Origin of the sequence: Paraburkholderia hiiakae, assembly GCF_904848665.1 — a bacterium.
GTDB classification, from domain to species: Bacteria; Pseudomonadota; Gammaproteobacteria; order Burkholderiales; family Burkholderiaceae; genus Paraburkholderia; species Paraburkholderia hiiakae.
Window position 1 is genome coordinate 1 of record NZ_CAJHCQ010000005.1, and the last position, 57,671, is coordinate 57,671.

The following is a 57,671-nucleotide window of genomic DNA, read 5'->3' on the forward strand; positions in this document are numbered from 1 at the left end:
CCCTCGGAGCGCCCGTCGCTCTCCTTCGGCCGGAGGCGTCGCATGAACCGCTGTAGAGGACTTATTATTCGAATCCGCAGTCGCTGACATGCCGTATGAGATCAAGCTGAAATACCCTCGGAGCGCCCGTCGCTCTCCTTCGGCCGGAGGCGTCGCATGAACCGCTGTAGAGGACTTATTATTCGAATCCGCAGTCGCTGACATGCCGTATGAGATCAAGCTGAATTACAACGATCGTCTTCGAGATCACGGTGGCCCAATGTCGTCACACAGAACAAATGCCGAAACTCCGCGCGACTGTGACAGCGCAAATCTCGCGCGCTGAGCGGCTCTTGGTACTAGTCGGATCTTCGGAATTCGTTGCGGGGCCGGATTTAAACCGACGACCCATGGATTCTAAGTCCAAAGTGCTCCGCAGTGCCTGAATTCGCCTCTGGGCCGGAGATACCGTGGAACGAGCGCTATGACAGCTCTTGGCCCTCTAAGCGCCGGCCCGACGAACAGCTCATGAGTTGGCAAGCGCGCAAGCAACGGGTGACCGTCCTTAAGCAGCCATCGCCACGGACATTAAGTTATCGTCGCTCCCATTTTATGGGCCCAATTCGCTGCAGCTCCTGCATCAGGCGGCGCCGCAGTCGCCCCAAATATTTGCGTGCTTCCTCGACGGTCGCGTAGTCTTTCTGCAGGTGCCAGTAGCCCTCCGCAGCAATCGCCTCGAGTTCGGAGATGGCGTATCGCCCGCACTGCACCTCAAGTGCGAGCCGACCTACCTCATCTCGTGGATGCCGGTTCCAGATGCGCCTCAACTCGTCGTCGAGCGGCGTGACGAATGGCGGCAGGCCGTATCTGCAACGCTCGGCGCGCATCCGACGCTCTCGATGCCACGGTAGGTCAGCAGCAGGTGGGTCCACTGCCGGGCCGACCGAATGCATGCGGTCTCGCTTCGTATGCCCGAGCTGGTAGACGCACATGTCGTAGGCATACCAGTCGGACCGGGCTTCCTCATCGGTAAGCCATATCGGTGTGGGCACGAAGCGGGTTTTGACCTCGTCCCAGACTGCCCACTTGTATTCCCAAACTGGGCCATGATCTGACAAAAACACTGTATGGATGTACAGTTTATCCAGGAATGGAGACAGGCGGGCAAGATGTCTTTGCCTCGACGGAGGAACCTTACGTGCACGAACTATGCGGCGGCACGCCGCGACCGGATATTCAAGCAGTTCGGCGTCGAACCGCCCGATAGCCCTTGGCGAGACGAGGTGTACAAGGACTATCCGGCACCAATTATCAGGCGCGTGGCGGACGCAGAGAGAGCCGACGTCGCAACGTTCGGCATGGTGCCGCGCAGGCATATTCCGCCCGGCGTTCGTGTCTTCGACACAATGAACGCGCGCGCGGAAACGGTTGGCGAGAAGCGTAGCTTTAGCGGTGCGTGGAAGCGTTTGCAGTTGTGCCTTATCCCCTGCGAAGCGTTCTACGAGCCTAATTACGAAAGCGGGAAAGCTGTGCGTTGGCGCATTGACACGGCCTCCGGCGAACCGTTTGCCATTGCCGGCCTGTGGCGCGAGTGGGAGGACGGTGACGAAGGCAAAGCGCTGTCGTTCACGATGCTGACCGTCAATTCAAGTGAGCATCCGCTCATGAAGCGCTTCCACAAGCCAGGTGACGAGAAGCGCTCCGTTGTCATTGTGCGACCGACCGACTATGAGAACTGGCTCGGCAGTAACACAACGGACGAAGCGCGTTCGTTCCTGAATCTCTTCCCTGCTGAGCTGATGCATGCCGAGGCGTTCCCGGCACCGCCGCGTGGGCCGAAGAGCGCTACGGACACGCCGAAAGCGGAAGCTGAGAAATGAAGCGGCTGGATGATGAAACGAAGGCTGAACTGCTCGCGTTCCTCGTGGTCGGCCAGCTGTTCGCATTTGCTCGAAGCGGAGTGTGGTTGCGTACCATCCATCTCATCGAGTCTGCGCAAATTTGGCTCAGTTCGAACGGCGCCGAATGCGATTGGCTGGAGCGCGCACAGCTCGTCGAGGCGTGCCGGGTCGTCGCATTAAAGGCGCTTGATTTGCCGTTCCCACAAGCCGAGGCCGACCTCGTACAGCTTTTCAATCTGAATCGTGGCTGGTTTCTCGACTATAGGAAGCCCGTGGTCCAACAGATTCACGCGATGTGCGTTGCGCATCTCTCCCACGACGCAAGCATGATTTAGACGGTCAGCCGCTGTGAACTCCAGAGACCTGCACTTTTCGGACAATCGTCGCTGCCCGCATCTTAAGTCGCACAGGTTTCGATCGAGGTCACCGGCGCTCGGTCTCACCGCTTTCAGCATCTCGCCGCAACGAGGGATCTCGCGGGCCTACTCATTCGAATAGTTATGCGCCGACCCGGTAGTGGCTAGAGTGTGCGAAGAGGGTATCCCCGTATCCCTCGGTCTCCAAAGGAATTGCGCCCGCCCCGTGCGGGCACTTTTTTTCGGTTCATTGCGGACTACCGGGAAACGCGGCAGAGGCGGCCCGAGTTCGGACAAGGATCAGCTTAATGTTGAGGCTAGGCCATTCTTTAAACGGTTGGTGCTATCGGGCTGTCACGGGAAAGTCGAGAGTGCTATGGACCTACTTCAGCAGCACCGGGATGGCACTGCCCATCCAATTCCACTGAGTACCGTCTATCGCTGATTGTGTGAACGGCGGAAGGCAACCCTGAACAGTCGATCAGGCCCGCGATACCGCTATGACCGTTTCGGAAACAACAGCCGCCCTCGGGACAATGCGCATTAAATGGACGTCGGCGACGCGATGTCGCATACAGGAGGCTGACATCATTCTATATGGTTGATGTGTCAACTATAAGTTTGCCTGGTTTCCGAAACATCGCGCGAGCCCGCTCACGTCACCAACTACGCTGCAAATTAGGAAAACGAGGGGGTAAGGCGCATGATCTGGGACCCAACCACGAATGCGGATGTAATGTGTACCAAGCTGCGACTCGCAACGACTGATCAAGTGTGCGAATCCCTGGCGGAACGGGCTGAAGCGTTCATCGACTGGTAAGTTGAAGTTGCCGGGCCGGTTCAATGCAGAACACTCGCAAATACGCTCCTTCAAGCTCCTGAGGGGCCGGTTCTGAGACCGCTCCGGACAGGTGCGTGCCGAGTCCGGCCTGCGACTCAAGGACCACGCATGGCCGACCACTGTCTCCGCCGGTCACCCCGTGTCAGCCCGCGAACGGCAGCTCCCGCTTGTACGACCATGCTGCGGTTGCTTCCCAAACCAAATCGCGTCAATGCCAAACACGGACCCCTCCAGCCCCATCGGGCGAATTAAATGGGCGTTGGTGGCACTCCGTCGCATACGGATAACTTACATTTCTCATGTAGTTGATATATCAACTGCATATCAGAGACCTATTCAGGCGAGAGAAAATTATGAAACTGTTGCTCTCACTAGTCGCTGTCGTTCTGCTTGCCGCAAACCAATCCGCTTCTGGTCAATACGTACAAATGGCTCCCAATGGCTCGTACGTTGGCGGTACTCCTCAGATGGCTCCCGACGGATCGTACGTTGGTGGCACTCCGCAGATGGCTCCCGACGGATCGTACGTTGGCGGCACTCCGCAGATGGCTCCTGACGGCTCGTACGTTGGCGGTACTCCACACATGGCTCCCGACGGATCGTACGCTGGTATTGGCGATTGGCAGGCCAATGAAGCAACGTTTCCGTATGCTGATTGAGTGACCCGTCACGGTCGTCACCTTGGAACGACGACCCAAACTACCCAGATGATCTAGACGCGGCGCAGAGGCTGGTTGACCGGGGCCCCTCGCCTCCACAGGGTGTGCTGATGGCACGCCTCTCGACCGCGAAATATCCACCATACTGGAAATTTTTCATTTTGCTTGCGTCGACCATGTAACTCTAGAACTGGGCGTGGTATGCGCTGATAACCACAAAGCGGTGCATGTGACATTATCCATCGGTGCGAACGTCTTCTATACTGACTTAGCTTAGCGACCGGAGGGCGACATGCGGGTGCTGCTTATAGATGACCACGCACTGTTTCGTGCGGGTATCGGCCTGCTACTTCGGGAACTGCACCCGACCATCGAGATACTTGAAGCAGGACGGATGTCGGACGGCTTGGAACTGGCCCGAGTGGAACCGCTGAATCTAGTCTTTCTGGACTTGGCACTCCCCGATGGCCACGGTTTCGACGCCCTGAGAGTAATGAAGACGGAGAGGCCTGCACTACCGGTAGTTGTGATGACAGCGCTTGAGGACAGAGACACCGTTAATACTGCGATTGACTTACACGCAATGGGATTCGTGCCGAAATCTCAAGGCCCACAGGCGCTGAATGCAGCGCTGCAGTCGGCTCTTGTCGGCGGTGTTTTTTTGCCCAGTTCGATATTCGATAGAGGTAATCTAACCGCGAACCATGACAACTGGTCAGCTCCCATGGTCCACGGAACTGACGGAAACTCCGGGCAAGCATGTGCGTCTCTGCCACCCCCGCCCACGACCACTGGACTGACACCTCGTGAATCTGAGACGCTGAGGTGGTTAATTCGTGGATTGCCAAACAAGTCTATCGCTTCAAAAATGCAGGTCGAAGATATTACCGTCAGGAAATATGTAAGTCATTTATTGGCTCATTTTAATGTGAAGCGACGAACTGAATTAATTGTTTACTGTGCAAAAAACGGAATCATATCCGGTCCGCCGATGCGGGATACGCCTGCGAGAGGGATTGCCCCAATGTAATCATGTTATTGACAGCGGCCATTAGCTCTTCAGGAGTGGAAGCCTTCCCGATCGCGATGACAGGCCCCGGAACGCACGTTTCAATATCTCGGACAGATATCTCACCGGTAATAATCACCACAGGAATTGCTGCCACCCCATCAAAAAAGCTACGAACGGCCGCGATGACATCGGCGCCCGTATAGCCTGACTGCAGTCGGTAATCCGTCACAATAACGTCGGGAGCACGTTCGGACCGCTGCAGTATCTGCTCGACGTCTGAAAGCGATTCAGCTGTATCCGTCAACATACCTGCGTGCTCGAGTAGCCCTTTAAGGCCCTGCAGAACAGTCGGCTCATCGTCGCAAACTATCGCATACCGCCCTACCAGTCCGCTGAGGGCAGGGCGGGTTGTCTCGCGGTCCGCGTTTGCGGCAGGCAAGTCCGTCGAAAGCGGAACGTAAACGGAGAATCGCGACCCTTTGCCCACGATGGAGGTAAAGCTTAGTTGGTGGCAAGGGAGAATGTGCTGAATCCTTCGCACGATAGAAAGGCCAAGCCCAAGGCCTTTCGAGCGGTCACGCCCTGGGTTATTAACCTGATAATACTCATCAAATATCTTGCTGAAATATTCTTCTGGAATTCCTAGGCCCGTATCCACAACGTCAATACGAACGATCTCCTTGCCGATGACCCAGCCGAGCACAATTCCGCCGCGCTCGGTGTACTTGATTGCATTCGACATTAGATTGAGGAGGACGCGCTTCAACAAAAATTTGTCGGTAACGATGACAGCAGTCGCATGACGCCCGCGAAACAATCGCAAATCCAATCCTTTACTTTTGGCTGCCCCTGCATACTGCTCATGTACCTCGGAAATGAGGTCCTGCACATTCGCAGGCAGCATATTTACCTCGTAATTTCCAAGTTCAGAGTAATCCCGAATATCCTTAAAAATGCTAAAAATGTCAGCGGCTGATCGGTCGATAATGGCGAGATCAGGCTGGATGGTTGGGGAAAACTCGCTTGCTTTTACCATGGCCGCCTGAAGAAATAGGCGTATCGCGGCGAGAGGCTGTTGGATATCGTGATAAGCTGCGGCGAAAAAGCGCTCTTTATCTTCCATCATCTCCCGCATCTTTTCGTTGCGCTCTTGCACGGTGGCCATTGCGATATCGACTTCGGCTTTCGCATTAGTCAATCTAAGTCGCGCTAGAAACTCTCCTCGAGCCGCGACTTCCAACTGTACTGCGACAAAAGAGCCTAGGATGCAGAAGCAGATAAGAAAAAATGACGCCGAAAACCAGTAATATACAGATGCTCCAATGATATATTCGACAACATTGAAAAGTAGGAATTGAATGAATCCGAGAATAAGAGTGGGTCGGGCGCTCACTCGTATAAATGTAAACAGAAAATAATAACATAAAAATAGTCCTGGATAATACTCTCTGAAATTGTTGTTGGGTGGCGCTACAATCATCATAAGCAGAAGTCCGAGCCAACCAGTAAAAATCGCCGACAGCATGTAGACCGACGCCTTCCTTTCACTTAAAAATACGTCCGTCCAAGCCTGTTTGCAGACATATGCCAGAATGGCCATGCCAACGAAGCGAATCTCAAGAAGTTGAGCAAACGCGTGACGACTGAAAAAAGGGCTCTGTACCCAGTCCCAGAACAGAAACGCTGTCCACATCCCGAGACCAAGCCCAGCAGCAAGTCGCCGCTGCCGAAGGAATCGTTCCGCCGTATCGTCCTGGTAAGAGGCCTCCTGCTCGCCTTCGGCGAAGGGCAACGGCAAGTGGAGATTGTGTATCAGTGCCATGGTTTGTTAGGTTCACCGGTTAGTGGCCGCGAATGCTATTGAGACAGTATGAGTTTGTTACACCGACACTGTGAACCAATACTGGCCGCTCTGTGAAGGCTACAGATGTATCGCATCCATGTCCTGAAGCGGAGTCCGACAGCGCAATGGCTTGACGGCCTTTGCCGATTGATAGGATCAAGCTACTGAGCCAGAACCGAACCTAGCCGTTTATGGAACTTCCAGTAATGCTTTAAGGTTGGATGTGCGACCCACGATGAGTGTTCCCGACCGTTCAACGCCCAGTTCGACGTAGCGGTCGTTTAGTGTCGCCCGGCGAGGCCCTTGCTTTATGGTCCGTCGCGCGAAAAGCCCCGTTCTTTATGGCGGCGATGTGGTCAAGGTCAAGAGCATATGAAGCCGTGAGACAAGGGCAACGCCAGATGCATCTTCGGCGCAACACTTGAGCACGGCGAATTGCGACGAGACTGACGCCCTTACCAACGATTAACGCAATACCCATTTCTACAGATGTAGGCCCCACCGCGATACATCGGTTGCGCCACATATGTGCATTACATTGATCCTCCTCATCTTCCAAAATGGTTTTCACCCGGGCCGCAAACGTCCCGGCATCGCAACTTTCTTGGAGATGATCATGGAAACGGCCACAATCTTCAAAATCACATCCGCACCTGTTGTCGCCCAACTAGCGCGAAGCATTATCATATTGGCGGCAGCGACCGTTGCAATATCCGGTGCATACGCCTACGACCGGAGCTTTGTGCTAGTAAATGAAACAGACGACAATATTGACCAATTTTATGCGAGTAATGTCGGCACAAACGAGTGGGGCACTGACCTACTCGGAACGGGAGTTTTGCACGCTGGATATCACGCTACTATCGACCCGGATGACGGGAGCGGGTATTGCAAGTATGACTTCAAGACGGTCATGCACAGCGGCGATATTTTGTACAGGCACAACGTAAACGTGTGCGTAATCCGGTCCTATACGATCGACAACTGACCATTAGCCGACGAGGGCGACGCCCACTGCGACTGCGAGTGCGTCAGTAGCGGCGGCGCGCTGGTCGCGGTAAATGCCTCCCGCGCGACCTACCTGCGGTCGCACTTCCGACAGACCGCTGGCATCAAAGAACATTCGTGCCTCGTGCTGGCGGCACGCGTTGCCCTTCAGGCGACAGAAGAGAGCACAGGTCGTCTGGACTTGCCGAGTCGTCGGCGCGCGTCACCGGCGTCCCCGTCAGTTTTTATGACGCCCGGACCGACGTCCTCGCCGAGCGGGTGCACACCGCGTCCTACTCGTTCTCATATGAGGCTGCGGCGGTCGTCACGCTCGGCGACGGCCGGGAATAGTGCGTCGTTTTCGTAGGCGGCCATTCAGGTGGCAAGGACGAAGCGTTGCATGTTGCGATCGAGGTGCTGACCGACGATCCGGCACTGGCCGACTTGAACCCAGAGGAGTTGCGCCAGCGTATACGTTTGCTCGTGAAGGGGCATTGCTGCTGCCATCCACGTGAGTGGCTTCGTCCGATGCCTCGAAGGCGTCATTTGCTAGGAGGCGGCTCGAAGGGCCGCAGCGGGTCTTGACTCCGGGCATAGGATTTCACGCGAAGCGGTCATTCGCGGAACGTGGTGTGCGGTACGACGCCGATTTTCGGACTGACCGGTAAAAGAGCACTCATCCTTGACAATCGAATGGCCGGTTACGGGGGGCGGAGCCGACGCCCGAACGTCCGACCGTCAACGTGCGTGAGCGACGGCTCCCGGCCGCGCGCTGCCACACGAACTTCGGCGGCCATCCCGTCGGCAACGTGCTCTATGCAAAAGGCATATTACGACCCAGAGTGTGTGGAAACACAATTTTTCGAAGGTAAGCGATAGGCAATCAGATCGATCAAGTTCGATACGCCGAATTTTCGCTAGTCGGACATCGCAAGCACAACAAAGCCCCTCGGGGCTTCAGCCTGCCGCGAACTTCATGGCCTTTGTCGCGTACAGCCGAACGGTCTTTACAGCGAAACCTGTTGGGCTGGTTCTGTCTGCCGTTTCAATCAGGTCGAGATATCGCTGCACACTCTCCTCGATCTGCTGCTTGCGCTTGTCAGGCTTGCCCGTTGTGTAGTTCAGGTCCCGGCTATTTGATGCCTTGAACTTGCTGCCGTCGATGGCCACCATGTCGCTGGATAGCAGTTTTAGCCCGCGACACAGTTCGACGAAACGCCGACATGTATTGCGCATGGCTGTGCCGCTGTCACGGCGAAAATCTGCGATCGTCTTGAAGTCCGGAGCGAGGCGGCCCGTTAGCCACATTAGCTCGACGTTGCGCTGACACTCGCGCTCCAGGCGGCGGGCTGGATGGTATCCGGTTCAGATAGCCGTATATGTAGATCTTGAGCATCACACCGGGGTCATAGGAGGGAAGACCGGTCGTTGCTGGCTTGACGCCGTTGAAACCGAGTTCCGCGAGGTACAGCTCGTCGACGAAGGCGTCTATGACCCTGACTGGGTTATCTCCGCCGATGTAGTCATCGACACATTCGGGAAGTGGTGCGACCTGTTTGCGGTCATCGCCTTCAACGAATCGCTTCATGCATCACCCGGTCTCAGTGCGTTGATTCAGTTTGGGCGATCAACACGTTTTCACACAGGCTGGACCCGTTGCGGCCCTTTGACCTAGCCTAAACCCACCGGCAGCTTCCACGGCATAACGGTCGTTCGCCAAGCCTTGTAGGTCGGCGGTTGATCGGCCAGAGCGGTCATTTGGGCCAGTCCGCCTTCTATCCCTGCGAACGACCGCTACGGACGTTCATATAATACGTGCAAAGTATTCGCCTGCCAGTTAAGCAGCACAACTCTCTTTGCATGATTTGGTGTTTCAACTTGGCCCTGCCATTGGGTAACGAAGAAACTTGCAAGCATCGATTCGTCAAAAACTGCTTCGCCGTCGTTGTCGGGCCCTCCCGCGATAATGACAAGCTCGTCAATTCTTTGATCAGCCTTGTCATGCTTGGCGATGATTTTGTCTAAGCGCTGCTTTACGTCGGCGCCCCCTGCAGTCGCGAGATATTGATGCTCAACATTGAATCCGCACTCGAGTACAAAGCGATTGTTGTGCATCGACGGACCAGCAACGTACCACTCGATAGAGCCATCGGAAGTGACGCCTTTTTCGCCCATTGGAAATGGGTCAGGTACTTCGCCCATGACCCATTTCTCCCCGTCAAGTGTCGCCCAAGCTTCGTGATCAGGTTCAAGTCCCTCGAACATTTCCACCAATTCGGAAATTGCCGGGTCAATATTTTCTGGACGGGGTATGAAGGCGGTACTGAACTGTAGAACAATATTGAGACCCACACACTGCCTAAGTCGTCCGGCTCGGTATTCACGACGGAGACGACCCTTGATAAGTCGGAATTGAGCAATTGCCTGCCTTCGTTTATCGAACGCGAACGCCGCCACATCCAAGCCGAGCTTTTGGCCATTTCTCTCGATCCAAAAGTCAGGTCTGTCGCCTTGCTCCAGCAATATGAACGCCATATCCTTCGCGCTAGTACCCGCCAACTCCTGATACCGTTTCAGTTGAATCAACTCAAGTTCGGTCTTGGTAAGGGGCTCTTCGGGGGAAAGCAGCTTCAAGGTCACATCCGTCATTTGCAGCGTCTGGACGCCCTCGTTGCTAGTCATTAAAACTCCGTGTCCGAGCATTGGATTTCCTTAGTGACTATTGGCCGGTCATTTGGGGCAGCCTAACTATTTTGTTCGCACCTGCGGGCCACTCTCAGTGAAAAATCTGGAACGAGCGGTAATGGCCGCTCCCAAGACTACGCACGAAACTCCCATTTCTGCATCCGCGAATCGAACCCTTGTTGCTGTAGGAGCGTTGGCAGTCCAGTGGGGCTGACCATGTGAAGAGCCCTTACGGGCAAGCGTACCATGCGGTGCCGCCCGAACTGTTTCAGTAGACGCGGCCGGCTCAACGCTATCGTCACAGCTAAAAAATTTCCTCCATGCGCGGCCACACCGGCCGATGATGTGACGACAGCGTTAGGTGCTCGAATGGCCGTTGCCAAGGTGGACGGGGACATTCAAGCGTCTGTTTGATGTTGCAGATCAAAGGCTGCTCCTGGCCGAGGGTGTGTCAAAACTCGCCCGATCGCCTAGACTGAATCAACCTGTTAGCGCGCGAGGCGGAGATGGGGCGATTTGTCGAAGGTGCGAACCGCAATCAGGCAACGTTGCTGCCGGAATGTCTTGAGGACTTTATCGCCGAAGACAACCCTGTCCGGATAGTCGATGCATTCGTGGACGAACTCAATCTGGCTTCAATGGGATTCGAGGGCACCACGCCCGCGACTACGGGCCGACCGTCTTACCATCCAGCTGTTCTGCTCAAGCTCTATATCTACGGCTATCTCAATCGCGTGCAGTCGAGCCGACGTCTGGAGCGTGAGTGCCAGCGCAATGTCGAACTGATGTGGCTGACCGGTCGCCTCGCACCGGACTTCAAGACGATCGCCGAGTTCAGGCGCAGCAACAGCGCGGGCATTCGCAACGTATGCCGGCGCTTCGTGGTGATATGTCGTGATCTGAAGCTCTTCACGCAAGCTGCCGTCGCTATCGACGGCAGCAAGTTCAAGGCGGTCAACAGCCGCGATAACAACTTTACGCCCAACAAGATTGCAAGGCGTCAGGAACAGATCGAGCAAAGTATTCAGCGCTATCTGGATGCCCTGGAGACGGCAGATCGCACGCAACCAGCCGAGGTGGAAGCGAAAACCAAACGGCTACGGGAAAAGATTGAAACGCTTCGCGAGCAGATGCGCGATCTGGATTGTGCCGCAGAACTGTTGAATGAATTACCGGGCAAACAGGTCTCGCTGACCGATCCTGACTCGCGCTCGATGATGTCGCAGGCCAAGGGCACAGGCGTGGTGGGCTACAACGTTCAGGTGGCTGTCGATACAAAGCATCACCTCATCGTGACCCATGAAGTTACGAACGTCGGTGGTGACCACGCGCAGCTAAGCCCGATGGCCAAGGCCGCACGCGATGCGATGGGCAAGAAGACAATCAGGGCACTGGCTGATCGCGGGTACTTCAGTGCTCCGGAGATCAAGGCGTGTGATGACGCGGGCATTGCGGCGCTGGTGCCGAAAACACAGACATCAGGTGCAAAGGCGGATGGGCGGTTCGACCGGGCCGACTTCATCTACATTGCACGCGATGACGAGTACCTGTGTCCAGCGGGTCAACGGGCTATATACCGATACACCTCCTTCGAAGGCGCCAACCTACTGGAGTTGCGAACATACTGGAGTAGCGCTTGCCCGAAGTGCCCAATGAAAAGCCAGTGCACGCCCGCTGATTACCGTCGTATCCGACGATGGAAACACGAAGCGGTACTTGAGGCGATGCAGGCTAGGCTGGATCGTCAGCTAGACGCCATGACAATACGACGCCGGACCGTTGAGCATGTGTTCGGCACACTCAAGCACTGGATGGGATCGACGCACTTCCAGACGCGCGGACTTGGCCATGTCGGAGCTGAAATGAGTTTGCATGTGCTGGCCTACAACCTCAAACGCGTCATCAGGATTCTCGGGTTCGCAAAGACGATGCGTGCAATGAAGCTGGCAGGCGCGTGAACGCGCGCGCCGACGCTGATTGCCAGTAAACACGATCGCGTCATCTGCCGGTATCTCGGTCTAACGCAACGGCGCTTCCCACCGGGCGTCACCGGTCCGCCGTTCTGCGCGTTTTTACACGGCCTCGGCCGTCACCGGCAGTTCGGTAGCCGCGGCGTGTTGTGAGACACTCAATGTCGTAACGGCGACGAAATTAATGCGGTCTACGACCACGGACTAGTTAATCCCTGCGATCTTCGACAGAATTCCGCTAAGCCGTGCGTCCAGATATCGCTGGCTGGCGAGCGTCTTCAGATCGGCCAACAACGCGACCGCGCGTGCATCACCCCTATTGATGGTTTCGAGACATGCACTCAGGCGAACGACAATCTCAGGCGCTTTCATGTCCTCGTGGTGGGACAGTATGAGGGCGAAGTTCAATCTGAAGGCGCGAATCTGCTGGTACGCGAACGCAACCTCCTCCGCGAGCTTGCCCCCGAGTAAGCCGATCTTGCCCACGTTGGCTTCATAGATAGGGTCGTTCGGCGGGTCGAAGCGCCGAAGTGATGGGCTTTCTCCCTGCTCAACCGCCGTTTTTAGTATGGTCAGCATGGTCCGCAGCAGCGGGAATGCCTGCATGTGTGAACCTAGCTCGCCCGCCAACGCACCCGCTAGTGCTGTCCCATCCCGGAACCGGCGATAGTCTTCAGCCAAGAAGTTATTAACGTAGCCTCCTGCCAACACGCCAATAAGCGCGATCAACGCGGCATTACCGTCAGCCATATCTCCCCCGATTCGTCGTATTAGACGCAGCGGTATTTTGCGCGAGCCGGATCGAAAATTGTTCTAGATTTCCCGGGGGCCTTACGCCGCTCCCCAGCGCACACTTGCCTCCGTGTCCGGCCGCTGGTGACACGAATCAATAGACTTCTCCAGCGTCAGGCGTCGAAGAAGCGCACCAATTTCGCGCGTTCGAGTTCATCGTTCGTGAAGGTCGTGCTCAGTGGCCGGGTCGAGCCGCCGATGTAGCGCACGTTCTCAATCGCCTGGGGCGGCTGCGGAATCGCTCCATTGTCATTGCGCGGACGCAGTGCCTTACGCCCGCTTGGATTGACCACGAATAGGCCGAAGGTGTCGTCTGCCTCTGCGGCTGCGACGATCTCCCGATTGATGTGCTCGTCGGCAAAGCCGTAGCCGATGGTCATAAGTCGCGTACCGCGTTCACGCAGGCGTTCGCTGAACTCGTTGGCGTACTGTGCCAACAATGCTGATCCGGCAATCGTTTCCTCCTTGCGTGCACCCATCACAAGCAGGTCATGGCCGCCCTCGCTGCGCCAGTTGACGGAGCCGTGCAACTTGAAGATCGGCTGGCCTCGCGGCTCCACAAGATACTGGGCCAGCGGTCGTGGTCGCCACTCTGCGACAAGCTTTTCATCGGGACGGGCCGCCCAGAAGTTCGGCGGCACCTGCATGCCGGGATACTGGATGCCCACCCGAAGGTCTCCCGTGTAGAACAATTCGAGAAGCAAATCCTGATTGAGAGTGAAGATAGCGTCGAAGCGGGTCAGAAAGGCGGCGATGCTGCGCTGGACGAAGTTCGAGCCATTGCCCTGAAACTCCATTCCGGGAAGCTCCGCGAGCATGGAATTCATGTCGTTGAACGAAGCCTTGATTGCACGTTCAAGTGCGTCCAGCCGCTCACGCTGCACAGGCTGCTGGTTCTGACGCCACTCATGTTGCAGGTCCCCTAAAACCTCTTCGAAGTTCGGATTGTCGGTAAGCCTCTTGCAGAGGTCCCGGACATCCGCGAGACGGCTGATCAGGTCATCGGCGAGTTCGCCCGCGAGCCACCCGCCCCAGTTGCGGGTAAAGCCCGCGCCGAGCAAAAGGAGGTGCGCCACACGGTTCCCCTGACGATTCAGTCTGCCCATTCCACTCGTCCGCTTGAACGGGATTCCCTGCGAGCACTTGTGCTCTACGCTCGAAGGTCCGTTGGTAGGCCAAGACAGCCGTTCGAGCGTCCAACCGCGTGCTACGCAGAGTGTCGGCAGCTAGGCCGACCACAGCCTGACGCAGTCGGCCCTTGCCGGCTCTGAGCACTTGCGGACCCCGCAATGGCTGTAGGCTGTCCGTCGTGCGCGAGATGCAGTCGTTGGGCAGGCGAATTGCCCACAACTCCTCTTGGCACGATAATTCAAAGACAACCTCCGAGCAATGACGTACACATGGATCCAATCGAGTACGCAAAGGCCTACTATCTTCAGCATTACACTTTGCTGAACATGTGGAACCTGACGCCAGGTGTCAGAGTGGTACTCGAAAATGGCGGCCCACAGGTCTGTCGATTCTGCCAGAGGTCGGCACCCGAGGTTACTTTTAGGTTGAAGGCTCACGCCATCCCCGAAGCACTGGGCAACAAAGGGATGCTGTCCCGTTACGAGTGCGATGAATGCAACAAGCACTTCGGCAGCACGATTGAGAACGACTTAGGTAATTGGACGCTACCGATGCGCACACTTTTGCGCATATACGGTAAAAACGGCGTCCCCACGCTAAAGAATGAGCGCGACGGATGGCGCATCGAGTGTGGCGATGGAACCGAACTGAAGGTCAGTCACAATCGCGTTGATTCTGTGTTTGAAGTCGATGAAGCGCAGAAGCTCATTCGGTTCAATCTGAAGAGGGGGCCGTTCGTTCCGCTGGGCGTTCGCAAAGCGCTCGTCAAGATCGGGCTAACGCTGCTGCCGGAAGCTGAAGTGTCGAACTTCGAGGAAACAATCAAGTGGATTCGTGACCCACAGCACTCGAATGAACGAATGGTTCGGATGCCCGTGCTGCGAACTTTGATGCCAGGATCAATGAACGGGCAGATGATTACGGCCGCATTGTTGCGTAGAAGCCAGCCCAATATCGGCTTGCCATATGCGTTTCTTATCCTGTCGATTGCGAACGAGACCTACCAGGTGATGCTTCCGAGTCCGCAACTGGACCCTCCCTTGGATATAGCACCAATGCAAATGCCGGTGTTTCCAGTCGGACTGGGCCAGAACCGCGACTCGATTTGCGTCGCTTTGAATCTTTCCGACAGCGAACGCGTGGTTGACGAAGTTCTGTCGGCTGTCATGTCGTACGACGCCCGAATTCAGATATAGGCGTCCGCGGACCATCGAGCCCCACCGCATTCTTTGAGCGTTAAATGCGAATGCGGTAGGCGTCCAGGTAGCCGACGACATTGACCAGTCCTTGCGCAGAGCGCATGAGATCCATCGGGCGCGCGTTCAGAACCACATTGTCGTTCTTAAGCCAGGCGCGCGCCTTCTCGCCCGGGCCGACGATTGCGTCGAGCGAGCGGAAGAGCCGGACGAAGAGGAGCGCCAGTTCCCACTCCTTGCCCCGCGATTCGCTGAGCCGGTACGTGTCCGCGACAAGCCGGGAGGCGGATGCAGTGCTGATGCCGAGCACATCGGGGCGCAGACTGGCTGATCTCCATTGCGTCCGCTGCACGCACCACTGCCTTGGAGAGGATGGCTGACGGCAGTTGGGCCGACCTGATGGGAGTTTTTGGAGTTGCCCCTGTAACACAGGACACGCGGACACCGTTAGGTTGATGGCACCGCAGCGCGCCTGAACTCGCGAGGCGAGCGGTATTTCAGGGCTTTATGCGGGTGGCGCTCATTGTAGTGTTCAAACGCGATAGCCAGACGCGAGAGCGCCGTTCGTGCGTCGGGCTTGTCCATGTAGGCGACATAATTATGTTTCATCGTCTTCACGAACGATTCGGCCATGCCATTACTTTGCGGCGAACGGACCGGCGTGGTCAGCGGCTCAAGTCCCAGTTCACGAGCGAAGCTGCGCGTGCGGTGGTCGATGTAGGCCGAGCCGTTGTCCGACAGCCATTCGATGGGCTGTGTCGCCTGCGTCATACCGAAGCGCTGTTCGACGGCGGCCAACATCACGTCGCGCACCACGTCACCGCTATGGCCGCCGGTAGTCGCCGCCCAGCTAATCGCTTCCCGGTCGCAGCAGTCCAGCGCGAACGTGACGCGCAGCGGCGTGCCATCGTCGCACCGGAACTCAAAGCCGTCGGAGCACCAGCGGGTGTTGCTACGGTCAACGGCAACGCGACCGTCGTGTCGCCGACTGTCTCGCCGCACGCCGGGGCGACGCAGCAGCAACTGGTGCTCACGCATAACCCGATACACGCGCTTGTGATTGATGCACGGCGCGCTGGTCTGTTCTCGACTACGGCGCAGCAGTGCCCAGATGCGTCGGTAGCCGTAAGTTGGGAGGTGCGCTACGTGGGCCTGGATTTCCTCGACCAATTCCGTGTCGTCGGTCGGCTTGGCGCTACGACCATCTTGCCAATTGGACGAGCGAGCCTGTTTCGCTGCTACACCAGAGAGCGCCACGCCGAGAACTTCGCAGACCGTCTTCAATGGTCGTCCCCCGGCAGCAAGGGCGAGCGCGCAATCAGGTTTTTTGAGCGGCCCCATTCCACGGCTTCTTTCAGGATTTCGACTTCCATTGTCTTTTTCCCGAGTAGTCGTTGCAGTTCCTTGATTTCCTTGATGGCGGCGGCCAGCTCGGATGCGGGCACAACAGATTCACCTGCCTTCACCGCCGCCAGACTGCCTTCCTGGTATTGCTTGCGCCAGCCGAACACCTGGTTGGCGTTGACGCCGTGCCGGCGCGCCACACCCGACACGGACGCTCCCGGCTCCAGTGTTTCCTGCACGATGGCGATTTTTTCCTGCGGGGTGCGCCGACGACGGCGCTCCGGCTCGGTCAGAATTTCGATGGGTTCCACGTAATGACTAGGCTTACTGTTAGGCACAAGACTATCCCTTATTTTAAGAGAGTCCTCGTGTCCTCAGATACGTGGGGCCGCTCTGACCTTACCCCGCCGAGTACACCATTCGTAAGTTAGTGGTCTCGCCGGTTTTCGGTTGATGCAGTTGCCGGAATTGGTCCGGCGCCAGTTGCCCCAAGGCACTATGCGGGCGCACCGAGTTGTAGTCCGTGCGCCACGCTTCGATTCGCTTGCGTGCATCGTCGAGACTGACGAACGCATGCTGGTTCAAACACTCTTCGCGCAGCCGGCCGTTGAAGCTCTCGATGTGCGCGTTTTCCACCGGCTTACCCGGGCGGATGAACTGCAGCTTGACGCCATGTTCGTGGGCCCATGCGTCGAGCGCCTTGCTGACGAATTCCGGTCCGTTATCAACCTGAATCAGGTTCGGGCATCGTCCCCGCTGACGCAGTTGCTCGAGCACGCGCGCGACGCGAACACCCGTCAACGAGAAGTCGACCTCGATGTGCGGGCACTCGCGGTTCCACGCATCAATGATGGTCAACATGCGAATGCGTCGACCATGCACCAGCGCATCAGCAACAAAGTCCATCGCCCAGCTTTCGTCTACGCCGCTCGGCGTTGGCATTACCACGCGCAGATGACTTGGGCGCTTCTTGCGCCGTTTCAGGCGAAGCGACAGGCCTTCTGCGCGGTACAACCGCTCGGTGCGCTTGTGGTTCTGGACCAGCCCCTCCCGGCGTAGCAGGACATGCAGGCGGGGCGAGCCAAACCGTGGCCGCTCCTGCGCCAGTTCACGCATCCGTTGCCGGACTGCGTGGTCGGCGTCAGGTGACACTGGCCGCCGGAACGTCCGGCGATTCAGGCCAACGAGTGCGCACGCCCGGCGCTCCGAATAATCGTGCTGTTCAATCACCTGCTGCACGACTTCCCGGCGCTGCGCGGGCGAACTCACTTTTTTCCGAGAACGTCCTTCAGAACCTGGATGTCCAGTGCCTGGTCCGCTACCAGCCGCTTGAGACGCTGATTTTCCTCTTCCAGCTGTCGCAATCGTCGCGCTTCCGACACATCCATGCCGCCGTAGCGGCTACGCCAGTTATAGAACGTCGCATCCGATATGCCGTGCTTGCGGCACAGGTCTGCGACCTTCATACCCGCATCGGCTTCCTTCAGCACCCCGATAATCTGCTCTTCGCTGAACCGCGACTTCTTCATGACAAGGTTTCTCCTGCGGCCTTGCCACTAACTTTACAGTGGGATACTTCAGAGGGGAAAGGTCAGCTCCAGTTTTCATGAGGTCTCTGTTTCTAAAGCAATGTTAGTAACGAATTCTCGTTGCGCAGTTAGCACGCTTACGCTTCGGGCGGTCCGCTCTATTGCAATTGACGTAGTCGATCCGCTTTCGTCATTCGTCCCTCTGTCTAACGGCTACTTCGAAGGCACAACGATCGTTTTCATTCATGCCAGTATTACGCCGGCTTCCCCGTACGCCCTGCGACTATGGCGAGGCGAGGCAATTCCATATCCATTTCTGACGACGGATCCGAAGACTCCGACAGTGACTCGCCCGTCGGCGCAGTGGCGTCTTACGCGGCTTGGCTTGCGATATCCTCCAAAACGCTTTCAAAACTTCGACTATGCCTCGCGCGAGCGGCACAACTTCTGCCCTTCGTCGCATAACGCACATACGTTGCGGTGACACCGAAGTAACTTACGCGGATCCGTCGACGCCACAGCAATCTGGACTCCAGGACCGGTCTCATGGTCACCCAAGCTAGTTCAGCAGCGATCCCGGCGAGGAGGTTTCGAATGATCGACAAGCCCAAACATAACCGTCCAGGCGTGGCGATACTCTTTGGGCTTTACGCTGCCGGGATCCTGACCTTTGCCGGGTGCGCGTCCTCGGTTCCGCCGCGGACCGCCGCCGTTCCGAAGGAACACACCGGGCCAATTAGCGTCGATATAACGGCCGTCCCGGCGGGATCGACAACCTTGACGATCTTGAAAGACAAGCAGGACTGTGACGCGTATTCACATTTCGACGCCCGGCTTTTCGCGCAGTGTATGGAAAAGCGTGGCTATGCGGTTGCAGTCTATGGCCCGGATCATCAGCGGACGACCATTGAAGAGCTATACGCGCCCCACCCTGCTCCAAGCGTGACGGCGCCGGCTCCTGTCACCGCACCGGCCGCAACTGCGCCGGCAGCCCAAAGTGTGTCGGTGCCTCCTGCGCCCAGTGACACGACGCCTCCTTCCGTTACCACTCTCCCACCCATGCTTACAGAGCAAGAGAGGTCGACGCTAGTCAGTAACATGGTCGGTGCGGCGTTGGGAGCCCTGGCAGAATGTGGTCCAGAGTTGATCCCAACTGACGAAGACAAGAGCGCGCAGGACGGCAAAGGGAAGAATGTCAGCAGATTTATGAGCTGCGAGCTCGGATTCGCACTCAAACAAGTCGGGCACGATACAGGGAAACTGTTTTGTAATTCTCCCAGATTTGATCATGCTCTCGTTGTGAGATTGAACATGGGATTGACCGTGGTTAAGCTCCACGTGAGCGACGACGATCTCGCACGGGTGAAGCCCGGGGCTTGCATAATTTTGGCCCACTGAATGTTTGGATACCCCTCCCGATCCTGCGATTTAACGTGCTCAAACATGCGGAAATTGCATGGTATCTTCCTTAGGCCAACGCCATTCTCCGACCCAAACGTGCGCGAGCTCGATGAACACATTTCAACCTAAATGGACGGCTAGCACCGATCAGGACGGCAACGATATCGGCGCCGAAATAGAGTGGTTCCGTCAATTCACGGGGCTAGAGCAAGTGGTGCCCGGTCGGTACAGCTTCCTGCTGCTATTGAGTCTGTTCGGAGGCTGGAAGTCGGAAACGGTAGATCCGCACAAAGTCGTTCATGAAATCAGGCTGCTGGAGAACGGCGAAGCCAGTACCCTTAAGCCGCCGATCCAAAACTGTCATCCTCCTCTCAAAGGGCTGTGGCACAAGCACTACCTTGAGCAGGGCCTTGCGTCGCTCGCAAAGAACGTCGCGAGAGGCCTTCACAGGCACGGGATGCCGTACTTCGATCAGAAGATCGCGGAAGCAGAGGCTGCGGGCGAGACCCGCTACATGACCCCAGAGGATCTGCAGGCGCTGGCGGCCGACGTAGTGCGTGGCAACCTCGGGCGCTTGAGGGAAGCTCAAGTGATGACGGGCGAATGGATTCTGTTCGCGAAGCACGAAGGCAAGAACTACTACCTCGACATAACGACTCACGACAAGAGCTTCCACGAGCAAGTGCGCAAGAATATCGACGCCGTGTCATGCCGGGAGTTTCCGTTCATCGGGCAGATCCTCTCGAATGCCTGAAGCGCATAAAGCCCTAAAGAACCACCGTGTTTTCGATAGATCCGAAGCACGGTGCAGCTTGCCTCTGCGTGTGAGTGGGCGATGGCCACTCACACGCGACTGCCCCCCGTTGTAGTTGTGTAAAGCGTCGGTCAGGCCAGCCTCTTGCCGGCGCTGGCGGCAGTTCCCAGTGCGGCGAGTTTCGCCTGAATTGCGCTGTATGCGCTCGGCTCGCTGATACCCATGACGGGGTCGGTCAGTACGAGGTGCTCACGCGCCATGGCCGGCCAACCCTCACCGTCGTCGTCCAGCGATAGCCACTCGTGGGGCCGACGGCGCTGGACGTCCGCCCAGACTTGCACGCCACGTGGCATGGCTGCAAACAGGTGCGCGTCCATCTCGCCATGGAAGGTGGCGCCAACCACCCTCGCGCGCAGGGCCGGCGGCAACCGACGCGCGGCCTTGCGCACGCTCCCTAGAACGCGCACCCAACTTGTCGACAGGACGATCCGCACATCAGGGTAGGGAGCCAACAGCGCCACGAGCAGCGACGCATGCTCGAAGAGTGTGTGTCCGGGCGGCGTAGCGACGTATGGCCCGGATCTGGGGCGCCGCCAGACGTTTTCCGGATGGAGCACGCCGTCGAAGTCGAGATACAGCAGCCGCCCTCCCGTATGCATTGGAGGCGGCGTCGTGGCTCGGCTCTGGGCAGGTGGGTGGAATCGGTTCATGTCCGACGGCTTTGCCTTGTTGCCCCGGTTCCCGCGAGATATCTCGCTGCGTCTTCAATCGCCACTGCGAGGTTCCATTCGAGCGATGTGCTTGTGATGCACGTCGGCCAGCCACTGACGAATGCGCTGCTGCGCATTCTCATCGCTGATACCGCGCGTCGGGTCGAGAAGGAGGAAGTGGCCGACCAGCTCTCCAGGTTCCTGTCCGAATCGCTCCGCGCCGAACACCGCGTCGTCGATGGCGAGCCAGTGCTTTAGCCGTTTGCCGTAGACATAACTGGCGATGACATGGGTGCGCTCAGTGCCATCGAGCACATAGCTGCGACGTGGCTTAATGCTGCTGGTCGTGCCGACGACGCGCGGCCGCAGTTCGGGCGGCAGGTAGGCAATGACGCGCTCCACTGACAAGCGACGGCCCCATGACGTTGTGAGCACAATCTCAACATCGGGATATGGCGCGAGCAGTTCGACAAGCAGTGGCGCAAATTCGAGTAGCGGGCGCCCCGTGTCGAGTGTTATCTCATCGTCCTCTCCGATGTACGCGTTGCCCGCGTGGAGTGTTCCATCGAAGTCGACAAATAGGGTTGGCGTCATGTTGTCCATGACCAGGCGCGCCGGTACAGGTGGATCTCGCCTCGGCGAACGATGCTCCATCACCTTGTACCAGTCGACGCTATGGCCAATTGCCTCGAGGGCGACGCTGGCGTCGTCCCGTTTCATAATGAGCATCTCCAGTCCGAACCCAGCGAGCACCAGAAACAGAATGTCGGTACCGACGGACAGTCCATCCTCGATGCGACTCAAGTCAGCGGCATCAACATAAAGATTGTCAGCGGCGTCGAGAAGGCTAAGCTCGCATCGCAGCCTGAATTCGCGAACCAGCCCGCCGAGCGCGCAAAGATCTGCGGCGTGCGGGATGAGCGCCGAATTCGGCGTTGATGACGCTGAAGGCATAGATTTGGTCTGCGGAGACAAATAGGTTGCCGGCTCCCAGAGGCGGTCGCCAGTTCAATAGCGCGCGCACGCGCGAGATGAGCCGTCTCCGCTCAGTTGGAGACCCCCACCGTGATGAACTCTAACTCGGCGGGACGGCTCCTGCCGTAGTGCCAGCAACGCTCGCGCCGCGTGTAGCCACTCATTCGTTGTCGGGTTTTTCGTGCTCGGGACAGCGCGTCTTCATCCAGTCGTCTCCAACCAACCTGCCGCGATTGCCGCACACTTCGCAGAGGCGAGTGCTCATCAACATGGCTACTTGGATCATGCCCGACTGATAATCATTTGGTCCGTCCGCGTAAAAGCGGAGTCCGCCGAATTTTTCTTTTACCTGCCGGGCGACGACCTGTGGCGCGCCGATTTTTTTCGCGTACTGTAGATTCAAGCACAGGACATCGAGCAGGTCATACCACCCATCTCCGCATTCGAAGCCCCAGGTAGCAATGAGCGTTGGCGCAGCAGGGAAGTCGGGATCGTCGGGATCGCCGATCGGCTCGGCAGTAAAGATCTGCGGGTAGTCGGCGCGCAGCTTGGCTTCCAGTTCGGGACTCAAATGTTTTCTCCGTTGTTGGCGCAATCAATAGGCTTCGCGAAACATGGCGGGCAGGTTGCATTCTCAACGTTTCGCAGCAAGCGCACGCTGATGCCGGGGCGTTCGGCGGAACTGTCATAGTGGAACCGCAACGCCTAGGATTTTGCAGGCAATTTCTAGTGCGCCGTCTTCGGGCGAATACATCACGGGCGCGGTATCCCAGCGCGGTGACTGACTCACTACTCCGGCGCTGGCGAGCCCTTGGCGCGCGAATACATCGAGACGTACCAATGGAGTCAGCTCACTCGCGACGCTGCGGCTAACAAGTACCGTAAAACAAGATCCAGTTGGTCGGATGGCCCTATACCTTTTTGCCTGCAGTTCAAGCACCCACCGCGTTTCCTCTAGCACGCTCGAAGGCTCGCGCTCGTTCAGAACGTTGCCCTCTATGAGGCACAGGCGCGCGAGCTGTACCGCGTGACTGGTGTACTCGCCGTCCAGCAACTCTATTCTGAGGGGATCTTCACTCATTCTTTGCCACCTCCAGTCGGTCCTGGAGGCAGATCTTCGGTCGCGTCGGAAACAACTCGTCTCCCGTCGTCCTTTGGAAGGTAGTCTGGGGCCTCGGTACGATGCATCTTTGTCCGTGGGTCTCAGAACACTCGCTGTATGCAATTCACTAACGGCGTGGATTGCCTTCGTGCCTCGCACGTGCCGAACGGACGTTACATCTCCATCGTCAAGGTCTGGTTCGTCGAAGTCTCCAATCGGAGTTACGCATCCGTCGCAATAGACACGCTGCCAATTGGCCTTACGCATCTTCCCGCGTTTCCCGCAGCACTCGCAAACTAAACAGGACTTCTTTTTAATATTTTGTGCGATGTCGATCAGCCGTGACCACGTAGCAGGTTCATATAAGAATCCGTTGGCGAGAACAATCTCCAATACTCCATCGACTTGCCGGATGTCGGTGCAAATTGGTAGCGTCGGATAGCAACCCTCTTGCTCCAACAGCAGTGCGTGTTCAAGGCAGGTCATATTTTCGAGCCGGGCGCCCCAGGCTTTGCGGAATTCGCGCTCAATTTGCCTGGCCGCTTGCTCAATGAGTCGGTACCAGCCCGCACCGCACTGGATGCCGAAATTTCCAATGTTCGACGGGTATGCTTCGCTAGCCTTCACTGCACGGAAAAACAGTGGATATCGCTCGAACAGCCGGCTTTGTGCCGCGGCTGTCGCCGCCAGTCGCGGTCGTGTGTTCGCAGGCTGTTCAATAGCCTGTCCACTACGCGATTCCGAATTGGCAACCATTGATAAGACCTCTGCTAGTTAGTCAGGGCGAACGAACGCCTACGTGCTGCTGCGCATTCGCGCTAGGGACCGCACAGGCGGGCAAATATTTAAGGGATTTGGATTGTATATGTTTACGCGGTAGATGTTTAGACGGTAGACGTATAAAAAGTAGATGTTTGTGAGGTAGACGAAAAGGAGGTGTTGCGCGAATCTCGCGGGCATGACCGAGACTGAAATCAAAGACATTGACCCGTATCTCCGGCGCCGGCTGGCCGAGCACGTCCGCAGACTGCGTTTGGAAAGAGGTATCTCGCAAGAGTCGCTCAGCGTTCGATGCGGCTTTCATCGAACGTACGTGAGCCAAATCGAACGCGCGAGTAACAATGTGACGCTCGACAACTTGCAAAGGCTCGCTGCCGGGTTGCAGGTCGACCCTTCCGAGCTGGTCAGCGTCTCCAGCAACGGCAGCTGACTTCCTCCTCGGCTTTAACCAACGAAAATCATATTTGTCGACGTCGGATTACATCCGCACTGTGCCTGATCTCTCGGCTCTGACGAAACTGCGCCTTTTCCCCGTGTGCAGCAGAACTCAGCGGCCCACACACCACGCTGGTGTGGCGGGGCGCGCAGTGGGCGGTTCCGGAGTACGCACGAGAATGCACAACGCTCCCTTGCGGTGCTTGCCCAACATTCGATAAACCTATGTAAGCCCAAGGTCCGGACACACCTAGCGGTTGGGACACGGGATAGTCAGCCGCGTTGATGCGAATGGCCACTTTCGGAGCGGTCTGCGCGTGAAGGCGATGAACTCGCAGAACTGTTGCGCGCGTGGCCGCATTTGCCAAAGGCCGTGCGGAAGGAAATTAAAACGTTCCGGCCGGTCTAGCAGACCGGTGAGGCTCTCCGCGCACACTTGTGCGACGAGCCAGACGAATATCTTGGTGAACAACTGAACTGGACAGCTGCACTTCGGGCAGTGCCAGAGTTGCACACACGCGAATGTCTGACGCGCCGGCTTTGCCGGCTTGCCCAGTTCATAAAAAGAGGCATGACAAACTGTCGGCCAGAATCAGCGCGGAGTGTCCACAGAGCCAAAAGAACACCTCTTCCATGTAGAGGTGCATCACTGCCGCCGCTATGGTCTACTCCTAACAGATAGAATGCGCCTATGCTATGGCTTCCTCGTCCGACAGACTTAATTGTCCTGCGACAGACTTAATTGTTTCCGATCATAGGAGCGAAGCCGCGCGTAAAAGCGGCCAGGAAAAACAATCGGTGAAGGCAAAACGATAGCACGAATCGCGACTTGGTCTGACAGAGCCCGCTGGCCGGGTTCCCGTGGCCCATGCCGAGCCGCAAAAGATCGCCGTAAACCCTTTCCAGACAAGGTTTTCCCACCCATTGGGACGACGCCTCGCCAAACCCCGCGTAGCCCTGCGGGCATCATGGATTTCCCCTATCCAGCACCGTGCGTTGTCTGCCGTTAGGCGAGACGAGGTGCAAAGGCGCGTCGGGCCGCGCAGATTCGCATCGGCTGGAAGATAAAACGCAACGGAGACCTCATGCTGGGAAACATCACCATTCGCCGTGGGCTTACGCTCGTTATCGGTATCTTCGTCGCGTTTCTGCTGACGGTGATCGGCGTGTCGTATGGCGCGCTCAAGATCACCAACGACAGCCTGCACGACGCCCAGCGCGGCGCGCAGGCGCTCGACGCCCTCAAGACCAGTTCTGAGCGCCTGCTCCAGGTGCGCCTCGCGCTCGGCGGCTACGAGACGCTCTTCAGCGTCGGCAAGGCCACGGACGGCTTGCTCGACAAGGCGCACCAGGTGCTCGTGAACTCGAATAAGGAGTTCGCGCTCTATAGCGCCGGCCCGTTCGACGACCCCGAAGAGGCGCGCCTCGCCCAGGCCGTGAGCAGCGCGCGCGAGGCGCTCGTTTCGCAGGCGCTCGAGCCCGAGTACAAGTCGCTCGTCGACAACGACTTCAACACCTTCCGCACGATCCAGGGCGAAACCGCCGACCGCTATTACGGCGCCTACGCGAAGGCAATCGAGGCGCTCGAGGACTGGCAGACCGCGCGCCAGCAGCAGGATGCCGACACCGCTGCGCAGCGCTTTCGTGTTTCCCTCATCGTGTTTGGCCTGATCGGTGTGGTCGGCGTGGCGATTGGCGTGATTGCGCGCGTGGGGCTCGCCGCCGCCGTGGTCAAGCCGGTGAACCATGCGATTCGCCACTTCGAGCGTATCGCCGCGGGCGATCTCACTGTGGACGTGCGGGTGCGCTCGAAGAACGAAATGGGCCAACTGCTGAGCGCGCTGCAGACCATGCGCGATGGCCTCGTGGGCACTGTCTCGCGCGTGCGCGGCAGCACGCACGAAATCACGCAGGGCGCGAAGCAGATCGCGTCCGGCAACGTCGATCTCTCGGACCGCACGGCGCAGCAGGCGGCGGCACTCGAAGAAACGGCGGCGAGCATCGAGGAGCTTTCGGCCGCGGTGCGCCAGAACACGGACGGTGCGAAGGAAGCGAGCGGGCTCGCCCAGAGCGCGCTCGAAACCGTCACGCGCGGTGCCGACGTGGTGGCACGCGTGAACGCGACGATGAGCGACATCACGGCCTCGTCGCAGAAGGTGGAGGAGATCACCGGCATCATCGAAGGCATCGCGTTCCAGACCAACATCCTCGCGCTCAATGCGGCGGTGGAGGCGGCGCGCGCAGGCGAACAGGGGCGTGGATTCGCGGTCGTGGCGAGCGAGGTGCGCAGCCTCGCGCAGCGCTCGGGCACGGCGGCCAAGGAGATCAAGGAACTGATTGCGGCCTCGGCAGCGACCGTCGGCGCGGGCGCGCGCCTCGTGGAGGACGCGCGCCGCACGATGGACGAGGCACGCAGCGCGGTGGCGCGCGTGAGCGGGATCATGACCGAAATCGAGACCGCGACGCACGAGCAGAGCGACGGCATCGAGCAGGTGAACCGCGCGATTGCTCAGATCGACGAAGTCACGCAGCGCAATGCGGCGCTCGTGGAGGAAGCGGCGGCGGCTGCGCAGTCGCTCGAATCGCAGGCCGATTTGCTGCGCCAGGCCGTGGCGGTGTTCAATCTGGGTGGCGCGGGGCAGGCGGGTGCGCGACCGGCGCATGCCGCCGCGGCGGACGCGCGCGCAGCGCGTGGGAGTGGTCCGGCGCTGGGCTGAGCCTGCCGAGACGGGTTGTCCTTGCCGTTGCAAGGACAACTTTCGTCCGCTTTACGCTTTAACCTGAAGTTATACCCCGCGCGCAAATCGCAATTGAGTTCCCCATCGTTCCCGGCGAGACTGGCGGCATAGGCCGTCAAGGTTGGCCGTCAGCGGAAGAGAACAACGGATCATGCGAGTTTGCGTTTTGGGCGGTGGGGTGATTGGCGTAAGCACGGCGTATGCGCTCGCCCGCGATGGACACGAGGTCACACTCGTCGAGCGCCATGCCGACGTAGCGCGCGAAACGAGCCACGCCAATGGTGGCCAGCTCAGCTACAGCTACGTCGCGCCGCTCGCCGACCCTTCGGTGCTCCCCAAGCTGCCCCAATGGCTGTTCTCGCGCGACGCCGCGCTGCGTTTCGTGCCCCGGCTCGATCCTCATCAATGGCGCTGGTGTGCCGCATTCCTGCGCGCCTGCACGCGCGCGCGCAGCCGCGCGACCACGGCCGAACTGCTCGGCCTCGGCTTTCTGAGCCAGCGTCTCATGCACGAAGTGGTCGAGCGCGAAGCGCTTTCATTCGATTACGTGCGCAACGGCAAGCTCGTGGTGTATCGCGATCAGGAAGGCTTTGAGGGCGCGCGCCACCAGGCGGAATATCAGGCGAAACTGGGGTGCGTGCAGCGCGCGCTCGACGGCGCGGCATGCGTGGCGCTTGAACCGGCGCTCGCGCATATCGGCGGCGAGATCGTGGGCGGCATACACACGCCAGGCGAGGAGGCGGCCGACTGCGATCAGTTCACGCGCTGCCTCGCACGCGCGGCGCAGCGCGATGGCGTGAACCTGCAGCTCGCCACCGAGTTCTCTGGACTGCGAACGAAAGGTCTGCGCGTGCTCGCCGCGCAAACCTCGCAGGGCGACATCGAAGCCGACGCTTTCGTGGTGTGCCTGGGTTTCCAGAGTCAGCCGATGCTTGCCTCGCTCGGCGTGCACGTGCCCGTTTATCCGCTCAAGGGCTACAGCCTCACGCTCCCCAACGCGAACGCGCAGGGCGCGCCGCGCGTCTCGGTCACGGACGCGCATCACAAGGTCGTCTACGCGCCGCTCGGCGAGCGCCTGCGCATTGCGGGCATGGTCGATCTCACAGGCATGAACCCGCACGCCGACGACGCCCGCATCGCGCTGCTCACGCGCCAGGCGCGCGAAACGTTCCCCAACGCCGGCGACTACGACGCCATTCAGACGTGGACCGGCATGCGTCCCGCCACACCGGACAGCAAGCCCGTGATCGGCGCCACGCACTTTCGCAACCTGTGGCTCAACACGGGGCACGGCGCGCTCGGTTTCACGCTCGCACTCGGCAGTGCGCAACTGCTCGCCGATCTGCTGGCGGAGCGTGAGTTGCCGATCGACGGTGATGCCTTCGCGCCGGGCCGCTGATCTGACCGCGCTTACTGCAGGGTCGCCCCGTCCTCGCGCACGACTACGCTCGTGCGTCCGTCGATGCTCACTGGCACTTCGCCGCGCACGGTCGCGCGTCGCACGATGCGGCGCGCGTCGCCGTAGTCGTTGATCGCGTAGTGCTGAGTGGCGCGGTTGTCCCAGATCGCGACGTCGCCTGCCTGCCAGTTCCAGCGCACGGTGTTTTCGAGCCGCGTGACGTGCTCGTGGAACACCTGCAGCAAATGCGCCGAATCGAACGATGATAGACCTTTGAGCCGCTGCACGAAGTGGCCGAGCACGAGCGTGCGTTCGCCCGTTTCTGGATGCACGCGCACCACGGGGTGCTCGGTTTCGTAGAGCTTCGACGTGAAGACTTCGCGGTAACGCTTGAGTTGCGTGCTGTCGGCGTTCGCGTGCGTGGACGCGTAATCGTAGGCGTTGGTGTGCAGCGCCCAGAGCGTGTCGGCGAGCGCGCGCAGCGGCTCGGGCAACTGAGCGTATGCGGCGGCCGTGTTGGCCCACACCGTGTCGCCGCCAAATGGTGGAATCTCCACGGCGCGCAGGATCGAAATTTTCGGGTAGGCGTCGACGAACGTGACGTCGGTGTGCCACGAGTTGGCGCGCGCGCCGTGAAGCGAATCGAGTTCCAGCAGGCTGCCGCCTTCCACCGAGGGCACCGTGGGGTGCGCGACTGTTTCGCCGAAGCGCCGCGCGAAGGCTTCCTGCGAGGCGTCGTCGAGATGCTGCTGGCCGCGGAAGAACAGCACCTTGTGACGCAGCAGGGCGGCGTTGATGGCGTTGAACGTGGCGCTGTCGAGATCGGCGTGAAGACGCACACCGTCGATGCGCGCGCCAATGCGGCCCGCGACCTGATGGAGGTCGAGCGTGGTATCGGCGTGTTGCTGCGCGGCGGAATGCAGATGCGTAGACGGAACGGAAACGGCGGGGCGCTGCGTTTGAACGTCGGACATCGAAAGTCTCCTCGGCTGGACGTGGAACGCCCATTCAAGCAGCGAAGCGCTGCGAGAAGAACTGACGATTTCTGCGAAGCTAAGTGCGGGATTGCGCGCTATACATAGCAGTGCGTGTGATTAAGCACGCTACATGACGCACCAGGAGTGACGCACCAAAAGAAAATGACGCAGACCCGCGAGGGAATGCGTCATTCACAAGATGCTGCAAGGTACAGCTTCTTTACTGCGTGTTTGCTTCTATGTTCGTTGGTAGGCTCGATTGGATTCGAACCAACGACCCCCACCATGTCAAGGTGGTGCTCTAACCAACTGAGCTACGAGCCTGTCGAGGCGCGAATTATAGAGACACTCGTGCGCGCTTGCAAGCGCTTTTCTCGTATCGGGAAAAACGTCGTGTTTTCGGGCACGCGTCTATGCAAACTCCCGCGCCAGATTGCGCAGGTTTTGCGCGGGATCGGCGAGCATTTCGCGTGCAATGCGCGCGCGTTTGCCGATCAACGCCCTCGCGCTGCGCATGTCGCGACCCTGGTTCACCGTGATTGCCCCCACGAGCGCGCCCTCGCCATCGAGACCGAATAGTACGCAGGGTGGCGCTGCCAGCGTGCCGCGCGCAAGCCATTCCGGCGCGGCCATGTCGCCGGCGAACTGGATGTTGAGGCCGCATTGATCGGTCCAGAACCAATCCGCTTCAAGGCCTTCGGACGCGAGGCCGAGCATCGCGCGCGCCGCCGTTTGCGCCTGGCGGTTTGCGTTCTCCCACGTTTCGCGGCGCTGGTGGCGGCCGCTTGCAGCATCCCACTGGCTCGCGGCGTCGCCGGCTGCGTAGATGTGCGGGTGCGAAGTGCGGCACTGCGCGTCGATCACGATGCCGTTGTTCACGTGCAGGCCCGCTGCTCGCGCAAGGGTGGTTTCGGGCTCGACGCCAATGCCGTAGATCACCGCGTCGCCGGTAATGCGCGTGCCGTTTTCGAGCGTCAGCACGATTTCGTTGGCTTCGCGCATGGCCGAAGCGAGTGGCGAGCCCAGATGCAGCGTCACGCCCCGCGCGCGATGCACATCGCACAGAGGCTCGGTGAGCAGCGGTGGCGCGCAACGCGCCATCGCGCGCGGCGCCTGTTCGATTACGGTGACTTCCGCGCCGAGATCGATCGCGCTCGAAGCGAGTTCGAGACCGATCACGCCTGCGCCCACCAGCAGCACGCGTTTGCCCGTTTGCAGCACGGGAATAAGGCGTTGCGCGTCCTGAAGTGTGCGCAGCGTGTGGACGTTCTCGCCGAGTGCATCGAGCATCGGCAACCGGCGCACGCGTGCGCCCGTGGCGAGCAGCAGCTCGTCGAAGGCGATCGATTCTCCGCTCGCGAGCGTCACGATGCGCGCCTGTGTGTCGAGCGCCGTCGCGGCCACGCCGAGCTTCAACTCAACGTTTTGCTCTGCGTAGTAGCCCTCGCCATGAATCGCGCAGCGCGCGGTTTGCGGCTGGAGCAGCATGTCTTTCGAGAGCGGTGGCCGCTCATAAGGCGCGTGCGTTTCTTCGCCGATCAGTACGACGCGGCCCGCGTAGCCTTGCTGGCGCAGTTCGGCGGCGGCGAGCGCGCCCGCCTGACCCGCACCGACGATGACGATGGTCGAAGCGTTCATGATGCGTTCCCGTTACAGATTGAGTCCACCCGCCGCGTGACGAATGCCGCGAATGCCCAGGCCGGCGTCCGCATTGATCATCACGCCGCTCAACACGCGATTGTTCGGGCGCGAAGCGAGCATCACATAGGGGCCGGTGAATTCCGCAGGCTGCGGAAAGAACTGCAGCGGCAGGATGCTCGCAATCGCTTCGGGCGAACGCGAGTCCATGATGCGCAGGTCCTGCTGGCCGAGCGAAACCGGGCCGCGCAAATCGCTCGCCATCCCGCAGGGTCCGACGCCGTTCACGCGCACCTTGGGCGCAAGCTCATAGGCGAGCTGCCGGATGATGCCCACGGCCGCGTGCTTGCTCGCCGTGTACAAGGGCCCGCCACCGCCCGGATAGAACGACGAATTCGAGAGCGTGAAGATCATGCTGCCCTCGCTCGCAATGAGCGCGCGCGCGGCCGCTTTCGCACCGAGCAGATAGCCCTTCACGTTGATCGAGAAAAGCTCTTCATAACCGCTGTCGAGTTGCGCGGGCGAGAGATCGACGAGGCTCGAAGCGTGATCCCAGATCGCCGCGTTGCCGATGAAGGTATCGAGCTTGCCGAACGCATCGACGGCGGCGCTCACTGCCCGCTCGTTGTCGGCGTACGAGGTGACGTCGCCCTGCACGGCAACCACACGTTGCGCGCCGAAGCGTTCGCGCAGTGCGGCGACCTTCTCCGCCGAGCGTTCGAGCACGGCCACGTGCGCACCTTCTTCGAGAAAGCGTTCGACGAGCGCGAGCCCGAGTCCCGATCCGCCGCCCGTTATCAAAGCAACTTCGTTGTCGAGCCAGCTCATTACGCGGCCTCCGGAACGTCGACAAAAACTGCGCCATCAACGAGCGTGATTGGGAAAGTCTTGAGCGGTTCGGTCGCAGGCTGACACAGCGCTACGCCCGTCTTCAGGCAAAAACGCGCGGCATGCAGCGGACACTCAACGGTGCCGTCATCTTCGATATACCCTTCGGACATCGAAGCGTTGCCGTGCGAGCAGCGGTCGTTCAGCGCGAAAAGCTCGCCGTTCACCTTGAATACGGCGATCGCGGCGGACGGGCCGTCCACCTTGATCGCTTCGCCATCGGACAACGCATCGTCCTGGCAGACAAAAATACGGGCCATGATCAGAAAAGCACACTCAGGTTGTGGGAAGTGAGCACCGCCTGGTCGAGCGTGATCTCGCGGCGGCACACCTGCCAGCCTTGCGCGCCCTCCACGCGGCGCACGCGGTCGATGCGGCGGCCCACGTAGAACGTCTCGTCGCGCTCCTTCTGCGAGCGGTAGAGCGCGTAGTTCACGTGCGCCTCGTATTCGCCGGGCGTATCGGTGGTGAGCGCGCGCAGGTTCGTCACGAGATGGCGCGTGCGCGAGGGCGGCTCCTCCGCCCATGCCATGCCGGTCTCGAGGCGCGCAACGCGGCGTTCGAGCTGGAAGTGCGTGTCGTTGAAGATCCACGTGGTGGGCGGCTGCACGCCACGCCGACGGTCGCGCGTTTGTGCGTTGACCGTGGTGCGCATCGTGTAGCGGATATCTTTCGACATGAGGTCGAGCCACGCGCGAAAGTGCCAGCCATCGAGCAACGCGGCTTCCTCAAAGAGGAATTGCTCGATTTCGTGATGGAGTTCGAGACCGACGCGCGTAGGCGCAAACACCGGTTCGAGTTCAGCGACTTCGCTCATTTGACCACCTCCGCCTCGTAGCGCGCGGTGCGCTCGTTCACTTCGTCCCACGTTTCGGAGACCAGCAAATCGGCCCAGCGGCGGTACATGCCGCGCGCGGCGGTCTCCGAGAAAATGTAGTTCGTTATGCCAGGTATGCCGTCTTCGCGCAGGCGCTCGTTGCCCAAGCCCATTTCGAGGCAGAGTTTCGTTTTGCGCGCGCGGCTGCCGCGCAGCACCTTCTGGACTTCGGCCCAGTTTTCCGAATCGTCCTGTTCGAGAAAACCTGCAGGCCCGAACGCGCGCGTCGCGCTGCGCTCGAAAGCGGCCTTCACCTCACCGGATGCGGCCTTGTCGGTAATGCAGAACGCCCAGACTTCCACCTGGTTCGGACCGCGCGGGTGCCACACGCGCAGCGTGGCCGTGCCGTTGAGCCACGAAAGCGTGGGGAACATGTTGTTGTGGCCCGCAAGACGCATCGCGCGAACCTTGCCCAGGCGCGCTTCGGCTTCGGCGTAGGTGTCGCGGAAGTACTGCGAGACTTCGCCGTCCACCCATACGTTCGCGTCGGGCTGCTCGGTGAAGAAAAAGCCGCTGCCGTGGCCCGCCTGCCCGTACTGCAGCGCGTCCTTGGCGGTCTCCCATACGGGGCGCGCCGTTTGGCCCGCACCGAGCGCCTTGTCGGCTGCGCCTTCCTTCGCCCCGAGCACTTCGATGGCGGACGCGTGCGTGAAGAGTGCGTGATACTGGTCGCTCGCGAACTGCTCCGCGGGAAATTTCCAGTTGCAGTCGATCACCCACTTGTGTACGCCGCCCACGATCTCGGTGCCCCCTTCGCGGCGGTCGAGCACGCCGTCCAGATACCAGGCGATGTCGCCCATATAGGTTTCGAGGTCGGGGGCGCTGGCGTCCCAGTTGCCGAACACGAGGCCCTTGTAGACGGCCACGCGCGTGACTTCCTGCAAGCCCCACTTTTCCTTGCACAGGCCCTGCGGAAACGCGCGCGGTTCGAGCGGCACGTCGATGAGCGCGCCGTCCACGCCGTACGACCAGCCGTGATACGGGCAGGTGAACGCGCGCGTGTTGCCGCAGTCGGCGTGGCTCACGCGCATCGAGCGATGGCGGCACTGATTGAGGAAGGCCTTGATTGAGCCGTCCTTCTGACGCACCACGACGATGGGGTCTTCGCCCATGTAGGTATTGAAAAAGTCGCCGGCTTTCGGTATTTGACTGACGTGGGCGAGGAACAGCCAGCAGCGGCCGAAGATGCGCTCGAGTTCGAGCGCGTAAATGTCGGGGTCGGTATAGATGGACGACGTGACGCGACCATTTTGCGCGTCGACGAGTGCATCGATGTCGATGATTGCGGACATGCGAGTCTCCTCCGTGGCAGCATTGCCTTTTTGGCGGGAATGCAGACGGATGATCGTTGCTCGCTTTGCCGTTGTGAAATATTTTGTTTGTTGCCACTAAGACTTCGAAACGATAACTCGAGCATGGAACTGAGACACCTGCGCTATTTCATTGCCGTCGCCGACGAGCTGAGCTTCACGCGCGCGGCGCAGCGCCTGCATACGGCGCAGCCGTCGCTGAGCCAGCAGATTCGCAATCTCGAAGACGAGGTGGGCACGCCGCTGTTCGAGCGCACGCGCCGCAAGGTGGAATTGACCGACGCGGGCAAGGTGTTTCTCGCCGAGGCGCGTCTCGTGGTGGCCCAGGCCGATCGCGCAGTGGCGCGTGCGCGTCAGGTGGGGCAGGGGCGCGCGACGGTGACGATCGGTTTTGTGCCCGCCGCCGAGATCCGGGTTTTCCCGGTGATTTTGCCGCGTTTGCGATTGCGTTTTCCCGAGGTGAATGTCGAGTTGCGCAGTCTGCCAACGGCGGAGCAGGAAGACGCGCTATTGCGTGGCGATATCGACGTGGCGTTCATGCGGCGGCCCGTTGTTTCGCCCGAATTGCGCAGCGAAGTCGTGCTCACCGAGCCGCTGGTCGTGGTGCTTCCGAGCGGTCATCCGCTCGCGAAGCAACAGCGCATCGCACCGGCGCAATTGAGCGGCGAGCCGTTCATCAGCACGCATCCGCAGTTTTCGGGGCAGGTGCACAGCGTGGTCGAGGCGTATTGCGAGGCGCGCGGCATCGAGCGCAAGGTGGCTCAGGTCGCGACGAATATTCTGCTCAATCTGAATCTGGTGGGCATGGGGCTTGGATATGCGCTGTTGCCCGCGTATGTCTCGTCGCTTACGAGCAGCGCGATCTGCACGCGTCCGCTCGAAGGCGAGCCGCCCACCATCGACTTGCTGATGGTGTCGCGCAAAGAGCCGCATTCGGCGGAGCTCGAAGCGCTATTCGAACTCGTGCGCGAGAACGAGCCTTAACGCTTCGTGTTTTCTTCCTGCGCCTCTAACGCCGTCACCATTTCCTGCGCGGCGCGCTGCAGCTCGGGCACGAAGCGCCGCACCGCCTCCGCTGGATTGATGGCCTGTTCCAGGTAGATCACGTTCAGGCTCGCGAGCACGCGCCCATGCGCCTCGATAGCCGTTGCGAGCGCACCGATCTTGCGTTGATCCGCCCAGTCGCCATGGTTCGAGCCGAAGCCGTCCGCGCGGGTCTGGCGTACGAGATTGCGGATAAAGGCGTGGTCGCCAGCGAGTTTTTGCTGCTGATCCCCACCGGCACCGGCGCGCAACAGTTCGAGAATGTCCTCGCGCTCCGCCTCGGGGCACATCGCGAAGTACACGCGGCCCGCCGCCGTGAGCAAGATCGGCAGGCGGCGTCCCACCATCGCGCGGTGAAACGAAAGCGGGCTGAAGCGGTGCGTGGTCTCGCGGATCACCATGGAGTCGCCATCGGGCGTCGTGAGGTCCGATGGCCACACGGTGCGCTGGAGCATTTGCGCCATGATCGGCGGCGCGATGGTCGCGATCAGTTCGTCGTCGGTGAAGCCTTCGCTCAGGCCGCGCACGTTCATCGTCAGACGAAAGCTGTCGTCGGAAGCGCTGCGGCGCACGAACTTTTCCTCTACCAGGGTTTCCAGCAGGCGCCTCACGGTTGTGCGGTGCAGACCTGTTGCCTCGCTCAGTTGCTGGCTCGTGGCGCGCCCGTTCTCCATGGCGTTGAGCGCCTGGAGCACTTGCAGGCCGCGCGCCAGACCTCGCACGTTTGCATACTTCGTCATCGAAAACGCCTTAAAAATCAACTGTGTGCATTCTATGCACATTTCTCTAAAAATGTTGAGCGCGCACCGGGCGGAACCTAGACTCGCTTCCATTCACCGGACTGTGACAAAGCGTCCAACCGGGTGATCCGTTTTCAGGCACCCCCTGTCAGCATCCGCAGCGGCTCCATAAGTCGCGCGAGAAGGAGACACATGAACACCCCCCTCGCCCACGAGGCGGATACCATCCGCCCTCGCCAGATTGCCACCGACGTCGCCATCATCGGCGCGGGTCCGGTCGGCCTCATGATCGCCAACATTCTCGGCCTGCAAGGCGTGCGTGTCACGCTTGTCGAGAAACTCGACCAGATCATCGACTACCCGCGCGCCATTGGTTTGGATGACGAAGCATTGCGCGTGTTCCAGTCGATCGGTCTTGCCGATGCGCTGCTGCCGCATACCACGCCCGACCACTGGATGCGCTTCGTCACGAAGGACGGCCATTGCTTCGCCTCGATCGAACCGCGTACCGACGAATTCGGCTGGCCGCGGCGTAACGCCTTCATTCAGCCGCTCGCAGACCGCGTGCTCTATGAAGGGCTCGCGCGCTTCGAGCATGTGCAAGTGTTGTTCGGCCACGCCGTCAACGCGTTCGAACAGGACGCGCAGGGCGTGACGATCGACGTCAGCGATACGAACGGTGAGCGCCGCTCGATCCGCGCAGCGTACCTGGTAGGCGCGGACGGCGGCAACAGCTTCGTGCGCCGCGCGCTCAATGTGCCCTTCGAAGGCCGCACGAAGCCGAATCAATGGATCGTGGTGGACGTGCGCAACGACCCCATCGGCTCGCCGCATATCTACATGCATTGCGATCATCAGCGCCCGTATGTGTCGGCTGCGCTGCCGCACGGCATTCGGCGCTTCGAATTCATGGTGATGCCGGGCGAGACGGAAGAGGAACTCTCGAAGCCCGAGAACATGGCCGCGCTGATCCGCAAGGTGGTCGCCGACCCCGACAAGGTCGACTACATCCGTAAGCGCGTGTACACGCACAACGCGCGTCTGGCCGAAACGTTCCGCGTGGACCGCGTTCTGCTCGCTGGCGACGCTGCTCACATCATGCCCGTGTGGCAGGGCCAGGGGTACAACAGCGGCATTCGCGACGCGAACAACCTGGGCTGGAAGCTCGCGATGGTCGCGAAGGGCCATGCCGACGGCCGCCTGCTCGACAGCTATACCGTGGAGCGCCGCGCACATGCGCGTTCGATGATCCACCTCTCGGAAGTCGCGGGCGATATCTTCGCGCCCACGACGCGCTTTGGCGCGCGCGTGCGCGACACGTTCGTGCGCTGGATGAATGTGTTCCCCTCGGTTAAGCGTTACTTCGTGGAAATGCGCTTCAAGCCGATGCCGCGCTATGAAGCGGGCGTCGTGCTGCTGCCGCCGCCGCAGAAAACGGGTGGCTGGCTCGCAAGCCTCCTGGAGCGCTCGGGCAACTCGGCGCCGGGCCGCTTGCTTGGCTTGATGAGCCAGAAGCGCGACTCACTGATCGGCCGTCTCGCCTATGGCCGCGATCCGCTCGCGGCTTCGCCCGTGGGCCGCATGTTCATACAGCCGCGCGTGCGTCTTGCCGATGGCCGCGTGGTGCGCCTCGACGACGCGATCGGCAACGGCTTCGCGGTGCTCGCCTGGGGCGCGGATCCGACCTTTGGTCTCACGCCGCAGGCTCGCGCGCTGTGGGAGCGTCTCGGTGCGCGCTTCATCTTCGCGAAGCCCGACGTGCAGCTCGAATATGCCGACGACGTACCCGAGGGCGTGCTCGCGCTCGGCGACGCGCAGGGCCGTCTGAAGGAGTGGTTCAGCCGCCTGCCCGAATCTGTGGTGCTGCTGCGCCCGGACCGCTTCGTTGCGGGCGTGTGCACGCCGCAACAGGTATCGGACGCGATCGTCGAACTCGCGGGCAAGCTCGGCATGACCGAAGCCGCCTTGCGCGAGGCGAGCGCTGCAGCCCCGCAAAACCGTCCCGTGCGCGGCGTGGCCGTTGCGCGCACAGCAGGAGCATGAGCATGCCGATTCACCTCGAATGTCTGTCGCATACGCCGTTGCATGGCTATTTCGATCCGCTGCCTGAAGTGGTGGCGGAAGTCGAACGTGTAGGCCGCGCCGCGCGCGAGCGCGTGGAAGCGTACAAACCCGATCTGATCGTTGCGTTCGCACCCGACCATTTCAACGGCTTCTTTTATGATGTGATGCCGCCGTTCTGCATCGGTGCGCGCGCCGATGCCATCGGCGACTTCAAGAGCATGGCCGGTACGCTGCCGGTGCCCGAAGACCTCGCGCATAAGCTCGCCGAAAATGTGCTCGACGCCGATATCGACGTAGCGCTTTCGTACCGCATGCAGGTCGATCACGGCTGCGCGCAGGCGCTGGAAGTGCTCACCGGCGGCCTGGATCGCTACCCGGTGATTCCCGTGTTCATCAACTCGGTGGCGCCGCCCATGGCGACGCTGCGCCGTGCGCGTCTGCTGGGCGATGCGATTGGCCGCTTCTTCTCGCGCAGCGACAAGCGCGTGCTCGTGGTGGGCTCGGGCGGCATTTCACACGAGCCGCCTGTGCCGGAACTCTTCGGCGCGACGCCCGAAGTGGCCGAACGCCTGATCGCAGGCCGCAACCCCACGGCCGATTCGCGCGCAGCACGCCAGGCGCGTACCGTGGCCGCGGCGAAGTCGTTCACGGCGGGCGACAGCCAGTTGCATCCGCTCAATCCAGTATGGGATCGCGCGTTCCTCGCACGCCTTGAATCAGGCGAGTTGACTTCCGTGGACGGTATGACGAACGCGGCCATTACGCGTGACGGCGGCAAGTCGGCCCATGAAATTCGCACCTGGGTCGCGGCGTTCGGCACGCTGGCCGCCTATGGCCCGTATCGCGCGACGCTTGACTACTACCGCGAAATTCCCGAGTGGATCGCGGGTTTCGCCACCATGCACGCCATGCCTGACGCGGCGTGACAGGAAAATACGGACTCCGGAGAATCAACATGTCAGATTCGAAACGCGTCGCGGCACTGGCCGCGCGCCTGCGCGAAGCCGAAGCGTCGCGCAACGTGATCGAGCCGGTGCGCAGCGAGATCGCTTTGGACGATATCGCCACTGCGTATGCAGTTCAGCAAGCCAACGTCGATCTGCGCGTGGCGACTGGCGAGCGCATTGTGGGCCGCAAGATCGGACTTACGTCGCTCGCGGTGCAAAAGCAGCTGGGCGTCGATCAGCCCGATTTCGGCGCGCTGTTCGCTTCGGTGGCTTATGGCGACGCCGAAGCCATCCCGCTCTCGCAACTGATCCAGCCGAAGGTGGAAGCGGAAATCGCGCTCGTGCTCGAGCACGACCTCACGTTCGAGAAGCACACCTTCGTCGATATCCTGCGCGCAAGTGCCTATGCACTTGCGGCAATCGAAGTGGTGGACAGCCGCATCCAGAACTGGGACATCCGCTTCGTCGATACGGTGGCCGACAACGCTTCGAGCGCGCGCTTCGTGGTGGGCAGCCGCCCGGTGCCGCTCTCGCAGATCGATTTGACCGCTTGCGCCATGGAACTTTCGCGCGACGGCGAGGTGCTTTCGCGTGGCAACGGCGCGGCGTGCCTCGGCAATCCGCTCAACGCCGCAGTGTGGCTTGCGGACCGCATGGTCCAGCTCGGCACGCCGCTGCGTGCGGGCGACGTGGTGCTCACGGGTGCGCTCGGGCCCATGGTCGCCGTGAAGGAACCCGGCATGTACACCGCGCAGATCGAAGGCCTCGGCAGCGTTCGCGCGACTTTCTCCGCCTGATACAGGAATTCATATGGCTTCCGAAAAACTCAAGGCCGCGATCATCGGCTCCGGCAACATCGGCACGGATCTGATGATCAAGATCATGCGCAACAGCCAGCATCTGGAGATGGCGGCGATGGTCGGCATCGACCCGAACTCCGATGGTCTCGCGCGCGCCGCGCGCCTGGGCGTCGCGACCACGCATGAAGGCGTGGAAGGTCTCACGCGTCTGCCCGTTTTCAACGACATCGACTTCGTGTTCGATGCGACCTCCGCTGGCGCGCACGTGAAGAACGACGCGCTGCTGCGCAAGCTCAAGCCGTCGATCCGCGTGATCGACTTGACGCCTGCCGCGATTGGCCCGTACTGCGTGCCGGTGGTGAACATCGATGCGCATATCGAAGCGCTCAACGTCAACATGGTGACGTGCGGCGGCCAGGCCACGATTCCGATGGTCGCCGCTGTGTCGCGCATCGCGAAGGTCCATTACGCGGAGATCGTCGCTTCGATCAGCAGCAAGTCGGCGGGCCCGGGCACGCGCGCCAACATCGACGAGTTCACCGAAACGACTTCGAAGGCGATCGAAGTAGTGGGCGGCGCTGCGAAGGGCAAGGCCATCATCGTGCTGAACCCGGCCGAGCCGCCGGTGATGATGCGCGACACGGTTTATACGCTTTCCGAGGCGGCCGACCGCGAGAAGGTCGAGCAGTCCATCGAAGAGATGGTCGCGAAGGTCCACGCCTATGTGCCGGGCTATCGCCTGAAGCAGAAGGTGCAGTTCGACGAGATTCCTGCGAGCGCGCCGCTCAACATTCCGGGCCTTGGCAAGTTCAGCGGCCTGAAGACCTCGGTGTTCCTCGAAGTGGAAGGCGCGGCGCATTATCTGCCCGCTTACGCAGGCAATCTCGACATCATGACTTCCGCCGCGCTCGCTACTGCCGAACGCATGGCGCAAACGCTGCTCAGCGTACAAGGAGCGTAAAGCGATGAGCAAGAAACTCTACATCTCCGACGTGACACTGCGCGACGGCAGCCACGCCATTCGCCACCAGTACTCGATCCAGAACGTGCAGGACATCGCCCGTGCGCTGGACCGCGCGAAGGTGGACAGCATCGAAGTCGCCCACGGTGACGGCCTGCAGGGCTCGAGCTTCAACTACGGCTTCGGCGCGCACAGCGACCTGGAATGGATCGAGGCCGTGGCCGACGTGGTCACGCACGCACAGATCGCGACGCTGCTCTTGCCCGGCATCGGTACGATTCACGACCTGAAGGCCGCATACAACGCGGGCGCGCGCATCGTGCGCGTAGCCACGCATTGCACGGAAGCCGACATTTCGAAGCAGCACATCGAGTATGCGCGCGAACTGGGCATGGACACCGTGGGCTTTCTGATGATGAGCCACATGACCACGCCGGAAAATCTCGCCATCGAAGCGAAGAAGATGGAAAGCTACGGCGCGACCTGCATCTACGTGGTCGATTCGGGCGGCGCACTCACGATGAACGACGTGCGCGACCGATTCCGCGCGGTGAAGGCAGTGCTCAAGCCCGAAACGCAAACGGGCATGCACGCGCACCACAACCTCTCGTTGGGCGTGGCGAATTCGATAGTCGCGGTGGAAGAAGGTTGCGACCGCATCGATGCATCGCTTGCGGGCATGGGTGCCGGCGCGGGCAATGCGCCGCTCGAAGTGTTCATCGGCGCGGCGGAGCGCATGGGCTGGAACCACGGCACCGACCTCTACACGTTGATGGACGCCGCCGACGACATCGTGCGCCCGTTGCAGGACCGCCCGGTCCGCGTGGACCGCGAAACGCTCGCGCTCGGCTATGCAGGCGTGTATTCGAGCTTCCTGCGCCACTCGGAAGTGGCTGCGAAGAAGTACGGCCTGAAGACGGTCGACATTCTCGTCGAACTGGGCAAGCGCCGGATGGTGGGCGGCCAGGAAGACATGATCGTCGACGTGGCGCTCGATTTGAAGAAGCGCCAGGAAGCATTGCAGTCCTGATCAAGCGCGCCGCGCATCGCCTTTCGGGTGGTGTGCGGCGTTGCCACAAATAGCCGGCGAAAAGAGCGGCTCGCATAGATATCTGGAGACTTTTTATGACGTCACGAAACAGTAGTGCTGGAGAAACTGGAGCGAGCAGCAAGGCAACCATCGCCCTGTGTCTGGCGATTGCGCTGCTCGAAGGGCTGGACCTGCAATCGGCGGGTGTAGCGGGACCGCGCATGGCGAAGGAGTTTCATCTCGCCGTGGCGCAAATGGGCTGGGCGTTCAGTGCGGGTGCGATTGGCCTCTTGCCGGGCGCGGCGCTGGGCGGGCGGCTCGCCGACCGGTTTGGCCGCAAGCGCGTGCTCATGTGGTCGGTTGCGCTGTTCGGGCTGTTCTCGCTCGCCACGACCATGGTGTGGAATTTCGAAAGCCTGCTCGTCGCGCGTCTGCTCACGGGTCTCGGTCTCGGCGCGGCCATGCCGAACCTGATCGCGCTGTGCTCGGAGGCCGCGGGTCCACAGCAGCGCAGCACGGCGGTGGGCGCGATGTACTGCGGCATGCCGTTCGGCGCGGCGATCGCTGCCGTAATCGGCATGCTCGGCACAGGGGACGCGAGCTGGCGTCACGTGTTCTACGTTGGCGGTCTCGGTCCGATCGTGATGGTGCCGCTGTTGGGCGTGTTCCTGCGCGAGTCGCAGCAATTCGTGGCCACGCAGGCTTCGAAGGCGAAAGAAGGCGCGCCGAGCGTGGCGCAAGCGCTCTGGCGCGAGGGCCGCGCGCGTACGACCATCGCGCTGTGGATCAGCTACCTCGGCACGCTGATCGTGCTGTACTTCCTGATGAACTGGCTGCCGTCGATGGTGCTTGCACGCGGCCTCACGCGCGTGCAGTCGAACCTCGTGCTGATGCTGTTCAACATCGGCGGCGGTATTGGCGCGGTTGCGATCGCAACGATCATGGATCGCTTTGGCCGCCGCGGCACGGTGATCGGCATGTACATCGGCATCGTGGCGGCGCTTACCGTGCTCGCGGGCGCGGGCGGTGCGGGCTCGACGGCCGTGGGCGGCCTGCTGTGCGGCTTCTTTATCGTGGGCGGGCAGTCGGTGCTTTATGCACTCGCAGGTCATGCGTACCCCACGGAAGTGCGCGGCACGGGTGTGGGGGCAGCCGTGGCCGTGGGGCGTCTCGGTTCGATTCTCGGGCCGCTCGTGGCCGGTCAGTTGTTCGCACTCGGTCAGAGCCCGTCGATGCTGGTGGGCTCGAGCATTCCGCTCGTTGTGATCGCGGCGTTTGCCGCGCTGAGCGTGGTGGGTGCATTCAAGCAGCGCAGCGCATTGGGCGCACAGGGCGCATGAAATTGAAGGGGAGAAGGCACGCGCCTTCTCCGGCATGGGTTATCACGTTTTAAAGGATGGTCATCATGACTGGTACGGCACAAGCAATCACCGAAGCCTCGACGAGCAGGTTCGCCCGCGTGAAGGACGGCGACGTCGAGTTCCAGATTCACTACAACGACGCGGGCGAAGGCGCCGAAACCGTGGTGATGCTGCACGGCTCGGGTCCGGGCGCGAGCGGCTGGGCCAACTTCAACCGCAACGTCGAGCCGCTCGTCGCGGCCGGCTACCGCGTGATCCTGATGGACTGCCCGGGCTGGAGCAAGAGCGACCCGATCGTGTGCACGAACTCGCGCTCGGACCTGAACGGCCGGGTGCTCAAGGGGCTGCTCGACGTGCTCGACATCGAGCGCGTGCATATTCTCGGCAATTCGATGGGTGGTCATAGCGCCGTTGCATTCGCGCTGGCGAACCCGCAACGCGTGGGCAAGCTCGTGCTGATGGGCGGCGGCACTGGCGGCCCGAGCAGCTTCGTGCCGATGCCCACCGAAGGCATCAAGCTGCTGCAAGGTCTCTATCGCGATCCGACTATCGAGAACCTCAAGCGCATGATGAACGTGTTCGTGTACGACGCGAGCGCGCTCACCGACGAGCTGATGCAAACGCGCCTCGACAACATGCTCGCGCGCCGCGACCATCTGGAAAACTTCGTGAGGAGCCTCGCCGCGTTCCCGAAGCAGTTCAGCGACTACGGCCCGCGCCTTGGCGAAATCGCCGCGCCCACGCTCGTGATCTGGGGCCGCGACGACCGCTTCGTGCCGATGGATATCGGCCTGCGTCTGCTGGCCGGCATGCAGAACGCGCAACTGCACGTATTCAACCGTTGCGGCCACTGGGCGCAGTGGGAGCACGCGCAAGCGTTCAACCGCATGGTGATCGACTTCCTGGGGCACTGAAACACGCCGAAGCACTTGCAGCAACGACGCGGCGCACCTCATGGTGCGCCGTTTTTTTTCGTTTTGTGTGACGAAACCGTAAGTCAACGCGCCGCCAACCGGTTCATCTAAAGACAAACCCGCATTAGCGTAAAACGAAACGATTCGTCATTGACAAATTAAACCTGCCCCACCTATGATCGGCTCACTGCCTGGAGATGCGCGAACCGCGCACCCCGGCGAGTCGCGCAAGGCGCGCAAGACGCCGCGCATCAACGGTCTGCCCGGATCCGACTGGGTAAGCCGCAGTCATGTTTGGAGACAGGCAGATGCCCCAATCGATTGCCCCGGACCACGGGTCCGAAGCCGCGCGCACCTACGCCGCGCCCGCGCAACAACTCTCGCAGCAAGACGACGCGCTCTATCGCAAGGTGTCGGCGCGCGTCATCCCGTTCTTGTTCGTTTGCTACGTCGTGTCGTTTCTCGACCGCATCAACATCGGCTTCGCGCAATTGCAGATGAAGCACGACCTGGGCTTCAGCGACGCGATGTACGGCCTCGGCGCCGCCGTCTTCTACGTGGGCTACGTGCTGTGCGAAGTTCCGAGCAACATGCTGCTTGCGCGCTTCGGCGCGCGCCGCACGTTCATGCGCATCATGCTGCTGTGGGGCATTGCCTCGACCAGCATGATGTTCGTGTCCAGCCCCACGCAGTTCTACGCGCTACGCTTCCTGCTGGGCGTGTTCGAGGCGGGCTTCTTTCCGGGCATCGTGCTCTATCTCACGTACTGGTATCCAGCGCGCCGCCGCGCGGCCGTGTTCTCGATCTTCTTCGCTGGCGTGGCGGTGGCGGGCGTGCTGGGCGGCCTCATCTCGGGCTGGATCATGCGCGACATGGCCGGCGTGGCGGGCCTTGCCGGCTGGCGCTGGATGTTCGTGATCGAAGGTCTGCCGGCCGTGCTGCTCGGCCTCATGGCGGCGTTCTGGCTCGTGGACGGCCCCGAGAAGGCGAGGTGGCTGACCGACGCAGAGAAGGCCCATCTCCTCGCACAACGTGACGGCGAAAGCGATCACGCGCATTCCACGCGTTCGTTCGGGGCGGCGCTGCGCAACCCGCGCGTGTATCTGTTCGCGTTCATCTACTTCTCGCTGACCTGTGCCTCGCTCACGCTGAACTTCTGGATGCCGCTGATGATTCGCGACTTCGGCGTGCATGACGTGCTGGCGATCAGCCTCTACACCGTCATCCCGAATGCGGTGGGCGCGGTGGGCCTCATGTGGATCGCGCGCCGCTCGGACCGGCGTGGCGAACGGCGCTGGCATTTCGCAGCGTGCACGATAGGCGGCGGCATGGCATTGGCGCTGCTCACGCTGCATCTGGCGAGTTTCGCCGCGATGATGGCGATCCTTTCGGTGGCAGCGGTGCTGATCTTTGCCGCGTTGCCGATCTTCTGGGCGGTGCCTTCGGCGTACCTCTCGGGGAAGGCCGCAGCGGCCGGAATTGCGCTCATCAGCAGTATCGGCATTACGAGCGGCATTGTGAGCCCGTGGGCGATCGGGCTCATCAAGACGCATACGGGCAGCATGGACAACGCGCTGTATCTGCTCGCGGCGTTGCTGGTGACTAGCGGCGCGGCGCTGGTGACGGGTGTGCCGGCCGCGGGCAAGCGCCAATCACATTAAGCAGACTTGAGCAGCGTGCGCCATTGCGGCAGTCTGCCCTTTTCATCAAGCGCCTCGACGAGCGGAGCGGGGCGCTCGGCCAGCGCCTGCTGAACGTCCGCGATGGCATTGGCCAGCTCGCTCGACATGCCGAGTCCGTCGAGCATGGCCGCTGCCTCGCGCATTTCCTCGGAGCGCCGCTGGCCATGCTCGACCACGCGGCCAATCAGGTACGACTCATAGCCCGTGTCCCAACCCATGCCTGGGAAGCTTGCCGCAAGCGATGCAAGCACGCGGTCGTCCACGCCGAACTGCTTCGCGGCGAGCATCGATTGCACGCACATCGCTTCCATGCCTTTGATCATGATGCTGCGGCACAGCTTGATGGCGGAGGCGCGTCCGTCCAGCAGCATCGGCACGCGTATGCCTTGCGGCGGCACGGGCGCCATCACAGCGACTTCCACGTAATCGGCGCCAACGTGTGGGCGGTATTCAGGCTTTGCGAAACGCCAAATAAGCCATCTGTTTTTCTTATCGGCTCGGATGAAATTATGAGGTGCGCGTGCAGCAAGTTTCGTCCTGCGTCCCCTTGCGGGTGCAACCCTGGAATCACTGCCGCCCGGCAAGCTCCTCCAGCAGCCAGTCGCGAAACGCAACCAGCACAGGGTGGCGCTGAGCACGCTCCGGGTAGACCAGGTAATACGAGCGCGAGCTTGGCACCGCTTCGAACGGGCTGAGAAGCCGGTTCTCGTTCAATTCGTCTTCCACCAGCATGCGCGGCACGAGGCCCACGCCGATACCGGCGACAACCGCCTGGATCAAATGCGAGGTCAGCTCGAAACTCGGGCCCGGACGCAGCGCGTCGTGACGCAAGCCGAAATGCGCGCACCATTCGCGCCATGCGTCGGGGAAGCTGCGCACGCGCAGCAGCGTGAGGCCCTCCAGGGATTCGATGGTCGGCGCGACGGCCCGTCGCTTCAGTTTCTTCGCGAACGGCAACGCAGCGGGGTTGCCAACCAGCACCAGCTCTTCCGCATAGAGCCTGTGCGCCGTTACGCCGGGCCAGCGGCCGTCGCCCACCACGATCGCGGCGTCGAGATCCTGGGTCGAAAAATCGGCAGCCTCGATGCGCGAGTCGAGATCGATCTGCAAATCGGGGTGCGTCTGATAGAAGCGGTGCAGGCGCGGCAGCAGCCACTTGGCGCCAAACGTCGGCAGGGTCGCGACGCGTAACTGCGTTTTCGGCGCGTTCGCCGTGAGGGCCTGCAGCGTCGCGCTGCGGATCAGCGTAAGCGCGTGAGCGATCTCGGCCATATAGGCTCGGCCGATATCGGTCGGGATGATGCGTTTGCCCTCGCGCGTGAAGAGCGCAAGGTCGAGCATCGCTTCGAGCGCCTGAACCTGGCGGCTCACGGCGCTCTGCGTGAGCGACAGCTCCTCGGCGGCGCGCGTGAAGCTCTCGTGGCGCGCGGACGCTTCGAATGCGAGCAGCAGCGACATGGAAGGCGTGAGCTTGCGGTAATTCATTCATAAACCTCATGATCAACCCAACCAATTTACGTTTGTCCGGTGACGGTTGGGACGCGACAATTCCATGCCGGAAAGGGCCATCTAGCGCCCGATGCGAAACTTCGAGAGTGACATGACCATTGCCCAGCTTACCATCGGCGAATTCGGTAGCCCCCTGATCCGTCGATTTTTGCATGAACTGGAAGCGTCGGGTTTCGAAGGCGAGGTGGATGCGAGTCACGCCACGCGCACGGTGCTGGCCACGGACAATTCGATCTACCAGCGCTATCCACAAGCGGTGGTGTTCCCGCGCCATGCGACGGACGTCGCACGCCTCGCGAGCCTGCTCGGGCGCGACGCATTTCGCGGCGTGGCGGTCGCGGCGCGCGGCGGCGGCACGGGTACGAACGGGCAGTCGCTGACCGAAGGCGTCGTGGTCGATATGTCGAGGCATATGAACCGGATCCTCGAAATCGATCCGGTTGCGCGTACGGCGCGAGTGGAGGCCGGCGTTGTGAAGGATCAGCTCAATGCCGAACTGAAGCGACACGGGCTTTTTTTTGCGCCGGAGCTTTCGACTTCGAACCGCGCGACCATCGGCGGCATGATCAGCACGGATGCGAGCGGGCAGGGCAGTTGCACCTACGGGAAAACGCGCGATCACGTGCTCGCGCTGGAAACGGTCCTGGTCGGCGGGGAGCGTCTGTCGAGCGCGCCGGTCGCTCAGGCCGCGCTCGTCGCGCTTTGCGCACGCGACGGCAAGGTCGGCGAGGTTTTTCGCACCGCGCGCGATATCAGCGAGCGCGAAGCCGGCCTGATACGCGAGCGCTTTCCCGCGTTGAACCGCTGCTTGACGGGTTACGACCTCGCCCATCTGCATGACGGCGCAGGGCGCTTCGACATCAATAGCGTGCTGTGCGGCTCGGAAGGCACGCTCGGCTTCATTGTCGAGGCGACGCTCAATGTGTTGCCCGTGCCAAAGCACGCCGTGCTCGTCAATATCCGCTATGAGGGCTTCATGGATGCCTTGCGCGACGCGCGTGCGCTGATGGCCCATCGTCCGCTCTCGATCGAAACCGTGGATTCCACTGTGCTGCGGCTTGCGCGCGAGGATATCGTCTGGCAAAGCGTGGCCGAGTATTTCCCCGCTGACGATGGCGTCGAAGGCGGCGCGAGCGGCATCAACATGGTCGAATTCAGCGGCGACGATGCGAACGAAGTGCGCGAGCGCGTGGCGGCGTTCGCCGCGCACCTGAGCGCGGACGCGAGCGTGAAGCGTCTCGGCCATACGATTGCCGATGGCGAGGCGGCGATCAATCGCGTCTATGCGATGCGCAAGCGTGCGGTGGGCCTGCTTGGCAACGCGCGCGGCGCGAGCCGCCCGCAGCCTTTCGTGGAGGACACGGCCGTACCGCCGGAAAATCTCGCCGACTACATCGCAGAGTTTCGCGCGCTGCTAGACGGTTTCGGCTTGCGTTACGGCATGTTCGGCCACGTCGATGCGGGCGTGCTCCACGTGCGCCCCGCGCTCGACATGCGCAATCCCGACGACGCCGCGCTCGTGCGCCCCATTTCGGATGCCGTGACCGCCCTGACGATGAAGTATGGCGGCCTGCTGTGGGGAGAGCATGGCAAGGGCGTGCGCTCCGAGTACGTGCCCGAGTATTTCGGGCCTTTGTATCCGGCGCTGCAGCGGCTCAAGGCGGCATTCGATCCGCACAATCAGCTCAATCCAGGCAAGATCGCGACGCCTGCGCTCGCGAGTGCGGCGCTGTTGAAGATCGACACGACGACACTGCGCGGCGAGTTGGACCGGCGCATCGACGAGCGCGTCTGGCAGGCCAATGCTGACGCCGTTCACTGCAACGGCAACGGCGCCTGCTACAACTTCGACCCGAACGACGCCATGTGTCCGTCGTGGAAAGCCACGCGCGAGCGCGTGCATTCGCCGAAGGGCCGGGCTTCGCTCATGCGCGAATGGTTGCGTCTGCAACAGGATGCCGGCGCGGATCTCACCGCTGTGCCGCTTGCGGCGGCGTTGCCGGTGCGCATCGTCAATAGTGTGCGCAAAAGCCAGGGCGAACAGGACTTCTCGCATGAGGTTTATGACGCCATGGCGGGTTGCCTCTCGTGCAAGTCATGCACGGGGCAGTGCCCCGTGAAGGTGAGCGTGCCCGAGTTTCGCGCGCGCTTTCTGGAGCTTTATCACACGCGCTATTTGCGTCCGCTGCGTGACCATTTGATCGGTGCGCTCGAATTCACGGTGCCGCGCGTAGCGGCGGTGCCGGGCGCGAGTCGCGTATACAACGCGCTGATGAGCGCGGGTCTCGTCAAATCGTTGCTTGCGCGCTGCGTTGGCCTGGTCGATAGCCCGTTGTTGAGTCGCGTGTCATGGCGTGCGGTGCTGCGCAAGTCGGGAGCGGAGATCGCAACGCCCAAACGGCTCTCGATGCTTGGCGAAGCCGAGCGCGAGCGCAGCGTGATCGTGGTGCAGGACGCGTTCACGCGTTACTTCGAAACGCCTGTAGCGGCCGCGTTTCTGGAACTCGCCGCGCGTCTTGGCTTTAAGGTATTCATCGCGCCTTATGCTCCGAACGGCAAGCCGCTGCACGTGCAGGGGTTTCTGCCGCAATTTCGCCGCGCCGCGCGGCGCAATGCGGCGCAACTGGCCGCGCTTGCCAGCTCGGGTGTGCCGCTCGTCGGCATCGACCCGGCCATGACGCTCGTGTACCGCCAGGAGTACCGCAAGGTGGTAGGCATCGAGGCGGCGCCAGAGGTCCTGCTGCCGCAGGAATGGCTGCTCGGCGCATTGCGCACGCGCGCGACAACGCCGCGAGCATCGGGCTCATTCCGCCTGCTCCCGCATTGCACCGAGCGCACCAACGCGAGCGCCGCCATGCTCTTGTGGAAAGACGTCTTCGCCGCAGCGGGCCTCGCGCTCGCGACGCCGGCTAGCGGATGCTGCGGCATGTCGGGCACCTACGGCCACGAGGCGCGCAATCGCGCGACTTCGGAAGCGATCTTCGAGCAATCGTGGGCGCGGCATGTCGATGCGGCAGCTACGGCGACGCATGAGGCGGAAGAATTGCTCGCTACGGGTTATTCGTGCCGCTGCCAGGTGAAGCGCTTGCGCGGGCGTCAGTTACGCCACCCGGTTCAGGTGTTGCTGGACGCGCTGGGCTGAATGAGCGGTTGCAATTGGCGCAATCCGGGTACACTCGAAGGCGAACCGCGGGGCAAGCCGGTTGTGTCGCGCCCCCGCTCCAGCCAGCTTTTTGCGCCCGATGCCAAAACGAATTTTGCTTGTCGACGACAACCGCGACGTCGCAGATGCGCTCGCGGCGCTCGTCGAGTTCGAAGGTCATCAAGCCCGATGCGCCGCGGATGGACAAGAGGCCCTGCTCGTTGCCGGATCGTTCCTTCCCGAGCTCGCCTTCGTGGACTGGAAGCTTCCAGACATGAGCGGCGGCGAGCTGGTGGGCCAGCTTCGGCTCAACCCCGCTCTGTCGAATACCCGGTATGTTCTGCTATCCGGTCACATCGACCCGGACATTGCGGCCAAGGCCGCCGCAGCCGGTTTCGACAAATGTCTGACGAAACCGGTGCGGCTCGAAGACCTGTTGGCGTGCCTGTGACGCCGGTTGCGCGTTGTCGCTATCTTGACGGGGCGCACCGGGAGCCGGAACAATAATTGCGCACACTGTCTCGCTCGTGGCGGCCTCGAATCTCCACGAACATCGTAGTTCCGGTATCCAGCAGCGTCTCCTCGGAGCAGACTCGCGTCATGAACAAGGAAGTTCTACCGCGGATCGAGCGCCCCTCGACCCGTTGGCCGGGTGAAATGGCGGAGCGCATCGCCGCATTCGACTGGAGCAATACGGCGCTCGGCCCGCGCGAAACCTGGTCGGCGAGCCTCGTTGCCGCGATCAACATGCTTCTCGCCTCGCCTTCCCCGCTCGTCATGCTATGGGGCCACGAAGGCACGATGGTCTACAACGACGCCTACGCGGTTTTCGCGGGCGGGCGGCATCCGTTCTTGCTGGGCAAGCCGGTCGAAACCGGCTGGCCAGAGGTGGCGGCGTTCAACCGGAATGTCGTCGATACGTGTCTCGCCGGTGGGACCCTGACCTTTCAGGACAAGCTGCTCGTGCTGTATCGCGAGGGTCACGCCGAAGACGTCTGGTTGGACCTGAGCTATAGCCCGGTTTTCGAGGACGACGAGCGGCCGGCGGGCGTCATCGCCATCGTGTTCGAAACGACGGCGAAGATACAGGCGGAAAGGCAGCGCAAGGTGGCTGAAGACGCGCTGCTGCAACTCACCCAGACCTTGGAGCAGCGCGTAGCCGAGGAAGTGGGCGCGCGCGTGGCGATGGAGGAGCGGCTGCGTCAGGCGCAAAAGCTCGAGGCGATCGGCAGTCTCACGGGCGGTGTGGCGCACGACTTCAACAACGTCTTGCAGGTCATCTCCGCCAATCTGCAACTTATCGAGCTTTCGACGAAAGGCAATGAGGCGCTCGAGCGGCGCGTGGTCGCGGTCAGCAACGCGGTGTCGCGCGGCGCGAAGCTTGCCGCGCAATTGCTGGCCTTTGCGCGAAGGCAACCGCTCGCGCCGGCCGTTCTGAATCCCTTCCGGCTGGTCGAAGGCATGGCCGAGATGCTTCACCGCACGTTGCCGGAGACGATCGAACTCGCCATCGTGCCGACGCAAGAGAGCTGGAACATCTGTGCGGACCGCAGCCAGCTGGAAAGCGCGCTGTTGAATCTGGTCATCAACTCGCGCGACGCGATAGACGGACCCGGACGCATCGACGTGTGTCTCGCGAACATCGGCGCACAGGACGATGAAGAGGCGCGCCGTGACGGCGTGCCCGGTGGCGAATACGTTCGCCTGCGCGTTTCGGACTCGGGCAGCGGCATGCCCGACCACGTGAAAGCGCGCGTGTTCGAACCGTTCTTCACCACGAAGGCCGAGGGCCAGGGCACGGGACTGGGCTTGAGCATGGTGCATGGGTTCGTGGCGCAGAGTTCGGGCCACGTCTTCATTGAAAGCACGGAAGGCCAGGGCACCACAGTCAGCCTCTATTTCCCGCGCAGCCTGGAAGCCGAATACGACGCTTACAAGCCGACCGTTGCGAGGCAGGAGCGCGGCGGCGAGACGATTCTCGTTGTCGAAGACGATGCCGAGGTTCGCATTGCCGCGATCGAAATGCTGGCGCAGCTCGGCTACAAGGTGCTCTCCGCGCAAGACGGCGAGAACGCGCTCAAGCTGATCCAGAGCGGCCAGCGTTTCGACCTGCTGTTCACCGATGTCGTGACGCCCGGTACGGTGAGAAGCAGCGAGCTGGCTCGCATTGCCAGCGGGCCGCCCTATTACGCCGAGGTCCTGTTTGCCTCTGGCTATACGCGCGACGTCATTTTCCACGACGGCAAGCTCGACGAAGGCGTTGCGCTCATTAGCAAGCCTTATCGATTCGACGAGCTTGCCGTTGCGGTGCGCAACGCGCTCAACAAGACCGCATGACGTTGACGCGGCGTCAGGTCTTCATCCCGATCTGCGCGCGTCCGAGCGGCGTCAGGTCATCGACCGTTGCGCGGCCAGTGAAATCGACTTCGAAATGGTCCGTCGGGAAGTCGGGCGGGCTCCGGCCTTCGAGGAAGCTCGGTAGCTGCCGCGCGAGATACGCATCGTTCTTGGCGCAGAACGGCGCCGAAGCGATGTACATCACGTTGCTGTAGCCCTTGCCGCGATGCGCATCCTCCACGGCATGAATGACGTCGCTATGCCAGAAGACGGTGTCGCCCGGCTGCATCAACGGAATCGACGAAAGCGCGTGGAAAAGCGGCGCGTGATACTCCGGCTTGATCGACAGTGCCCGGCCCGGCATCGCGCCGCACAGGTCGTCGTCCGCAACGTCGTCCTGTAGCGCGCGCAGCAGGATATAGACCATTGCGTTCGCAATCGGCACCAGTTGCAGCGTGCCGTCGCCGGGGCCTTGCTGCGTGAGCGCAGTCCACCCCTGAAACGTGCGGAACATCGAGCAGACAGCGGGTGACGGAATCTCTTCGACCTCGGTGCGCCACGCCGCATCGAACGCGTCATAGTCGCGCCAGTTTCCGGAGAAGACGTGGCGGTAGACCTTGCGGAAGTTCGCTTCGATCCAGCGCTCGACTGAACCGCCGTCGCAGTGGGCGGACAGACCCAGCGACTCGGAGCCAGGTGGCCGGCGGCGCAGCCGGTCTGCATAAACCGGCACATGATTCGGGTCGAAATGCACGCGGCCTTCGCTCTCGGTGCGCCATAGCCGGTTCAGGAACACGCGCGCCTGCGTCAGCTCCGGCGACTGGCGCGCGAGCACTTGCGGCTTTGACCAGTACACGCCGTAGATCTGTGGTTTGCTCGAGGCCAGTTGGCCGAAGTATTTGTCTTCGGCGCGATGGAGCAGCTTGCGGTCGAGATCGTTTCGCTCGACATAGTCCGCAATGTCGTTGTCCCACTGCGCGACGAGCGAGCGGTCGAATACCTTGCGGATGACACAGGCGCCGCGCGCCTTCACGAGCGCGATCTGCTCCGCGCTAACCCGATTGCCGACGATGTCCGCGAACGCGATTTCGGGGATGACGGGCTCACCCCGGTCGCGAAGCTGGGCAATGCGATGCGCCTCTTCTTGCATGGCCGATTCGACCTCGGCGAACACGGCCTGGTAGTTGGGCAGTCTCTCCCGCAATTCCTGCTTCGCCCGGCGGATAGCCGCCGGCAGGTCGTCGATATGCAAAGCCATTGGGTTGTCTCCGCCGTGGTGATTTCGAATGATGGGAGCGTACGCCGGTGCAGCCTTGGCCAGTGATACTATCGAGTCATTCTTTTTGTAGTTTCGGCCATGAAAGCAGCGTACGAGCACGTCGACTTCGGCAGCAGCTGTTCGGTGCGGGTTTACCACCGGCGCTTGCCGCGCATTCCGTTCGAATGGCATCACCACCCGGAATACGAACTCACGCTGACGATGAACAGCCAGGGGAGGCGTTACATAGGCGACTCGGTCACCGTTTATGGCGCCGACGATCTCGTCCTCGTCCCGCCGGACATGCCGCACACCTGGTCGTCCAATCGCTCCATCAACCCGGCGGAATCGCAGGTGGCCATCGTCATCTGGTTCGAAGGCAACTGGGTGCAGCGCCTCGCCGACGTTTGCCCGGAATACGCGAACCTGCGCAACCTGTTGCGCCGCGCGGCCTGCGGACTGGTTTTCGAAGAAGGCGCCGGAGCGCATATGCGCGGTTATCTGGGCCGTCTATTGTCGGCGGCCCCGCGTGAGCGTCTGGCTGCCGTGCTGGATATCCTGGTCTGGTTGACCGATCTGCCTGCCACCCAGCTGGCGACGCCGAGTGCGTTCGAGGGGCGCGTTGGCGCATCGTCAGGCTATGAGCCTGAGCAGTTGAACCGGATTCTCGCGCTGATCGAAACGCAGTTCTCGCAACCCTTGCGGCTTTCGACGCTCGCCAAGGCCGCGGGTCTCTCTGAACGCACGCTGACGAGACACTTCGTGCAGCACACGGGCGAAAGCGTGGGGCAGTACATCGCGCGGGTTCGAATCGGCCATGCCTGCCGGATGTTGACCGACACGCAGATGCCCATTTCAGTTATCGCCACCCGGTCAGGCTTCCCCAACGCCGCGAACTTCAACCGGCAGTTCAAAGCCACAAAAGCGTTGACGCCAGTGGCGTACCGGCAGCAATTCACGCTCGCGAAGCGCGCCGAGGATCATGCGGCGCCGCCCCTTACCGAGCGCTCGCCTTCGCTCGAGCTTGCGCGGCGAACGGCGAGCGGCCCGCGGGCCTCGTGACGAAGCCGTGAGCGTCGCGCGTCTGATTCTGTTCAAATTCGGCCTCGCGCTGCGCTCGCGAGGTTTCTATTATCAAAGCGGCTGAACGCGAGGTTCAGTCATCGTGAATGGACCCAGGCGAGGACCCAAGCGAACCGTAAGCAAGTCGCTACGACTGCGATGCCTCGCCGCCTCAGCGATTTCCCTGGAGTGCTGTCATTCGCGCCGGGAATGTGTTGATATAGCGAAAAAATCGCACGGTCGGACAGAAAATTTTACGCACGATAAGAAATGCCCAAACAAAGGAGACAGTCCATGAGGATGTTGCGCTCGTTGCTGGTTGGTGCGGTTGTATCGTCAGCGTTGGTAGCAGGGGCCGCGCAAGCGGACACGGTCAAGATTGCCTTCATCGATCCGCTGTCCGGCTTGATGGCGTCTCTCGGAACGAATCAGCTGCACAGCTGGCAATACACGGCCGATTTCGCCAATGAGCATAACTGGGCCAACGGCACGAAGTTCGAGGTCGTGGGATTCGACAACAAGCTTTCGCCGCAGGAAAGCCTGACCGTGCTGCAGCAGGCCGCCGACCAGGGCATCCGCTATATCGTGCAGGGTAATGGCTCGTCGGTCGGCCTCGCGCTGGAGGATGCGGTCGCCAAGTACAACTCGCGCAATCCGGGCAAGGAAATCGTCTACCTGAACTACGCCGCGGTGGACCCGGCCATGACCAACGCCCGGTGCGACTACTGGCACTTCCGCTTCGACGCGAACGCGGACATGAAGATGGATGCGCTCACCACGTTCCTTGCCCGCGACAAGGACATCAAGAAGGTCTACCTCATCAATCAGGACTACTCGTTTGGTCACGACGTCTCGCGCGTGGCGCGCGAGGACCTGAAGAGCAAGCGTCCGGATATCGTGATCGTCGGCGACGATTTTCATCCGCTCGCGCGCGTGAAGGACTTCTCGCCTTACGCCACCAAGATCAAGGCATCCGGCGCCGATACGGTGATCACGGGCAACTGGGGCAGCGACCTCGCGCTGCTCGTCAAGGCCAGCAAGGACGCGGGCGTGACGTCCAACTTCTATACCTACTACGCAGGCACGACCGGCGTGCCGACGGCCATGGGCGCGTCCGGCGCCGACCACGTGAAATACGTGGGCGTGTTCGGCCCGAACTCGGCGAACAACCCGCCGGTGGTCGGCCAGATCATCGAGGGTTTCAAGAAGAAGTACAACGACGACTACTACCTGCCGACCGCCTATGCCGCCATCGCAATGTTGAGCCGCGCGATGAACGCAACGAAGTCGACCGATCCTGTCAAGGTGGCCAAGGCCATGGAGGGCATGACGGTCGACAGCATGAACGGTCCGGTGACGATGCGCGCCGCCGATCACCAGGCGCAGCAGTCGCTCGTGATCGCGACATGGATCAAGGCGGACGGCAAAACGGTAAAGTACGACCAGGAGAACACCGGCTATGGCTGGCGCACCGACGTCCAGCTTGGGCCGACCGCGGCAACGCAACCGACCACTTGCCAGATGAAGCGCCCGGGCTGAACGTGCTCCCGCTACGACACTTCACAAGGATCATCGGGCAGTGGAATTCCTGACTATCTCTCTCTTGAACGGCATCGGCTACGGGCTGCTGCTGTTCATGCTTTCCTCGGGCCTCACCTTGATTTTCAGCATGATGGGCGTGCTCAACTTCGCGCACGCCAGCTTTTACATGCTCGGGGCCTACTTCGCCTACACCATTGCCAGCAAGATGGGTTTCTGGCCTGCCCTGGTGGTGGCGCCCGTGCTCGTTGCCTGCGTCGGTGCGCTCGTCGAGCGTTTCGGCTTGCGTACCGTGCACAAGTACGGGCACGTAGCGGAATTGCTGTTCACCTTCGGCCTTTCGTATCTGATCGTGGAGGGCGTCAAGCTGGTCTGGGGACTCGCCGCGGTGCCGTACGCCATTCCGCCCGAACTGAACGGGGCGCTGTTCAAGGTGTACACGTCCGAATTTCCGAAGTATCGCGCCTTCATGATGCTGATTTCGATCGCGATGCTCGCGGCGCTGTATCTGGTGTTGACGCGCACGCGCATCGGCCTCGTCATTCAGGCGTCGCTCACGCACCCGGAAATGGTCGAGGCGCTCGGGCACAACGTGCAGCGCGTGTTCATGCTGGTGTTCGGCGGCGGCGCCGCGCTGGCGGGCCTCGCCGGCGTGATTGGCGGCAACGCGTTCGTCACTTCGCCTTCGATGGCCGAGTCGGTGGGGACCATCGTGTTCGTGGTCGCCGTGGTGGGCGGCATGGGCTCGCTGCCGGGCGCGTTCATCGCGTCGCTGCTGATCGGCATCATGCAGACCTTCGCCGTCACGATAGATGCTTCGCTCTCCGATCTGTTCTCGCTCATCGGCGTGACGGTGACGGACAGTACGACGCTCTCGTCGCTGTGGCGCATGCCGGTATCGCAGGTCGCGCCGATTCTGCCTTACCTGCTGATGGTGCTCATGATGATCCTGCGACCGCGCGGGTTGCTCGGCAAGCGGGAGGGCTGAACGATGAAACCGCTCATTCAAGCCAGCGCCGGGTCGGCCATGCAACGCCACGGACTGCCAACCGCGCATTCGCTACGCTGGATC

At 61.2% G+C, this 57,671-nt stretch carries 49 protein-coding genes, 1 tRNA gene and 1 pseudogene (1 of these 51 running past the window's edge); 27 read left to right on the top strand and 24 right to left on the bottom strand.

The annotated features are described in order from the left end of the window. Window positions 1-572: 572 nt before the first annotated feature. Window positions 573-866, bottom strand: coding sequence for a hypothetical protein (locus JMY28_RS11250; RefSeq protein ID WP_201696010.1), 294 nt, complete (start codon window positions 864-866; stop codon window positions 573-575). 282 nt (window positions 867-1,148) lie between these two features. Here JMY28_RS11250 and JMY28_RS11255 point away from each other — a divergent pair, with 282 nt between their 5' ends. The 3 genes from JMY28_RS11255 to JMY28_RS11265 all read left to right on the top strand — a co-directional run bounded on the left by JMY28_RS11255 (window position 1,149) and on the right by JMY28_RS11265 (window position 4,766). Next, a complete protein-coding gene (locus JMY28_RS11255) occupies window positions 1,149-1,859 on the top strand; it encodes an SOS response-associated peptidase (protein WP_201696350.1) in 711 nt (236 codons plus the stop codon). Further along, on the top strand, window positions 1,856-2,215 hold the full coding sequence (locus JMY28_RS11260; RefSeq protein ID WP_201696011.1) for a hypothetical protein: 360 nt from the start codon (window positions 1,856-1,858) through the stop codon (window positions 2,213-2,215). Before JMY28_RS11255 ends, JMY28_RS11260 begins: the two co-directional genes overlap by 4 nt. 1,813 nt (window positions 2,216-4,028) lie before the next feature. After that, window positions 4,029-4,766 carry a response regulator transcription factor gene (locus JMY28_RS11265; protein WP_201696012.1) on the top strand — a complete coding sequence of 246 codons (738 nt, stop codon included), beginning with the start codon at window positions 4,029-4,031 and terminating at the stop codon, window positions 4,764-4,766. On the opposite strand, the gene JMY28_RS11270 is transcribed toward JMY28_RS11265, so the two are convergent. Then, on the bottom strand, window positions 4,711-6,570 hold the full coding sequence (locus JMY28_RS11270; RefSeq protein WP_201696013.1) for an ATP-binding response regulator: 1,860 nt from the start codon (window positions 6,568-6,570) through the stop codon (window positions 4,711-4,713). The genes JMY28_RS11265 and JMY28_RS11270 overlap by 56 nt on opposite strands. A gap of 637 nt (window positions 6,571-7,207) precedes the next feature. Between JMY28_RS11270 and JMY28_RS11275 the strand changes: the two genes are divergently transcribed. Beyond that, window positions 7,208-7,579, top strand: a complete 372-nt coding sequence (locus JMY28_RS11275; protein ID WP_201696014.1) for a hypothetical protein — start codon at window positions 7,208-7,210, stop codon at window positions 7,577-7,579. A gap of 989 nt (window positions 7,580-8,568) precedes the next feature. Here the strand turns inward: JMY28_RS11275 and JMY28_RS11280 are convergent. Together JMY28_RS11280 and JMY28_RS11285 are read right to left on the bottom strand one after the other, a co-directional pair. Further along, window positions 8,569-9,166: pseudogene (locus tag JMY28_RS11280) on the bottom strand (transposase); the annotation flags it as partial. A gap of 206 nt (window positions 9,167-9,372) precedes the next feature. Then, on the bottom strand, window positions 9,373-10,260 hold the full coding sequence (locus JMY28_RS11285; RefSeq protein ID WP_201696016.1) for a hypothetical protein: 888 nt from the start codon (window positions 10,258-10,260) through the stop codon (window positions 9,373-9,375). A gap of 509 nt (window positions 10,261-10,769) precedes the next feature. Between JMY28_RS11285 and JMY28_RS11290 the strand changes: the two genes are divergently transcribed. Then, window positions 10,770-12,221, top strand: a complete 1,452-nt coding sequence (locus JMY28_RS11290) for an IS1182 family transposase (protein WP_201696018.1) — start codon at window positions 10,770-10,772, stop codon at window positions 12,219-12,221. Window positions 12,222-12,437: 216 nt separating this feature from the next. On the opposite strand, the gene JMY28_RS11295 is transcribed toward JMY28_RS11290, so the two are convergent. Further along, a complete protein-coding gene (locus tag JMY28_RS11295) occupies window positions 12,438-12,983 on the bottom strand; it encodes a hypothetical protein (protein WP_201696020.1) in 546 nt (181 codons plus the stop codon). Between the two features lie 155 nt (window positions 12,984-13,138). Next, entirely contained in the window at window positions 13,139-14,131 is a 993-nt protein-coding gene (locus JMY28_RS11300) for an SIR2 family protein (protein ID WP_201696021.1), read from the bottom strand. A 294-nt stretch (window positions 14,132-14,425) separates the two neighbouring features. Here JMY28_RS11300 and JMY28_RS11305 point away from each other — a divergent pair, with 294 nt between their 5' ends. Then, a complete protein-coding gene (locus tag JMY28_RS11305) occupies window positions 14,426-15,352 on the top strand; it encodes an HNH endonuclease (RefSeq protein WP_201696022.1) in 927 nt (308 codons plus the stop codon). A gap of 40 nt (window positions 15,353-15,392) precedes the next feature. On the opposite strand, the gene JMY28_RS11310 is transcribed toward JMY28_RS11305, so the two are convergent. From JMY28_RS11310 to JMY28_RS11320, 3 genes are all read right to left on the bottom strand, one after another. Then, window positions 15,393-15,704, bottom strand: coding sequence for an MbcA/ParS/Xre antitoxin family protein (locus JMY28_RS11310; RefSeq protein ID WP_407945494.1), 312 nt, complete (start codon window positions 15,702-15,704; stop codon window positions 15,393-15,395). 95 nt (window positions 15,705-15,799) lie between these two features. Continuing rightward, window positions 15,800-16,998 (bottom strand): IS3 family transposase gene (locus tag JMY28_RS11315; protein ID WP_201696351.1). Its coding sequence is split into 2 segments (ribosomal slippage): window positions 15,800-16,683 and window positions 16,683-16,998, totalling 1,200 coding nucleotides; the frame shifts between segments, so codons are not numbered across the junction. A gap of 97 nt (window positions 16,999-17,095) precedes the next feature. Then, window positions 17,096-18,225, bottom strand: a protein-coding gene (locus tag JMY28_RS11320; protein WP_407945495.1) for an IS3 family transposase whose coding sequence is annotated in 2 segments (ribosomal slippage) — window positions 17,096-17,973 and window positions 17,973-18,225 — 1,131 coding nt in all. Because the reading frame shifts where the segments join, the coding sequence is not laid out codon by codon here. Between the two features lie 594 nt (window positions 18,226-18,819). Here JMY28_RS11320 and JMY28_RS11325 point away from each other — a divergent pair. Continuing rightward, window positions 18,820-19,623, top strand: coding sequence for a hypothetical protein (locus tag JMY28_RS11325; RefSeq protein ID WP_201696024.1), 804 nt, complete (start codon window positions 18,820-18,822; stop codon window positions 19,621-19,623). A gap of 112 nt (window positions 19,624-19,735) precedes the next feature. Continuing rightward, window positions 19,736-20,380 (top strand): hypothetical protein, encoded by a 645-nt coding sequence (locus JMY28_RS11330; RefSeq protein ID WP_201696025.1) that lies wholly within the window; start codon window positions 19,736-19,738, stop codon window positions 20,378-20,380. A gap of 131 nt (window positions 20,381-20,511) precedes the next feature. Here JMY28_RS11330 and JMY28_RS11335 read toward each other — a convergent pair whose 3' ends face one another. The 4 genes from JMY28_RS11335 to JMY28_RS11350 form a co-directional block, all read right to left on the bottom strand. Next, complete coding sequence (locus tag JMY28_RS11335; protein WP_236596805.1) at window positions 20,512-21,039, bottom strand: HAD domain-containing protein; 528 nt, start codon at window positions 21,037-21,039, stop codon at window positions 20,512-20,514. Window positions 21,040-21,144: 105 nt separating this feature from the next. Next, complete coding sequence (locus JMY28_RS11340; RefSeq protein ID WP_236596806.1) at window positions 21,145-22,044, bottom strand: HAD domain-containing protein; 900 nt, start codon at window positions 22,042-22,044, stop codon at window positions 21,145-21,147. A gap of 181 nt (window positions 22,045-22,225) precedes the next feature. Further along, window positions 22,226-22,636 (bottom strand): hypothetical protein, encoded by a 411-nt coding sequence (locus JMY28_RS11345; protein ID WP_201696027.1) that lies wholly within the window; start codon window positions 22,634-22,636, stop codon window positions 22,226-22,228. Between the two features lie 114 nt (window positions 22,637-22,750). Further along, window positions 22,751-23,146 carry a hypothetical protein gene (locus JMY28_RS11350; protein ID WP_201696028.1) on the bottom strand — a complete coding sequence of 132 codons (396 nt, stop codon included), beginning with the start codon at window positions 23,144-23,146 and terminating at the stop codon, window positions 22,751-22,753. A gap of 979 nt (window positions 23,147-24,125) precedes the next feature. Here JMY28_RS11350 and JMY28_RS11355 point away from each other — a divergent pair. From JMY28_RS11355 to JMY28_RS11365, 3 genes are all read left to right on the top strand, one after another. Beyond that, the gene (locus JMY28_RS11355; protein WP_201696029.1) at window positions 24,126-24,377 is read left to right on the top strand and encodes a helix-turn-helix domain-containing protein; all 252 of its coding nucleotides are present in this window, start codon (window positions 24,126-24,128) and stop codon (window positions 24,375-24,377) included. Between the two features lie 1,090 nt (window positions 24,378-25,467). Further along, the gene (locus tag JMY28_RS11360) at window positions 25,468-27,099 is read left to right on the top strand and encodes a methyl-accepting chemotaxis protein (RefSeq protein WP_201696030.1); all 1,632 of its coding nucleotides are present in this window, start codon (window positions 25,468-25,470) and stop codon (window positions 27,097-27,099) included. A 172-nt stretch (window positions 27,100-27,271) separates the two neighbouring features. Further along, on the top strand, window positions 27,272-28,519 hold the full coding sequence (locus tag JMY28_RS11365; RefSeq protein ID WP_201696031.1) for a D-amino acid dehydrogenase: 1,248 nt from the start codon (window positions 27,272-27,274) through the stop codon (window positions 28,517-28,519). An 11-nt stretch (window positions 28,520-28,530) separates the two neighbouring features. Here JMY28_RS11365 and JMY28_RS11370 read toward each other — a convergent pair whose 3' ends face one another. The 7 genes from JMY28_RS11370 to hcaE all read right to left on the bottom strand — a co-directional run bounded on the left by JMY28_RS11370 (window position 28,531) and on the right by hcaE (window position 34,191). Then, window positions 28,531-29,493 (bottom strand): TauD/TfdA dioxygenase family protein, encoded by a 963-nt coding sequence (locus tag JMY28_RS11370; RefSeq protein WP_201696032.1) that lies wholly within the window; start codon window positions 29,491-29,493, stop codon window positions 28,531-28,533. Window positions 29,494-29,743: 250 nt separating this feature from the next. Then, window positions 29,744-29,820, bottom strand: a tRNA-Val gene (locus JMY28_RS11375). A gap of 87 nt (window positions 29,821-29,907) precedes the next feature. Then, entirely contained in the window at window positions 29,908-31,134 is a 1,227-nt protein-coding gene (gene hcaD, locus JMY28_RS11380) for a 3-phenylpropionate/cinnamic acid dioxygenase ferredoxin--NAD(+) reductase subunit (RefSeq protein WP_201696033.1), read from the bottom strand. 12 nt (window positions 31,135-31,146) lie between these two features. Beyond that, window positions 31,147-31,962 (bottom strand): 3-phenylpropionate-dihydrodiol/cinnamic acid-dihydrodiol dehydrogenase, encoded by an 816-nt coding sequence (hcaB, locus tag JMY28_RS11385; RefSeq protein WP_201696034.1) that lies wholly within the window; start codon window positions 31,960-31,962, stop codon window positions 31,147-31,149. Beyond that, entirely contained in the window at window positions 31,962-32,282 is a 321-nt protein-coding gene (hcaC, locus tag JMY28_RS11390) for a 3-phenylpropionate/cinnamic acid dioxygenase ferredoxin subunit (RefSeq protein WP_201696035.1), read from the bottom strand. Before hcaC ends, hcaB begins: the two co-directional genes overlap by 1 nt. A 2-nt stretch (window positions 32,283-32,284) precedes the next feature. Beyond that, window positions 32,285-32,839, bottom strand: coding sequence for a 3-phenylpropionate/cinnamic acid dioxygenase subunit beta (gene hcaF / locus JMY28_RS11395; protein WP_201696036.1), 555 nt, complete (start codon window positions 32,837-32,839; stop codon window positions 32,285-32,287). Further along, a complete protein-coding gene (hcaE, locus tag JMY28_RS11400; protein ID WP_201696037.1) occupies window positions 32,836-34,191 on the bottom strand; it encodes a 3-phenylpropionate/cinnamic acid dioxygenase subunit alpha in 1,356 nt (451 codons plus the stop codon). The genes hcaF and hcaE overlap by 4 nt, the downstream gene beginning before the upstream one ends. Before the next feature lie 123 nt (window positions 34,192-34,314). Between hcaE and hcaR the strand changes: the two genes are divergently transcribed. Continuing rightward, window positions 34,315-35,193, top strand: coding sequence for a DNA-binding transcriptional regulator HcaR (gene hcaR / locus JMY28_RS11405; RefSeq protein ID WP_201696038.1), 879 nt, complete (start codon window positions 34,315-34,317; stop codon window positions 35,191-35,193). Here the strand turns inward: hcaR and JMY28_RS11410 are convergent. Further along, complete coding sequence (locus tag JMY28_RS11410) at window positions 35,190-35,993, bottom strand: DNA-binding transcriptional regulator (protein ID WP_201696039.1); 804 nt, start codon at window positions 35,991-35,993, stop codon at window positions 35,190-35,192. The genes hcaR and JMY28_RS11410 overlap by 4 nt on opposite strands. Before the next feature lie 192 nt (window positions 35,994-36,185). Between JMY28_RS11410 and JMY28_RS11415 the strand changes: the two genes are divergently transcribed. The 8 genes from JMY28_RS11415 to JMY28_RS11450 all read left to right on the top strand — a co-directional run bounded on the left by JMY28_RS11415 (window position 36,186) and on the right by JMY28_RS11450 (window position 45,731). Beyond that, complete coding sequence (locus JMY28_RS11415) at window positions 36,186-38,036, top strand: bifunctional 3-(3-hydroxy-phenyl)propionate/3-hydroxycinnamic acid hydroxylase (RefSeq protein ID WP_201696040.1); 1,851 nt, start codon at window positions 36,186-36,188, stop codon at window positions 38,034-38,036. Between the two features lie 2 nt (window positions 38,037-38,038). Continuing rightward, window positions 38,039-38,983, top strand: a complete 945-nt coding sequence (locus JMY28_RS11420; protein ID WP_201696041.1) for a 3-carboxyethylcatechol 2,3-dioxygenase — start codon at window positions 38,039-38,041, stop codon at window positions 38,981-38,983. Window positions 38,984-39,012: 29 nt separating this feature from the next. After that, window positions 39,013-39,801, top strand: a complete 789-nt coding sequence (gene mhpD / locus JMY28_RS11425; protein WP_201696042.1) for a 2-keto-4-pentenoate hydratase — start codon at window positions 39,013-39,015, stop codon at window positions 39,799-39,801. Between the two features lie 13 nt (window positions 39,802-39,814). Further along, complete coding sequence (locus JMY28_RS11430) at window positions 39,815-40,765, top strand: acetaldehyde dehydrogenase (acetylating) (protein WP_201696043.1); 951 nt, start codon at window positions 39,815-39,817, stop codon at window positions 40,763-40,765. A gap of 4 nt (window positions 40,766-40,769) precedes the next feature. Beyond that, entirely contained in the window at window positions 40,770-41,795 is a 1,026-nt protein-coding gene (dmpG, locus tag JMY28_RS11435; RefSeq protein ID WP_201696044.1) for a 4-hydroxy-2-oxovalerate aldolase, read from the top strand. A gap of 95 nt (window positions 41,796-41,890) precedes the next feature. Then, the gene (gene mhpT / locus JMY28_RS11440) at window positions 41,891-43,135 is read left to right on the top strand and encodes a 3-(3-hydroxy-phenyl)propionate transporter MhpT (protein ID WP_201696045.1); all 1,245 of its coding nucleotides are present in this window, start codon (window positions 41,891-41,893) and stop codon (window positions 43,133-43,135) included. 65 nt (window positions 43,136-43,200) lie between these two features. After that, window positions 43,201-44,070 (top strand): alpha/beta fold hydrolase, encoded by an 870-nt coding sequence (locus JMY28_RS11445; protein WP_201696046.1) that lies wholly within the window; start codon window positions 43,201-43,203, stop codon window positions 44,068-44,070. 308 nt (window positions 44,071-44,378) lie between these two features. Then, a complete protein-coding gene (locus tag JMY28_RS11450) occupies window positions 44,379-45,731 on the top strand; it encodes an MFS transporter (RefSeq protein ID WP_201696047.1) in 1,353 nt (450 codons plus the stop codon). Here the strand turns inward: JMY28_RS11450 and JMY28_RS11455 are convergent. Together JMY28_RS11455 and JMY28_RS11460 are read right to left on the bottom strand one after the other, a co-directional pair. Next, window positions 45,728-46,174 (bottom strand): DUF1932 domain-containing protein, encoded by a 447-nt coding sequence (locus JMY28_RS11455; protein WP_236596807.1) that lies wholly within the window; start codon window positions 46,172-46,174, stop codon window positions 45,728-45,730. The two genes, JMY28_RS11450 and JMY28_RS11455, sit on opposite strands and share 4 nt — an antisense overlap. A 145-nt stretch (window positions 46,175-46,319) precedes the next feature. Then, the gene (locus JMY28_RS11460; RefSeq protein WP_201696048.1) at window positions 46,320-47,237 is read right to left on the bottom strand and encodes a LysR substrate-binding domain-containing protein; all 918 of its coding nucleotides are present in this window, start codon (window positions 47,235-47,237) and stop codon (window positions 46,320-46,322) included. 115 nt (window positions 47,238-47,352) lie between these two features. Here JMY28_RS11460 and ydiJ point away from each other — a divergent pair, with 115 nt between their 5' ends. The 3 genes from ydiJ (at window position 47,353) to JMY28_RS11475 (ending at window position 52,740) form a co-directional block, all read left to right on the top strand. Beyond that, the gene (gene ydiJ, locus JMY28_RS11465) at window positions 47,353-50,403 is read left to right on the top strand and encodes a D-2-hydroxyglutarate dehydrogenase YdiJ (protein ID WP_201696049.1); all 3,051 of its coding nucleotides are present in this window, start codon (window positions 47,353-47,355) and stop codon (window positions 50,401-50,403) included. Between the two features lie 115 nt (window positions 50,404-50,518). Beyond that, window positions 50,519-50,854 carry a response regulator gene (locus JMY28_RS11470; protein ID WP_201696050.1) on the top strand — a complete coding sequence of 112 codons (336 nt, stop codon included), beginning with the start codon at window positions 50,519-50,521 and terminating at the stop codon, window positions 50,852-50,854. Between the two features lie 149 nt (window positions 50,855-51,003). Further along, window positions 51,004-52,740: an ATP-binding protein gene (locus tag JMY28_RS11475; protein WP_236596808.1), complete on the top strand. Its 1,737-nt coding sequence runs from the start codon at window positions 51,004-51,006 to the stop codon at window positions 52,738-52,740. 13 nt (window positions 52,741-52,753) lie between these two features. Here the strand turns inward: JMY28_RS11475 and JMY28_RS11480 are convergent, their stop codons facing one another. Further along, window positions 52,754-53,998, bottom strand: coding sequence for a DUF1479 domain-containing protein (locus tag JMY28_RS11480; protein ID WP_201696051.1), 1,245 nt, complete (start codon window positions 53,996-53,998; stop codon window positions 52,754-52,756). 99 nt (window positions 53,999-54,097) lie between these two features. Between JMY28_RS11480 and JMY28_RS11485 the strand changes: the two genes are divergently transcribed. From JMY28_RS11485 to JMY28_RS11500, 4 genes are all read left to right on the top strand, one after another. Beyond that, on the top strand, window positions 54,098-55,060 hold the full coding sequence (locus JMY28_RS11485) for a helix-turn-helix domain-containing protein (RefSeq protein WP_201696052.1): 963 nt from the start codon (window positions 54,098-54,100) through the stop codon (window positions 55,058-55,060). Between the two features lie 294 nt (window positions 55,061-55,354). After that, window positions 55,355-56,599 (top strand): branched-chain amino acid ABC transporter substrate-binding protein, encoded by a 1,245-nt coding sequence (locus JMY28_RS11490; RefSeq protein WP_201696053.1) that lies wholly within the window; start codon window positions 55,355-55,357, stop codon window positions 56,597-56,599. A 40-nt stretch (window positions 56,600-56,639) separates the two neighbouring features. Then, window positions 56,640-57,587 carry a branched-chain amino acid ABC transporter permease gene (locus tag JMY28_RS11495; protein ID WP_201696054.1) on the top strand — a complete coding sequence of 316 codons (948 nt, stop codon included), beginning with the start codon at window positions 56,640-56,642 and terminating at the stop codon, window positions 57,585-57,587. 39 nt (window positions 57,588-57,626) lie between these two features. Further along, window positions 57,627-57,671 carry the start of a branched-chain amino acid ABC transporter permease gene (locus JMY28_RS11500; RefSeq protein WP_236596829.1) on the top strand. 1,227 nt of this gene lie beyond the right edge of the window, so 45 of the gene's 1,272 nt are visible here — the first part of the coding sequence; the start codon lies at window positions 57,627-57,629; the stop codon falls past the right edge of the window.

Coding starts and splice junctions, on each gene's coding strand:
- JMY28_RS11250 (WP_201696010.1), bottom strand. CDS start 866: ATGCGCGCCGAGCGTTGCAGATACGGCCTGCCGCCATTCGTCACGCCG.
- JMY28_RS11255 (WP_201696350.1), top strand. CDS start 1,149: ATGTCTTTGCCTCGACGGAGGAACCTTACGTGCACGAACTATGCGGCG.
- JMY28_RS11260 (WP_201696011.1), top strand. CDS start 1,856: ATGAAGCGGCTGGATGATGAAACGAAGGCTGAACTGCTCGCGTTCCTC.
- JMY28_RS11265 (WP_201696012.1), top strand. CDS start 4,029: ATGCGGGTGCTGCTTATAGATGACCACGCACTGTTTCGTGCGGGTATC.
- JMY28_RS11270 (WP_201696013.1), bottom strand. CDS start 6,570: ATGGCACTGATACACAATCTCCACTTGCCGTTGCCCTTCGCCGAAGGC.
- JMY28_RS11275 (WP_201696014.1), top strand. CDS start 7,208: ATGGAAACGGCCACAATCTTCAAAATCACATCCGCACCTGTTGTCGCC.
- JMY28_RS11285 (WP_201696016.1), bottom strand. CDS start 10,260: ATGACTAGCAACGAGGGCGTCCAGACGCTGCAAATGACGGATGTGACC.
- JMY28_RS11290 (WP_201696018.1), top strand. CDS start 10,770: ATGGGGCGATTTGTCGAAGGTGCGAACCGCAATCAGGCAACGTTGCTG.
- JMY28_RS11295 (WP_201696020.1), bottom strand. CDS start 12,983: ATGGCTGACGGTAATGCCGCGTTGATCGCGCTTATTGGCGTGTTGGCA.
- JMY28_RS11300 (WP_201696021.1), bottom strand. CDS start 14,131: ATGGGCAGACTGAATCGTCAGGGGAACCGTGTGGCGCACCTCCTTTTG.
- JMY28_RS11305 (WP_201696022.1), top strand. CDS start 14,426: ATGGATCCAATCGAGTACGCAAAGGCCTACTATCTTCAGCATTACACT.
- JMY28_RS11325 (WP_201696024.1), top strand. CDS start 18,820: ATGATCGACAAGCCCAAACATAACCGTCCAGGCGTGGCGATACTCTTT.
- JMY28_RS11330 (WP_201696025.1), top strand. CDS start 19,736: ATGAACACATTTCAACCTAAATGGACGGCTAGCACCGATCAGGACGGC.
- JMY28_RS11335 (WP_236596805.1), bottom strand. CDS start 21,039: ATGCATACGGGAGGGCGGCTGCTGTATCTCGACTTCGACGGCGTGCTC.
- JMY28_RS11340 (WP_236596806.1), bottom strand. CDS start 22,044: ATGCCTTCAGCGTCATCAACGCCGAATTCGGCGCTCATCCCGCACGCC.
- JMY28_RS11350 (WP_201696028.1), bottom strand. CDS start 23,146: ATGAGTGAAGATCCCCTCAGAATAGAGTTGCTGGACGGCGAGTACACC.
- JMY28_RS11355 (WP_201696029.1), top strand. CDS start 24,126: ATGACCGAGACTGAAATCAAAGACATTGACCCGTATCTCCGGCGCCGG.
- JMY28_RS11360 (WP_201696030.1), top strand. CDS start 25,468: ATGCTGGGAAACATCACCATTCGCCGTGGGCTTACGCTCGTTATCGGT.
- JMY28_RS11365 (WP_201696031.1), top strand. CDS start 27,272: ATGCGAGTTTGCGTTTTGGGCGGTGGGGTGATTGGCGTAAGCACGGCG.
- JMY28_RS11370 (WP_201696032.1), bottom strand. CDS start 29,493: ATGTCCGACGTTCAAACGCAGCGCCCCGCCGTTTCCGTTCCGTCTACG.
- hcaD (WP_201696033.1), bottom strand. CDS start 31,134: ATGAACGCTTCGACCATCGTCATCGTCGGTGCGGGTCAGGCGGGCGCG.
- hcaB (WP_201696034.1), bottom strand. CDS start 31,962: ATGAGCTGGCTCGACAACGAAGTTGCTTTGATAACGGGCGGCGGATCG.
- hcaC (WP_201696035.1), bottom strand. CDS start 32,282: ATGGCCCGTATTTTTGTCTGCCAGGACGATGCGTTGTCCGATGGCGAA.
- hcaF (WP_201696036.1), bottom strand. CDS start 32,839: ATGAGCGAAGTCGCTGAACTCGAACCGGTGTTTGCGCCTACGCGCGTC.
- hcaE (WP_201696037.1), bottom strand. CDS start 34,191: ATGTCCGCAATCATCGACATCGATGCACTCGTCGACGCGCAAAATGGT.
- hcaR (WP_201696038.1), top strand. CDS start 34,315: ATGGAACTGAGACACCTGCGCTATTTCATTGCCGTCGCCGACGAGCTG.
- JMY28_RS11410 (WP_201696039.1), bottom strand. CDS start 35,993: ATGACGAAGTATGCAAACGTGCGAGGTCTGGCGCGCGGCCTGCAAGTG.
- JMY28_RS11415 (WP_201696040.1), top strand. CDS start 36,186: ATGAACACCCCCCTCGCCCACGAGGCGGATACCATCCGCCCTCGCCAG.
- JMY28_RS11420 (WP_201696041.1), top strand. CDS start 38,039: ATGCCGATTCACCTCGAATGTCTGTCGCATACGCCGTTGCATGGCTAT.
- mhpD (WP_201696042.1), top strand. CDS start 39,013: ATGTCAGATTCGAAACGCGTCGCGGCACTGGCCGCGCGCCTGCGCGAA.
- JMY28_RS11430 (WP_201696043.1), top strand. CDS start 39,815: ATGGCTTCCGAAAAACTCAAGGCCGCGATCATCGGCTCCGGCAACATC.
- dmpG (WP_201696044.1), top strand. CDS start 40,770: ATGAGCAAGAAACTCTACATCTCCGACGTGACACTGCGCGACGGCAGC.
- mhpT (WP_201696045.1), top strand. CDS start 41,891: ATGACGTCACGAAACAGTAGTGCTGGAGAAACTGGAGCGAGCAGCAAG.
- JMY28_RS11445 (WP_201696046.1), top strand. CDS start 43,201: ATGACTGGTACGGCACAAGCAATCACCGAAGCCTCGACGAGCAGGTTC.
- JMY28_RS11450 (WP_201696047.1), top strand. CDS start 44,379: ATGCCCCAATCGATTGCCCCGGACCACGGGTCCGAAGCCGCGCGCACC.
- JMY28_RS11460 (WP_201696048.1), bottom strand. CDS start 47,237: ATGAATTACCGCAAGCTCACGCCTTCCATGTCGCTGCTGCTCGCATTC.
- ydiJ (WP_201696049.1), top strand. CDS start 47,353: ATGACCATTGCCCAGCTTACCATCGGCGAATTCGGTAGCCCCCTGATC.
- JMY28_RS11475 (WP_236596808.1), top strand. CDS start 51,004: ATGAACAAGGAAGTTCTACCGCGGATCGAGCGCCCCTCGACCCGTTGG.
- JMY28_RS11480 (WP_201696051.1), bottom strand. CDS start 53,998: ATGGCTTTGCATATCGACGACCTGCCGGCGGCTATCCGCCGGGCGAAG.
- JMY28_RS11485 (WP_201696052.1), top strand. CDS start 54,098: ATGAAAGCAGCGTACGAGCACGTCGACTTCGGCAGCAGCTGTTCGGTG.
- JMY28_RS11490 (WP_201696053.1), top strand. CDS start 55,355: ATGAGGATGTTGCGCTCGTTGCTGGTTGGTGCGGTTGTATCGTCAGCG.